Genomic DNA, 57,671 nt, shown 5'->3' with positions numbered 1-57,671 from the left:
CTCCAGTGCCATTGGGGCTAGTGCCATTGCCAGACTGTTGCTGGTTTTGTTGTTGTCTCGTTAGGATGTCACCTCTAGGCACATCTCTTTCTACTGAAAGATTGACACTGACAGGAAAGTTGCGTAGCTGAAAACCTGGAAGGCGAGGTAAAAAGGCAAAAATTGTTAAGCCTAACACCAACACGATCGCCAATAGTCCCGATAAGGGCAATAGAGAAATCCCCATTTTCTCTGGCTGAAAACTTTTGGTGGGAACGCCTAAACGAGATCGGTGATCAAGCAATAAAATTGGAATCCCTAACAATAAAAAAGCAATTAACCATAGGGCAAACACCATTGTTTGACTGAGGGTGGCGGCTAAAGCCATCAAGATTAATCCGATCACAATCGAATAGCCCAAGTCTTTGCGGCGCGGTAAGTCAAAGCTATGCAAAACCTGCAACTGGATTAACAATCGCGCTAGTAGCAATCTAGTTTCATCGGCATTTCGTACCAGATCGCGCAGAAATACAACTAACATCGCAATCATGGCGATCGCAATGAATAGTTTTACAATGACATTGCGCTTGCGCCTTGCGTACCATGCCCAGACTCCTGCGATCGCGCTGAGAGGGATTGCCCAAGCACTATTCCCTGAACTTGCGACGGAGTCCATAGCCCCAATACTAATAAACACAAAGATTTGGACTAATACCCGCAACGGAATCGAATCCTCAACTCCCGCGATCGTAAATTCTGAAGCTTTTCGCAGTTTGTCAAATGCACCGATCTTGGATCGGGGTTGCTGAATCGTATCCATATGGCTCTGAGGTTAGAGAATATTTGCTTCCAACCACTAGTATAAACAGTTACTTCGTTCCCACTCAAGGATTAGCAGTGCGGCGCTTCGCGCCGCTAATCCTTGAGGAAAGGGAGTAGGACTTACGCAATAGCGCTGTAATACCAAGGCACAAAATGGCGTAGCTATTTTGTGCTTTTAAAACCCTTGCTGGGTCTGGTTTTCAATTCACAAAAGTGTTGCCACTCTTTTGTGAATTGGTATAATTCGTAATTAAATAAGGTGAATTGGTATTACGCAAAATCGCGTTAAAGTAGTTCTACATCTAAATATTCAGTCTATTAGGATGACAAAGATTATGTCTCGTTTACCTATTTCGTTACTCACTGCTTTTAGCCACCGCAACGCGCTCAAGATCATTAGTGGTATTCAAAACTTCGATCGCAACTCCGTGAAAATGGTCGTGCAAGCAGCCGATCGCGGTGGTGCAACATTTGTGGATATCGCGGCTGATACAGAATTAATTGCGATCGCCAAGGCTAATTGCTCTTTGCCCATTTGTGTATCAGCAGTTGAAGCAAGCAAACTAGTAGAAGCGGTAGCTCATGGTGCTGATCTCGTCGAAATCGGTAACTACGATAGCTTCTATGCTCAAGGTCGTGTATTTACTGCCGATGAAATTATTGCTTTGACCACAGAAACTAGAGCCTTACTGCCCCACACCGCGATTTCTGTCACTGTTCCCCACACCTTACCCCTTGATGAGCAAGTTACCCTCGCGGAGAAGCTCGAAGCGATCGGTGCGGACATTATTCAAACTGAAGGTGGTACAAGCTCGGCTCCAGTTCATGCTGGTATCCTTGGGGCGATCGAAAAAGCTTCACCAACCCTTGCGGCGGCTCATGCCATTAGCCGCGCAGTTTCTATCCCTGTTCTTTGTGCATCTGGCTTGAGCAATATCACTGCTCCAATGGCGATCGCGGCTGGTGCATCGGGGGTTGGTGTTGGTTCCGCAGTTAACCAACTGAGCGATGTGGTTTCGATGATTGCGACCGTTCGCGCTCTTAAAGAATCAATTGATCGCAATGTTGCCATCCAAACAGTTGTGTAATTACTTTTTGTCCTAGATCCAAGGGGTGGGTTTTGCCGACGACTTGACCATGCGCTGAAAGACTATCGGCAAAACCTTCCCCTATAGCTGATGCCAATTTTATTAAATTCCTAATCCTTACTGGGTCTGTTTTTTAATTCACAAAAGTGTCGTCACACTTTTGTGAATTGTTATATATATGAGCTTAAGACAATGCAACCTGCTGACCTAACCACCCTTGTAGCTTTGACCCATGAGCTAAATATAGCTTGTGTGCCTGCAAGACTAGAGCAGGTGCATCAAAGCGATCGCCACACGATTCATTTACAATTACGAACTTTAGAAAAGAAACAATGGCTATTGCTATCTTGGCATCCGCAAGCCGCCAGATTACATCTCAGTGCGCCACCACCAAAGCTGCCTGATACTTTCACCTTTAGTCAACAAATTTTGCATCAAGTCGCAGGATTTGCCCTTGTCTCAGTGCAACTAACTAGCCCTTGGGAGCGCGTCGTCGATCTGCAATTTGCTAAACGCCCCGATGACGAGGTGCAGTGGCATCTGTATTTAGAAGTAATGGGCAAATATAGCAACGCAATTTTAGTAAACGCCAACGGCGAAATCGTCACCGCCGCCCACCAAGTCAGCAGCAAGCAGTCGCGAGTGCGTCCAATCCAAACAGGCGATCGCTACGAATTACCACCAGCTTTACTGGAAGCAATTCCCAGTTTGAGTGAATCCTTTGACGCATGGCGCGATCGCTTGATTTTGATTCCCAAGGAGATTAAGCGCAATTTACTCAGTAATTATCGTGGAGTTAGTTCGTCGTTAGTGCGATCGCTATTGGCAATACCTAATATCCATGGCGATCAAAATGTTGCTGATTTAACGCTCTCAGAATGGGAAGCACTATATCAAGCTTGGCAAATATGGCTAACCTGTATTGATAAAAAACAGTTTTATCCACATTTAGAAGGAAAAGGATATGCCCTCACCCCTAGCCTGAACCACGAAAGATCCCCCTCCCTTGTAAAGGGGGAAGAAGAAAATTCTCCCCCCTTTACAAGGGGGGCTGGGGGGGATCTAAAACTCTTTCTATCAGTTAACGATTTTTGCGATCGCTACTATTCTCAACAAACGGGACAAGTCGCTTTTCAGCAATTGCATCAACAAATTAGCCAAGCGATTCAAAATCAGTTAGCCAAATTAAACATTAAAGAAACAGAATTTCTTGACCGACTTAAACTCTCGACTCAAGCCGATGATTTTAAAGATAAAGCAGATTTGTTAATGGCTCATTTGCATCTCTGGGAAATCGGCATGAAAGAGATAAAACTTACGGATTTTCATTCAGAAGCATCAGTGATTATTCCTCTAGATCCCACTCTCAATGCTGCTCAGAATGCTCAATCCTTTTATAAAAAACATCAAAAACAAAAACGAGCAGCCCTTGCGATCGCACCATTATTAGAATCTGTTCAACAGGAAATCGCTTACCTCGAACAGGTTTCTACCGCCGTGAGTTTATTAGAACAGAGTGAACTCTCGGCGTTACAGGAAATTCGGGCTGAACTCGCTCAGCAGGGCTATCTTAAAGTCACCGCCGAATATGCGCCACGCACGAAAAACAATAGTAAAGGTGGCAAAAATAAAAGCAATCGCACTAAGCAAGAAGAAATTCCCGATTGTCATCGCTTTACCACTCCCAATGGATTTGAAGTATGGGTGGGTAGAAACAACTATCAAAATGATTTGATTTCCTTCCGTATCGCTGGAGAATACGATCTTTGGCTCCATGCTCAAGAAATTTCTGGCAGTCATGTGTTGCTGCGCTTACCTGCGGGAGCGATCGCCGAGGATCAAGATCTGCAAACCGCCGCTAATTATGCTGCCTATTACAGTCGCGCTCGACAGAGCGATCAAGTTCCTGTCGTCTGCACGATTCCCAAATATGTATTTAAGCCCAAAGGCGCAAAACCAGGCATGGTCGTTTATACCCACGAAAAAATTATCTGGGGACAGCCAATGAGTTTGAGAATAGAAGCAAAAAAGTAAATGTACATTACCCCTTCACTGCGGCGATCGCTTCGCGGATCACTTCAGAACTAGCACCAACAATACAGGACTTCTCGGTGATAATTCGCTTCCAGAGGCGGCTACCTGCTTGACCATGAAACAATTGCAGCATGTGGCGTGTGATTTTATGTAACCTCAATCCTTTAGCAATCCATTGATCGATATAGGGAATCATCGCCTCAGCAACTTCCACTCGACTACGCATGGGAGTTTCATCACCAAAAAACTCGCGATCGCAAGTTGCAAATAGATAGGGATTGTCATAAGCAGCACGTCCAATCATCACCGCATCAACTTTCTGTAACTGCTCGTGAGCTTGCGCTAAGGTGGTAAACCCTCCATTAATCTCAATAAACAAATGTGGGAATTCTTGCTTTAAGCGATGTACATCGGCATAACGCAAAGGTGGAATTTCGCGATTGTCTTTGGGGCTTAATCCTTGGAGCCATGCTTTTCGCGCATGAACTGAGAAGCGCTGACAACCTGCCTCTGACAGAATCCTGACAAAATTTTGCATGTCTTCGTAAGTATCTAAATCATCAACCCCAATTCGATGTTTGACCGATACAGGAATCTTAGCGGCGGCAATCATGGCTTCAATACATTTAGCAACTAGATCAGGCGTTTTCATCAAACATGCACCAAAGTTGCCACTTTGGACGCGATCGCTGGGACAGCCCACATTCAAATTAATTTCGTCATAGCCCATCGCTTCAGCAATCCGCGCACATTCCGCCAGATCTTGTGGATTGTCACCACCAACCTGCAAAGCGAGAGGATTTTCATCTGGAGAAAATCCTAATAAATAATCTTGATCACCATGTTTAATTGCCGCACTAGTGACCATTTCGGTATACAGCAAAGTCCGTCGCGTAATTTGGCGCATGAAATAGCGATAATGGCGATCGGTGCGATCCATCATGGGCGCAATGCTGAGGGGATAGGTAAGGCGATCGCGATCTTCCTGAGTAGAAAGAGACATTTTCGATAAACTAGTCATGGCAAAATCAGCTATATAGAGGCAGAGCGAAGCACTGCCTCTATATAGTAAACTTGTGTCTGCGCTTTTTGTTTAGAGGTCTTGAAGATTCGTGAGTTTGCCAGTTCTACCCGACAATTCATCTAGTTCCAATTCTGTTGCGATTCTAGGCGTGCTAGCTTCGGGAAGTGGTAGCAATTTTGAGGCGATCGCCTGTGCCATTGAGCAGGGAAAATTGCCAGCCAAAATTGCCTTAGTGATTTATAACGAACCAGATGCTTTTGCCAAACAACGCGCTGAAAAGTTTGGTATTCCTGCAATTTTAGTCAATCATCGCGATTACAAATCACGTCAAGCTATTGATCGTGCCATTATTGAACTTCTCCAGCAATATAAAGTTGATTTGGTAATCATGGCTGGCTGGATGCGAATCGTCACCCAAGTTTTAATTGATGCTTTTCCAGAACGCATTTTAAATATTCATCCCAGTTTATTGCCTAGCTTTAAAGGTATCCATGCGATCGAGCAAGCCTTTAACTATGGTGTCAAGATCACAGGATGCACAGTGCATTTACTCAGTCTCGAAGTCGATAGCGGCAAAATCCTCAAGCAAGCTGCGGTTCCTGTATTGCCAGAAGATAGTTTAGAAGAGCTGCAAAAGCGGATTCAAGTTCAAGAACATATTATTTATCCAGAGGCGATCGCCGAATACAGTCATCATATCTCTAGATAAAACCCCAAACAGGAGGTGCGGCGCTTCGCGCCGCACCTCCTGTTTGGGGTTTTATCTAAGCCAAGCTAAAATAAAACAAATCAGCTTGATATCTATATGCAAGAAGTCATAACCTTATCCTTAGCCGCAGATGTAAAAGACTCCATCGAAGCGAGATCGAAAATTGAATCAATCTCCCCAAACGAACTTATCGAACGTGCGGTTCGTGAGTATCTACTAGTACGTCGATTTCGATCGCTGCGCGAAAAAATGCTGAAAATAGCCGATCTACAAGGAGGCTACAGCGACGAAGATATATTTGAAATGGTGTCATGAGAATAGTCCTTATAAACCCCAAAAAAAGGAGGGCGGCGCGAAGCGCCGCCCTCCTTTTTTTGGGTTGTCACAAATCAAGATTTTGTGTAAGAATTCTGAGATGTTTTGTGCTTGTGAGAAAGGATCGAGAATTATGCGTTTAGGACAATTGCTAGCATTGGCAGGGTATCAAAATTCTCAGCCTGAACTAGATGGGCTAGAAATAAAGCGTGTAATTACAGATTCAAGGGCTTGCCAAGAGGGGGACTTGTTCATTGGCATGACGGGAACTCAAGTAGATGGCGGCAAATTTGCGCCACAGGCAATCACACAGGGAGCGATCGCGGCGATCATCTCCCATACAGCTTTTGATAATTTATCTGAACAAGATCAAGCTAAGGCGATCGCCGTTGATGATGTGGTAGTAGCTTGTAGCAAAATTGCCACTGCGTTCTATGACTATCCTGCTCAAAAGCTAAAACTGGTAGGTGTAACAGGCACAAATGGCAAAACGACAACCACGCACCTGATCGAGTTTTTATTGCAAACTCAATATGCAGTAGCGTTGTTCGGCACACTGTATACCCGTTGGGCTGGCTATTCTAAGACCGCCAACCATACCACCCCCTTTGCCGTGGACTTACAAGCACAACTTGCTGAAGCGATCGCCGCAGGTTGTGACATGGGCTTGATGGAGGTTAGCTCCCATGCGTTAGACCAACGGCGCGTATTAGGTTGCCCCTTTGAGGTCGCCGTATTTACCAACTTGACCCAAGATCATTTGGACTATCACAAAAATCTAGAAGACTATTTTCAAGCGAAGGCTTTGCTATTCAGTGATACCTATTTGCAAGGTCGAGCCATTATTAATTTTGATGATCCCTTCGGACAACGTTTGGCGCAAATGATTACAGACAAACCCATTTGGACTTATAGCATTAGCAATTCCCAAGCAGATTTTTATACTGAGAACTTGACCTATTTGCCCAATGGCGCGACGGGAACCTTGCACACCCCACAGGGCGCGATCGCATTTCAGTCACCCCTAGTTGGTCGCTTTAATGTCGAGAATATCTTGGCAGCGATCGCTACGGCTCTGCACATGGGGCTAAGTTTGACAGAATTAGTCAGCCGTTTACCCGAATTTAAGAGTGTTCCGGGACGTGTGGAAAGAGTACAGGTTAGCGACGATCAAGATGTCACCGTGGTCGTGGACTATGCCCATACCCCTGATAGCCTAGAAAACCTGCTCAAGGCGATGCGTCCCTTTACGCAGCGCGAATTAATTTGTGTATTCGGTTGTGGTGGCGATCGCGATCGCACTAAGCGCCCATTGATGGGGGGAATTGCTGCGAGACTCGCCGATCGCGTTTATGTAACTTCTGACAATCCCCGTACTGAAGATCCCCAAAGAATCCTTGATGATGTCGTAGTTGGTGTGAATGCGAATATCGGCGATAAACCGATGACTGTCGAAGGCGATCGGCATAAATGTATCCAAACAGCTATTTATGAGGCTCAGTCAGGCGATACGATTCTGATTGCAGGTAAGGGGCATGAAGACTATCAAATTATCGGGCGAGAAAAAATCCATTTTGATGATCGTGAGGAGGCTCAATCGGCTCTCATCCACCGCCAAAACTTGATCCGCTAATCAGTTTCCAACCTTTGGATATTTAAAGAGAGCTATATTTTTAAGATTTGGAGGGTAGTGAGAGTGCGCCCCTTCGGGGCGCACTCTCACTACCCATATTGGATTCAAAAGCTGAGCAAATAATGGGCGAATGCTAGGCAAATCCTAGGCAAAAACACGTAAGGAGGATCGGTTATGATGCAAAAGGAAGTATATTCAGAACCAAGCCAAGTTTATCAACTCCAAGTTCATTTGCATTAGTGTTTACTGATACTTTTTTTAGAGGAGTTTGCCAATGAGTATATGGTTATTCGCAAAATAAAAAATAGCTCCTGTAAGGTTTTTGAGTTTTTATTACGCCATCAGCAAAAAAATAAAGCTCACTAGTTTCTCAACTCAAAGTTTTTGGCATCAAAATTTTAGGAAGAAGTAGCTCCATGGGTTCGCAAATCGCCCCCAAACCTAAGTTGCTAGTTATCGATGATGAACCCGATAACTTAGATTTGCTATTTCGGACTTTTTATCGAGATTATGAAGTTTTACGTGCGAATAGTGGCTTAGAAGCTCTGGAATTACTGGATCGCGAAGGAGAAGTTGCGGTAATTATCTCCGATCAAAGAATGCCGATCATGAGTGGAACTGAATTTTTGAGCCAAATGGCGGTTAAATATCCAGATACGATGCGGATTATTTTGACAGGCTATACCGATGTTGAGGATTTAGTTGAAGCAATTAATACTTGCAAAGTATTCAAATATGTCACCAAACCTTGGGATGAATTAGAACTTAAAAATGTAGTACGTCAAGCCATTGATACGCACAATGTTTTGCGAAATCGTACTGCTGATTTACGCCGCACTCTACGCCAACAATCCCTACTGAATGCGATCGCCTCATCAGTCGATAGTGCCGCCCCATATCGGGAAATCATTGCCACAATCGCCGAAGCGATCGCTCGTAATTTTGATGTTTCAGGCAGCATTTTAAGACTAGTTGAGAACAGGCTACTTTCGGAAGACTATTTTGCCTATTGCAGTCTTCCAATCGCCGAGTTACCCCAACTAGCAAAGGTACTCACCTTGCGATCGCAGATTGTGGCAATTAATGATATTGATAGCGATCGGCGTATTTCCGAAGCTGATCAATCTATTTATGCCAAAGCGAATATTAAATCAGTTCTATTTGTTCCCCTTGAAGTCCAAAAAGAATGTTTGGCAATGTTAGCTCTCTATCATTGCGACAATCCACATTTATGGAGTAACGATGAATTAGACTTAATTGATTTAGCCGCCGATCAAGCTGCGATCGTCAGTTCTCGCGCCAGAGCCTACGATCGCATTCAAGAACTTGCCAAACGAGAATCTCTCCTCAATACGATTACCAGTACCATTCGATCCAGTCTCGATCCTCAAAAGATCTTTGCATCAATTACCCAGCAGCTAGGTCAAGCCTTAAACTCCGAAAGTTGTGCTTTGTCTCTATGGACAGAAGAAGATAGTTATTTACGTTGCGTAGGGCTACATTTGCTCGATCCCGATGAGATGCTCGATAATGCAGTAAATCCCGATGAAACAGCCTTACCGCAGTCAACTGCCAATATCTCCGTTAATCCCGTCTTTCAAGCCTTAATTGAATCAAAGCAGCCCGTCGCCATTTCTGATTTGCACGAAAATCCAGAATGGAATATTGCCGATTTACCATTACGCTCCATTGCTCGATCGCTTCTAATTGTCCCCTTACTGTCAGAAGGCAAGATAATTGGGAGTATTTCTATGCGTCAAAATAAACTGCCGCGTCATTGGCAACCTGAAGAGGTGTCCTTAGTCCAAGCTGTGGCAGCGCAAGCCGCGATCGCAGTCCAACAAGCCCATCTCTTTCAAAAGACTCGCCAACAAGCCCAGCAACTACTTGAACTAGATCTCCAGAAAACTGAATTCTTTCAAAATCTTTCCCACGAATTCCGCACCCCCCTCACCCTCACCATTGGTCCCTTAGAAGCAGCGATCGAGAAATCTCAACCACTTCCCCTCGAACAGTCGGTAATTGCTTTACGCAACTGTCGCCGTTTGCTACGTCTGGTTAATCAATTGCTTGACATTCAACGTCTCGACGCAGGTAAGATGCAGGCTTGTTTCCGCCCTTGCAATCTTGTCGAATTTACCAGTCAAACCATTGATGCTTTTCGCCCCTATTGCGATCGCAAAAATATCCATCTATTTAGTGAGTTTAGCGAATGTCCAGAAATCTATCTGGACTTAGAGAAATTTGATAAAGTCCTCTATAACTTACTGTCCAATGCGATGAAGTTCACGCCTAGTAATGGCAGTGTTACGGTTAGTATTTCCACTGATATAGATGGTCAGCATTGTATTCTGAATGTTCATGATACAGGGATTGGCATTCGTCAAGATCAAATTCCATTTCTATTTGATCGCTTTCGTCAAGCTGAAGGTTCCGTTAACCGTAGCTATGAAGGTAGTGGTTTAGGGCTAGCTCTAGTCAAAGAATTGGTTAATCTGCATGGTGGCAATATTTCCGTCACCTCAGACTACGGTCATGGTACAAACTTTGCAATCATAATTCCCACTGGTAAAAAGCATTTACCCTTCGATCAAGTTACCAACCTACCTGCGGATTTACAAATATCTAGAGCTTCAGTGGAACTTGCGGATCTAGAAACTGACCTCAGTTTAGAAGAAGATATATTCATGCAGGATAGTGAGCATGAAGAAATTTCTTATACTCCCACAGGTAAAATTTTAATCGTTGATGATAATCGTGACCTGCGCGGATATTTACGGCGCGTTCTCAATCAAGCAGGCTATAGTGTAATTTCCGCTCACAATGGCGCTCATGGCTATACCGAAGCTCAAAAACACTGTCCTGATTTGATCGTGACGGATTTAATGATGCCCCAAGTCTCTGGTTTAGATTTGATTGCGATGATTCGTCAAGATCAGCAATTAGCAGGTACGCCGATGATTTTGCTCACGGCTAAAGCTAATGAAGAGACGCGCATCGAAGGTACAGAAATGGGTGCAGATGCCTATCTAGCCAAGCCTTTTAACGATCGCGAATTGTTAGCGGAAGTTCGGAATTTACTTGCGCTTAAGACCAACGAACGGCGGGTGGCTCAACTCAATCTCTATCTCACCGAATCAGTTCTTAAGCGTTTCCTTCCCCCCAGCTTGGTTTCCAAAGCCGCCACTGGTGAACTCAGTCTGGATTTACGTCCTGAGCCAAGGATGATTACGGTTCTCTTTACAGATATTGTGGGCTTTACTTCCCTTGCGAATACTTTGCGATCGCGGCGTGTTGCTGAGTTGCTCAATCAATACCTAGGTGCGATGACAGAAGCAATTTTTGCCAATGGTGGCACGGTTGATAAGTTTATGGGGGATGGCATTATGGCTCTCTTTGGTGCGCCTGAGGATTGCAGTCCCAATGAGCAAGTCCGCCGTGCTGTCCAAACTGCAAAACATATGCAGCGATCGCTGGCTCAACTCAATGAGCAATGGGCGGCTCAGGGAATTCCCACGGTCAGATTTCGCTGTGGCATTCATCAGGGTACAGCCGTGGTGGGGATGTTTGGCAGTGCGGAGCGATCGGACTATACAGCGATCGGCCCCACGGTAAATATTGCTGCACGTATCCAATCGGCGGCGGAACCTGATTGTATTCTTGTATCTGCGACGGTTGCGGATTATCTCAATGATGAGGAGCTTCGCAAGCGTGAACCTCTTAAGTTGAAAGGTGTTGATGAAACTGTACTCACCTTTTTTGTGGATAGTTAACTGAGATCTTGTACCAATCTAAAAGGTGGTAGCAATATTAGCATTTTTACTTTTTGTCTGACGATGGGCGATCGAGGATGACTCGAATCAGTACAGCAAGAGCGAGAATTGTGCCGACAGTTGGGCTATTTATTAGAGCAGGAATTGTATTGGATGCGTCAACGGGTGTTGTTGAAGGTATGGATTCGATCGCAGTTTGTTTGTTAGCAGGTGAGCTATTGGTTTGGGCGATCGCTTGAGTCGTGACTGGCTTTTGAACTTGATTTTGAGTGTCCATATTTTTAAGTTGCCTTTGATTGCTTTGACAATATCAAGAATCTCAAATTAAGTTTGGAGATCAATCCACATACATAGTCTTACAAGCCTTACATTGCCTTACATAGTCAGGCTTACAGAACATATCTCCACTGCCACAAAAAAGGTCAAAGATTGTAGGGGCAAAGCATTCCCGCAACCATTTACGAATTTACCGATCTTTTGAAATCGGGAATGCTTTGCCCTTAACCTCAAAACGCAGGGAAAATTTATCGGTGAAAGCGAAGAGGGTTAAGCATTTGCGGAGTGATGTCTCTGTGATGAGTTTAGAAATTGTGGCGCAAATGCTTAACCCCTACAATTTTTTGTCTTTTTACTATTAAATTTTCGGTTAATATAATTTTATCTAATCGCCAGATTGTCTATGTTTCCTAGCAATTTCTTAACTGATTTGGCTCGTAAGTACGAGTTGTCTTCTGAACAAGAGGAAGTATTTTTGCTTTGGTGGGGCAATGGTAAAGATGATCGCGAAATATCGGAGCAACTGCACGTCACGGCTGAGGCAATCCGTAATCGCAAGACAGGTATTTACAAGAAGTTTAATATTGCGGGTACTGGCGCGAATAAGGCGAATAAGTTGCGAAATTGGTTAGAGGCAGAGGCGAAAAAGCAGAATGTAAAAGCTGAGCTTCAACCTGACGACGACCTTGATTTGCTAGTCCAAGATGTGAAGCAAAAAATCGCGGCGGATGTGACTGATCGCTGTGGGACGATGCGGGTTTTGGATATGACGCAACCTGTCGATCTGGATCGGATTTATACCGATGTGAATATCATTAAGGAGGTGATCGGGCGGCGGCGGATTGGCTATGACGAGGTGATGGAGGTTTGCACCCGTGAGCATTTTGATCGCTTTTTAGTAGGGACGATTAAAGAACGGGTGACGGGGCTTAAAGCGGTTGATGAAATTCAAAAGTTAGTGGTGTTGGGTAAACCGGGGGCAGGGAAAACCACGTTTATGAAATATTTGGCGATGTCATGCCTTGCGGGTAAGTTTCATGGGGAACTTGTGCCGATCTTTGTGACGCTGAAGGCTTATGCGGAGGAGAGGGGACAGCCATCGCTAGAAAATTACATTTTGACGGAATTTGAAAAGCGCAAAGTATCACAGGATGTAGCCAAACAGTTGCTAGATAATGGTAAAGCGTTAATTCTGTTGGATGGATTGGATGAGGTAAAGAAAGAGGATGATCGCCGTGTTAAGCAGGACATCGATCAATTTTCGCGGGATTGGCTAAAAAATCGCTTTGCGATCACCTGTCGGATTGCGGCGCGAGAATACCAGTTTGAGAAGTTTACGGAAGTTGAGGTTGCCGACTTTGATGATGGGCAGATTGAAACCTTTGTGAATAATTGGTTTCGGGAGAGGGATGAATCAAAGGCTGAACGGATGTTAGATAGGTTAAAGGGTAATGAACCTGTCAAGGAATTGGCGAAAAGCCCTTTGTTACTGACGCTGTTGTGTTTAGTATTTGGAGAGCGTAATGACTTCCCGCCGAAGCGATCGGAACTGTATAGGGAAGGTTTGGAAGTATTGATGAAAAAGTGGGATGCGAAGCGGAATATTGAGCGGGAGATAATTTATAAGCATCTGTCGCCACAAAACAAGGAGGATATGCTGGGACAGATTGCCTTTAATACGTTTTTGAATGGTGAGTATTTCTTTCGACAAGAAGATTTGCAACGTCAGATTAAGGACTATATATGCAATCTCCCTGAAGCATCTGCCGATCCTGATGCTTTACGGCTGGATAGTGAGGTGGTGCTAAAGGCGATCGAGCATCATCATGGATTGTTAGTAGAGAGGGCAAGATATATTTATTCTTTTTCCCATTTGACTTTTCAGGAATATTTTGCGGCGCGTGAAATTGAGAGGGAAAGACATTTTGAAAACTTGATCGAGAATATTTCTAATCCTAGATGGAAAGAGGTATTTTATCTGACTGCGGAAATGTTGCGGCGATCGGATGATCTTGTGAAGATGATGAAGGAGCGCATTGACGGAATGTTAAGAGATGATGTGAATTTACAGGTGTTTTTGGAGTGGCTAAAGAAAAAAACAGATTCTGTGCAGACAAATTATAAGATTACTGGAATGAGAGCTTACTATACCTATCTTGGATTACATTCGTTTGTCCATTATCTAGAGAGCAATCCCCAAGTTCGCCGTACTCGTAACCGTGCTCATGCACATTTTCTTTCTCTCAAAGAAGTTCTCCAAGTATCTCGTGATTTTGCTTTTGTAATTGATAGCAAACTTTCTCATGACATTAACTTTGACAGTATTAGTATCATTGAAAATGACTTAATTCTTGATCGTGATCTTTCTCGAAATCTTGTTCGTGATTATAATGTTGAGATCGCCAGCTCTTTAAAACTAAATGTATTGGTCAACGTGCTACAAAAACTTAAAGATAAATCTTTACCCATTGAACATGTAGATTCTCAATTAGTCTCTAAATACTGGAAATCAAATGGAGAAGAATGGAATCAAGAATTGCATCAAATCTGTATCGATTGCCGCAATATTGGTCATGATTGGCAATTTACTAAAGAGCAAGCAAAACTTCTCAAACAATATTACGCAGCCAATCTCTTCCTCGTCGAGTGCATGAACCGCAGCTACGTCAGCAAACAAGTCCGCGAAGAAATCGAAGCAACGATGCTGTTGCCAAGTAAAAAGTAGAAAGGAAAAAGGAAAAAAATTCTTTTTTGGATTCTTGGTTTGTAGGTTAAATTATTAGCGATTCTTGAACAACCCCAATTTTTACTTTTACCCTTTACCTTGTTACTTTGTTTGTCTAACCTTTACCCCGAGATCCCAGAACAGGGCTACCAATTCCCGACTCTCCCTACCCGCATACCCAAATTGGTTCACGCACCAGTCGGCGCACAGGAGACACATATCGTCAAGCCAGAGAATTTGGCTATGATGGCGAAATTATTAGAGACATTGATTTTACCAATCATCGTCGTGCTGACCATACTAACCCACATCAACATCGCTATAATCAAGTTACAGGAAAGCGACAGTCTGCCGAACCACTATAGCTTTTCAGGAAAATAAAAATGTCTAATGTAATTGAAATCAAATATCAGGATAACCAAGGCACATCAACAATTGAACTGATAGACCTATTAAACCTGATTGCACAGGACAAACAAAAACTTGTCTGGTCAATTTTAGATCTCGAAGCGATCGGCGACATCAGCACGATTTGGGAAAGAGGCATCCTAGATTTAGAAGAGAATATCAAAGACTTACCACAAGGATTAATCTTGAGTTGGCAGATGCTAGTTCTATTAGTCAGAAAATTTGATCAAGTAATTAATACCGTCATCGTTGGTTGTCAAGAAGTATCTCGAATCCCCTCTTTAAAACCAGATATAGATCTTGATGCACCTTGCGAAATCGTTTTAGAACTAATTGATAGTTCTGTTTGGCGCATTTATTCTAAAGACGAAAGATTATTGCAGCACCTACAGCATGAATTTACCAACGTTCGACAAGTAGACGCGATCGCCGAAGTTTTATACTAGCGATCTCGCACCTAAAATCATTTTTGAAATTTTCTTTTATTTCCGATCGCACTGTAGATATGCTGATAGGCGATCGCAGTCCACAAATACGATCATCATAAAATATAGCTGTTTGCTTAATATTGCGTCATAATGGGGAGTAAACCTTAGCAAAACTTGACCCAGTTTAGAACAATGACATCCGCTCCTAAAGCCAAATCTGAGAATCCAGCCAGTAATCCCGAATACAAAGACACCGTTAACTTGCCGCAAACTGACTTTTCGATGCGGGCAAATGCAATTATTCGTGAACCTGAGATTCAAAAATTTTGGCAAGAGCAAGGTATTTTTGAAGCCCTATCCCACAACAACAAAGGTGATGTGTTTACCCTCCATGATGGCCCCCCCTACGCCAACGGCACATTACACATGGGTCATGCCTTAAATAAAGTTTTAAAGGATATCATTAATCGCTATAAATTATTGCGTGGCTACAAAGTGCGCTACGTGCTGGGTTGGGACTGTCATGGTTTGCCAATCGAGCTTAAAGTTTTACAGAATATGAAGGCAGAGGAACGTGCTAATTTAACGCCTTTGCAATTGCGGAAAAAAGCCAAGGAATTTGCCCTGCAAACGATTAACGAACAAGCAACGGGCTTTCAGCGCTGGGGCATTTGGGGTGACTATGAGAATTCCTATTACACATTAAAGCCTGAATACGAAGCCGCACAAATCAATGTATTCGGACGCATGGCTCTCAAAGGCTATATCTATCGTGGTTTGAAACCCGTCTATTGGTCGCCCAGTTCCCATACTGCCCTCGCCGAAGCCGAATTGGAATACCCCGAAAATCATGTTTCGCGCAGTATCTATGTTGCATTCCCAGTCACGCAATCTAGCGATAAGCTAAAGGCGATCGCCGATCTAACCAATCTCCATGCTGTGATCTGGACAACCACACCTTGGACGATTCCTGCGAACTTGGGCATTAGTGCCAATCCCCATCTTGACTACAGCATCGTTGCGGCGGTTGATAAAAATTATATCGTGGCAACAGAACTGGTTGAGAAGTTAGCCGCCACCTTTGAGCAAGCTTTGGAAGTCAAATATACCTTCAAGGGAGATGTTCTCGAAGGTGCGATCGCCAAGCATCCCATTGTTGATCGCCCCAGTCCTATTGTGCTAGGCGATCACGTCACTGCTGAATCAGGTACGGGTTTAGTGCATACTGCGCCTAATCATGGTCAAGATGACTTTATTGTGGGCAGAAAATATCATTTGGGCATGATTTCCCTTGTGGACGATCGCGGTATTTTCAATGAAGATGCTGGCGAAGAATTGGCAGGTTTGAGCGTGCTTAAGGAAGGCAATGCCAAGGTTGTAGAAATCTTGACCACTAATGGAACCCTGATTAAAGAAGAAGCCTATAATCATAAATACCCCTACGATTGGCGTACTAAGAAGCCTGTGATTGTTCGCGCCACTGAGCAGTGGTTTGCCTCCGTTGATGGTTTCCGCGAAGAAGCTTTGAAATCGATCAAAGAAGTTAACTGGATTCCTGCGATCGGTGAGAATCGGATTACTTCAATGGTGCAAGAGCGATCAGACTGGTGTATTTCCCGTCAGCGCACTTGGGGTGTACCGATTCCCGTATTCTATGACGAAGAAACCAATGAGCCTTTGCTCACGGAAGAAACTGTTACTCACATTCAAGAACTCATTCGCGAATATGGCTCCGATATTTGGTGGGAAAGAGAAGTGGAAGAATTACTTCCTGAAGCCTATAAAAATAATGGTCGCAAGTATCGTAAAGGCACAGATACAATGGATGTCTGGTTTGATTCTGGTTCATCATGGGCAGGAGTACTCGGCGGCGAAAGCCATGATTCACGCACTGTTCCCTATGCGATGAACTATCCTGCGGATATGTATCTTGAAGGCTCCGATCAACATCGTGGCTGGTTCCAATCTTCGCTCCTTACTAGCGTGGCGACCAATGGCTATGCACCTTACAAGACTGTGTTAACCCATGGCTTTGTCCTCGATGAGAAGGGACAGAAGATGAGTAAATCCCTTGGCAACATCGTTGATCCGATGGTGGTGATTAATGGCGGTAAAGACCAGAAGAAAGAACCTCCCTATGGTGCAGATGTGATCCGTCTCTGGGCGGCGAGTGTCGATTACAACGGTGATGTTCCCATCGGTAAAACCATCTTGGCGCAGATGTCCGATGTGTCGCGCAAGATTCGCAATACCGCCAGATTCTTGCTCAGCAACCTCTTTGATTTTCAACCTGCTGAACATTTAGTTCCCTATGCCGATCTCACCGAAAGCGATCGCTATATCCTGCATCGTCTCGCCGAAGTCACCAAGGACATCACCGAAGCATACGAGAAATTCCAATTCTCACGCTTCTTCCAAACCATCCAAAACTTCTGCACCGTTGATTTATCTAACTTCTATTTAGACATTGCTAAAGATCGCCTCTACATCAGTGCGCCTAACGCTCCCCGTCGCCGCAGCTGCCAAACAGTGTTGATGTATTGCCTAGAGGCAATTGCCAAGGCGATCGCACCTGTACTAGCCCACACTGCTGAGGATATCTGGCAATACTTGCCCTACCCCGCACCCACTAAGTCTGTCTTCCAATCAGGATGGTTCACTGTGCATTCTGGATGGTACAAGCCTGAACTAGCAACCAAATGGGAATATCTCCGCGAAGTGCGATCGGAAGTAAACAAGGTTCTAGAAGCAGCAAGAACTGGTAAATTGATCGGCGCTCCCTTAGAAGCAAAAGTCTTATTATCCGTATCTGATCCAACCCAAAAGGATTACCTAGCTTCCATCGGTGCAGAATTGCGTTACCTCTTCATCGTCTCCCAAGCCGAGATTGTCGAAGAGTTACCAATTACTGAATTCACAGGCGAAGTCGAGAACCTCAAGGTTGCCGTAGTTAAAGCCGATGGCGATAAATGTCCTCGTTGCTGGAACTACTCCACCCATATCGGTGAGTCTGTCGAGCATCCCCATATCTGCGATCGCTGTGTCGGTGCATTAGCAGGTACTTTTTAGTATTGCCCTATGATTAATCTTGAAACACTTGAGAAATGGCTAATTACACCCACAGAGACAGAACGGCTTGAATTTAAACAAGCAACACAACAGTATGATTCGACGAAACTGCTGAAATATTGTGTTGCGCTGGCAAATGAGGGTGGTGGTTATATCGTTTTAGGGGTTACCGATAAACGACCTCGCCAAGTCGTGGGTTCTCAAGCTTGGTCAACAGCAGAAGCTCTAAACAAAATTAAAGCCCATATACTTCAAAAACTTAGATTTCGGGTAGACATTACCGAATTACAACATCCGAACGGGCGAGTACTAGTTTTTGCAGTGCCTCCTCGTCCTGTGGGACAAGCATTGGATTATGAGGGAACCTACTTGATGAGAGTTGGTGAAGAACTACAACCAATGACTCCTGATCGACTGAAACAGATTTTTGCAGAAGATCAGGAAGATTGGTTTTCCCAACCTGCCCGACTAGACGCTAGTCCAGATGATGTAATTGCTTTACTCGATACCCAAACTTACTTTGAACTCCTAAAAGTTCCTTATCCAACCACCCGTGATGCCGTTTTAGAGAGATTACAAAGCCAAGATTTAATCAAACAGACAACTCAAGGCTGGACAATCAACAATTTAGCCGCGATCATTTTGGCAAAAAAGCTTGACGCTTTTTCTCTCGCATTAGCTCGTAAAGCTCCTCGTGTCGTAATCTATGAAGGTATTAACAAACTACAAACTCGCGATGACAAAATGGGAAATCGCGGATATGCAGTCAGCTTTGAGAAATTAGTCAGTTTTGTCCATTCAGCAGCCCCGCAAAATCGCTTTATCGAAGAAGCAGTTCGCCAAGAAGTCAAAATGTTTCCGATACAGGCACTAAGAGAACTTATTGCTAATGCCTTGGTGCATCAGGATTTTCTAGCAACAGGTGCTTCTGTAATGATTGAAATGTACAGTGATCGTGTAGAAATTTCTAACCCTGGTCTTCCCCCTATTCCAGTTGATCGCTTTATTGACGAATATCGCTCTCGCAATGAACAACTCGCCGACTTAATGCGGCGCTTAGGTATATGTGAAGAAAAAGGTAGTGGCATTGACAAAGTTGTAAGTGCCGCAGAGATATTTCAATTACCTGCACCAGATTTTCGGGTAGGTGGAACTCGTACAACAACTGTGTTATTTGCTTACCAGATTTTTGAGGACATGAGCAAATCCGATCGGATTCGAGCCTGTTATCAGCATTGCTGTTTGCTATACGTCAGTAACAGACAGATGTCTAACCAGACCTTAAGAGAGCGATTCGGTTTTGATGAGTCAAAGAATGCTCTTGTTTCTCAAGTAATTAGTGCGACAAAGGAGGCTGGCTTAATCAAGCCAGATTACTCAGCTTCTAACTCTACACGCTATGTTCGCTATCTACCTTTTTGGGCATAAAAGTGCTTAAAAGCAAATCGATATTAGCAGTCCTTAGAACCTAAAACCCTTTATAAGTAAGGAAAAAAGTGCTTAAAAGCAAATCCAAAAAGATAAAATAAAGCTGAAATTGTCTTGTTGCTTTAGTGTTAACTGTGTCTGCTGAGCATCCGCATATTTGCGATCGCTGTGTCGGCGCATTAGCAGGTACTTTTTAAATTAAAGAGGCGGTGCAAAGCACCGCCTCTTTAATTTGGGATTCTAAAGTGTTTATGAACAGCCAATGGAAATTTCTTTGACTCTGGGATAAGCACTGAGTAACTTTTGGAAAAGATTAAAATTGAAACTGCGAGGATCGATACGGGAGCCAGAGCGATCGACAATTTTGTGAGTAGTAATACGCTCCAACGGCACATCAGTCTTAGCAACTAACCATGCTAGAGACTGATACTGAGCTTCTGTATATCCGCTATGGGTATAACCATTATGCATTCCATCCTGAGGAGTTTCTAGAGAAATGTGATAGGCGAAGTTATTTACAGAACTGGGATAGCGTGGATTAGTCTGGATTGCTTCTTTTCCGAGAGAACTTACAAAAACAGAATTTCCTGCCCCAAAGGCGCGTTTATCTGGTGGTACAAAATAGATAATCGTTCCATCGATCGCAATTAATGTGTGATAACTAGCCTGATTATCTTCGTTGGTATGGAACTTTTGGAAGAAATTAATGACGCTATTAGCAGAGCCAACAGTTTCATGGAGAACAATAATCGGTAGGAGATTTGCGGGTTTTCCTGAGAGGTCTTGGAGATAGCGCTCACCATAGTTGGAAGCCGCCGCCAACGCAATAATTTCTCTAGGGCTATAGCTTAGGGATTTTAGAGAAGAAGGAGCATTATTTGTATTAGGAGTCGGACTCGGATTTGGTTTAGTTTCAGGAGGTGGTAAAGGTTTGCGAAATCTATCCAAAATAATAGGAATGGAAGTTAGCTTTGCAGGTAATGAGGGACTGGGTGGATTTGCGGGTGGTTGCAGTTCACAGCCTAATACTGGAGACGATAGATTTACTTCTGGTGAAAAATTAATATTTTGGAAATTTTGTTTTAGCTTTGATGGCGTATTTCGCTGCGTAATTTTTGGGCTAGGTTCCGTAAACTTCGCATCAGCGATCGCCTTAGTTTTAGCTGGCTCAGCATAGATAATTAATATCGTTAAGGTCAGAAAAAAGAAGGCGATCGCCAGTAATCTTTTAAATTGCATAGTTGGTTTTAGATCTTAGGTCTAACATAAATCTATTTTGTAATTAAACAAACCACAATATTTATATTGAAAGTGTTGCTAAACAACACTTTTGATAAAGCCGATTTTAGTGTTTCCAGCGCCGAAGGCGCTGGAAACACTATCAAGGATTAGAGGTGTGGCACGAAGCGCTGCATCTCTAATCTTTGGGTTTTAATGGCTATTTTAAGACTAGGAAGGGAGTAGTTGAGTATAATTAAAAGCCAGACTCCAAACCTGTGGCGCAAGCTCAGCTTGCGCCACAGGTTTTAGGGTTTTATATTTAAATAACTAAACTCTATGGAAATATTGACAGTGCCGACAGAGGTTTGTACTCTTCATCCTGAAAGCACTTTGGGCAAAATATATCTAGACTGGATGCCTCAACCAGGTGACTATATTGATTTGGAAGGTCAAACCTATACAGTCCTAGAACGTCGCCATCGATATCAGTTTCGTAGGGGTAAATACAACTTATTTAGAGTTTTAGTTTATGTACAGACTGCGCCAGAAAATTTGGAGAGAAGCTTAATCAATGGGCGTTGGGTTTTAGGGGATAGTAATTGTCGATATAACGCTGGCTCAGAGATAATGCGTTGCGCTGTCAATCCCAATGGTCCATGTCAAGGTTGTCGTTTTTGGGAAGCATAAAAAAAGGAGTCGCTTAGCGACTCCTTTTTTATAGTTGCAATTTGCAACTTACTTTATACCAATTCACGAAAGTGTGGCAACACTTTTGTGAATTAAAAACCAAACCCATCAAGGTTTTTAAAATCACAAAATGGCGTAGCCATTTTGTGATTTGGCATTATTTAGAATTGAACGCCCACGCCTCCTTGGAGGGAAGTGCCTGCTGAACCATTACTTTGACCGTTAAATGGAATTACAGCATTGCTATAGAGCAGTACATTCTTGTTGATGCTAACTTCTACTCCAGGTTGCAAAGCGAAGGAGGTTTGATTGCCTGTTAAGCTGCTATCTCCACCAACTTTAAATGATGCACCAGCACCGAGATAAACATTGGTGCGATCGCCTACGGGCAAATCATAGGAAACGGTAGGAACGATTGAAGTGCCACCATTACCAAAGAGAACAGAACTTCTTGCCGAAATTGGCACACCGTCAAATTTATAGCGACCTGCTAAGTTTGCACCAACTACCGAGGGATTTGTGGCAAAGCTTTGGAGGGAAATACCAGCACCTACATAGCTACCAGGTGCTTTTACTGTTTCGGCTGAGGCGATCGCACTAAAAGAGGTAAGAACAGAAGTAGCGATCACAAGTCCTAAAGAGATTTTTGAATAGATGTTTTTAGGGGATTTCATGATTTGGAGTTCCTGCATTGGTTTGCTGTTTGATATGTCTCTTTTGACTGGAGAGAATGGGCATTGTTCCCATAGTTCCCTTAGCGCTAAAAGATGCAGAAACCCTTTCAGGATAAGGTTTTTTGCTCTTTTGAAGAGATTCCATCTCTCCACAATCATGCTAATGGGTGACCCATATCTAAGAAACTTCGCAACAAAAAAGAGAAGCGGTGCAAAGCACCGCTTCTCTTTTTATAAATTTAATAGCTGCCTGCCGCAGCTATTTCACGCAATTGCAAATCACAACTTCGCCAAACTTGACCATCGAGAGCCGTTTGCTCAATTAAACTAGCCAGACGCAAAGTCTTTAAAGCTTGATCACCACCAACGGAGGGCTGCTCTTGATCGCGCACACAGGCAACAAAATGTTCTAGCTCCGCGTGCAGTGGCTCAATATTGCTGGTATAAACTTTTTCGATAAAGCCATCTTGACGATAAAGGACTTGACCATAATCAGTTGTCCAGTTCGCTGTAGTTTGACGATAAATCAAAATTTCGTTATTTAGGAAATCAGACTCCGTAAGCGAGTTTGTGCAATGGGCTGTAATTTTGCGTTTTTTGCGATGTGTAACCTTGCTCGAAGTAAGCGTGGCAATCACACCATTTTCAAAACCAATGGTGGCTGTTACATAGTCAAGGTACTCAGACTCAGGGGAAACACGATTACCATGAGCCGAAACCCGCACAATGGTTGAGGGAACTAACTCTAAAATAATGTCGATGTCGTGGATCATCAAATCAAACACGACCGATACATCATTAGCCCTTTGTGAATAGGGACTCATGCGATCGGCTTCGATCGCCAAAATCGTCTCATGTTTTAAAACTTTGCTTAGCTCTTGAAACGCAGGATTAAAACGTTCGATATGTCCAACTTGGAGAATGCGATTTTGTTCAGTGGCAGTTTTAACTAGGGATTCGGCTTCTTCGATGGTGGCAGCGATCGGCTTTTCGATCAGGACATGCACGCCTGCTTTGAGACAGGTTGTGCCGACATCATAATGTAACCTTGTGGGAACTGCGATACAGACGGCATCAACCAGAGGTAAGAGATCTCGATAATCTTCAAAGAAAAGCACACGATGCTTACTAGCAGTATCGCGTCCACGCTCTATACTCACGTCAGAAACGCCAATAAGCTCTGCATCTTTGAGTAAGCTGAGCACCCTTGCATGATGCTGCCCCATATTACCGATACCTATAACACCAACCCTTATGGGATCGTGGAAATTACGATTGGGGCTCATACTCCTCACACACGCTCAGTAAACACGCTCAGTTTGTCCAAAATCGTAACATGGATGTATAACGCTTTGCTTGCTAAATAGAAGTTGGTTAGCCTGTATTTCTCATCCCTGCGGCAATGCCGTTGATCGTGAGTAATGCACCACGCAACAATTCATTTTTAGAATAGCGCGATCGCAGATCGACGGTATCAGGACGATGTTGGCGCAGACGCTTGAGCAAAGATGCTTGGATAAAACCGAGCGGCACAATCGATCCATTTCGCAACTGTACCGATCGCTGTAAGTCGCGATCGCTATCCAGCATTTGTTTTTGCCCAGTGATAGCTTTGATCACTGTGCGAGTGCGTTGATACTCGGCAAGAATCTCTGCAAATACATCTACAAATACTTCTTCGTAGCCATCTCTGGTTAGCTCCCGCATATAGTGATGTGCGATTTGCAGATCAGTTTTGGCGAGAGTCATCTCCACACGGGAGATCGCAGTTTTAAAGAAGGGCCATTTGCTATAAAAATATTGCAACAGTGATAGATGACCCTCAGGATTTTGTTGGAGAAATTCCTCAAGGGCTGCACCAATGCCATACCAAGATGGCAATAAAAATCGGCTCTGGGTCCAACTAAACACCCAAGGAATAGCTCTGAGGCTAGCAAGATCGCGTTTGCCTGCACGTCTGGCGGGACGCGAACTAATTTGTAACTGGCTGATTTCTTCGATCGGTGTGACTTGATGAAAAAATTCGACTAGATTGGGTTGCTCGTAAATTAACTGGCGATACACTTGACGCGATCGCACGGAAATTCCCTCCATCGTATCTAGCCAGCAGTCGAGCGTATCCGTACTGCTCGGTAATAAAGCCGCTTGGATTACTGCCGTGGCGATCGTTTCTAAATTGTAAAGCGCAATTTCGGGTAACGAATATTTAGAGGCAAGGACTTCCCCCTGCTCAGTAATCTTGATCCGTCCCTCGATGCTGCGTCCTGGTTGCGCCAAAATCGCCTCATAGGTTGGACCACCACCACGACCAACCGATCCGCCGCGTCCGTGAAACATACGCAGATCGACTTGATATTTTTGGCAAACATCTTGTAAAGCACGCTGCGCTTTATAAATTTCCCAATTACTGCTTAAGAAGCCAGAATCTTTATTGCTATCGGAATAACCTAACATCACCTCTTGGAGATGATCATGGCTTTCTAGATAAGCGCGATAAAGGGGTAACTCGAATAATTCGGTCATGATCGGTGGGGCGCTTTGCAAATCCTCCACGGTCTCAAATAAAGGCGCAATGCTAAGCGACCCTTTGCCCGTCGCTGGATCGTAAAGCCCCGCCTCTTTTGCCAGTAACAATACTTCGAGAATATCGCTGACACTACGGTTCATGCTGATCACGTAGTTATTGCAAATATCGACGGAAAATTCTTGTTGAACTTTAGCCACCATCCGAAATGTCTCAATAATTTCGTTGGTTTTCGCACTGAAGTTTAACTTGGCAGGAATCATCGGACGACGAGTTTTTAGCTCTTGCGTCAGCCATTTCACCTTTTCAGATTCGCTAAGGTCGTCATAGGGTTTGGGCAATAGCTGTAGCGTTTCGGCGATTTCGCCGATCGTGTTGCTGTGTTGGGTGCTTTCTTGCCGAATATCAAGGTGGGCAAGATGAAACCCATAGACATCAACTTGGCGAATCAGGTTTTCGAGGGGCTTGGGGTTGAGCTTAGTTTCGATTAAGCTTGCTTGGATGAGTTTTAGCTCCGCAAGGAATTCGGAAACATGGGTATAAAGCTGATGCTCCTGCCCCTGTGTAGACAACTCCATTTCTGAAGCTTGCCAGCCACTATGGCGCAGTTTTTGGTTGCGATCGCGGGTACGTTCGAGCCTCTTTTTGACATAGGCTAATTTGAGACGATAAGGCTCTTGGCGGAATTTGATCGAATATTTTTCGTAAACCTCTGGCAAGTGGATTTGGTCATCACCGAGAGAATCTAGCAAGTCTTGGGAAACATCGCTGAGACTTTGGGATAGTGACAGTAACCGACTGAGGTGATCAACGGACTTAATGTATTTGTTGATGACCAGATTGCGCTGGTAGCAGGCGGTTTGCCATGTGACTTCGGGGGTGACATAGGGGTTGCCATCTCGATCGCTACCTACCCACGAGCCAAACTTGCAAAAATCGTAGCGAGGTAGCTTTAATTTGGGGAAAGTGCTAGAAACTGCCGATGCAATGCGATCGTAAAGTACGGGGATCGCATCAAATAAGACCTCTTCAAAATAGTGCAGCGTATAGTCAGCTTCATCTAAAACCGTGGGCTTGATTTGGTTTAGCTCATCGGTGCGCCACCAGAGGCGAATCTCTTCGGCAATTTGCTCTTGCAGTGAGGCGGCTTCCCAGTTTAAGGCGATCACTTGGGGCGCTAATTCATCCCCCTTAAAGCCGATCAGTCGATCTAACTCCTTGAGCATTTTGGCGATCGTGCGTTGCTTCTCGCGAATTGTATGCCGCACAATTTCAGTGGGGTGAGCCGTAAATACTAAGCGAATATCCAGATTATCTAAAATCTTTTGGATTTGTCGTGGCGGCACATTTAGTTTCTTCAGTTCAGGAAATAGCCAACGAAATGTACCCACAGGATATTCAGTTTCGCTATTAATCGGGCTAACCCTATATATGCTGGTTTGTTCCTGTTCGTGGTCTTGCTCCACAATATTGATCAACTGAAAAAACAAAGCAAAGGCGCGGGCGGCGGTAGTTGCCTGATGCAAGTCAAGGCTTTCGACAACCTTTAAAACTTCTTGAGCAGGATACTCAGGAGCTTGTCCTTCTGGGGAACACATGGCTCGCAGTTGGCGCAATAGATCGACTAGCTCTTGACCGCTTTCTCTTAATAGGACTGATTCCCACAGATCCTCAACCAGCTTTAGACGATATCGCAAACGAGAATTAGCGGCACGCAGATCGCTCTCTATATTGACTATCTGTACCAATGATGCTGACAGTGCTGCTGGGGAACTCATCCAACTTTCTCCAAAATTTTCTTTTTAGTCCAAAATTTTCCCACCTTAAGACCTACTCTTCTGTCGCTCAACTAGCAGTTAGCGATTGTTGTGTTAAACACTTGTAGTTGCAGAGTTTGAAATCTTATGTAGGAATCAAGCGTAAAATCTCTATTGTTTTCTATACCATACCAGCCCACCAGTTTGTTAGTTGTAGCGGTTTTTGCTAGTAATCTGCATGACTTTATTTTATAAGCCAAAACAGTAAAAGCCTCGCTAAGCGAGGCTTTTACTGTTTTGGCTCCTAGAGATGGTTCGCGCCGCGAACCATCTCTAGGAGCTAGTTTGAAATTAACCCGAACTGAGGTTGATTTAGGGTGCTTCACGAAAACTATAGCTGTCGCTACCTTTCTCAGAACAAATCAAAACCCAAATAGTGTGAGGCGGCGCTTCGCGCCGCCTCACACTATTTGGGTTTTATGTCCTAACAAGAAGGGCGACAGCTATAACGTTAAAAATATATTTGTTTTTGCAATATTTCTTTACAAAATGACGATAATGAGAAATATAGTAAAAATAATTTTAAAAAGCTTAACCAATGTTTGACGTGTTGATTGTGGGTGCGGGAATGGTGGGCGCGAGTTTAGCCTGTGCGCTGGGTGATAAAAATTACCCTGCCGATCGCCCACTCAGAGTTGGAATTATTGAAGCTAACGGTAATTTTTTACGCGGAGAATTTACTGCCGATGGTCGCGCCAGTGCGATCGCCTATGGCTCCAGCCAAATTTGGCAAAATATCGGCGTGTGGGGCGGAATGCAAAGCAGAGGCGTAACTCCAATGCATAGGATCCAAGTATCAGAAGGTGATTTGCCCTATCAGGTACAGTTGCGGCGCGAAGATATGGGGCAAGAAGCTTTGGGTTATATAGTCGAGAACTCAGTAACTTTGGCTTCGCTCTGGGAATTTGCGCGGGAATGTAGCAACCTCGAATTAATTTGTCCTGCCAAAATTCTAGATATTGAACTTTTGGATGCTAAATCTGGCAGCGATCGCGATGTCATGCGCGTAAAAATAAGCTCAGATATCGGTGAGCAATATCTCGAAACCAAATTATTAGTTGGTGCTGATGGTGGGCGATCGCTAGTGCGGCAATTAGCCAATATTGCGATCGATCAACGCCCCTACGAGCAAACCTGCATCGTCACTACGATTCAGTCAGAACAGCCCCATCACAATTTTGCCCATGAAAGATTTCAGCCCAGTGGACCCTTCGCAATTTTGCCTTTAGGTAGCGATCGCTCCTGCATCGTCTGGACTGCCACTGCTGAGGAAACGCCCCATTTGCTAGCTCTGGATGACTCGACATTCCTGCAAGAGTTAACCAATCGCTTTGGTCATCCCCTCATGGAAAAGCTCGGCAAGATTAAAGTGATTTCCCGTGAACGCGCCAATTATGTTCCCCGTTGGATGCATAGCCAGACCTATATTCATCCCCGTTTAGCCTTAATTGGTGATGCGGCGCATACCACGCACCCGATCGCAGGTCAGGGCATGAATCTTGGTATTCGCGATGTTAATGCTTTGGCAAAGGTGTTAAAAGCTGCTCATCAAAATAATGAGGATCTGGGAGCGATCGCAGTTTTAAAGCGTTATGAAGCTAAACGCAAATGGGATAACTTAGGCGTAATTTGGCTTACTGATATTTCTAATCGCCTATTTTCTAACCATAACTGGTTCTTTAAAGTCTTACGACGCTTTGGTTTGCTGCTTCTGCAAATCTCGCCACTCAAGCGCATTTTGATGTACTTTATGATGGGCTTACATCAGGTATAAAACATCAGGTGTAAAATTGAGTGGTGCGTCAAGGGAATCAAAAATGACTCAAGACATAAACAATAGACTGGATCGCGTAGAGAGTGCTTTGATTGCTCTAGCCGAAGAATCTCAATCATTACGTCAAGAACTACGTGCTACTAATCAAGAATTACGTGCCACCAATAGTAGATTAGATAGCCTAATTGAGCATCTTTACACCCAGCGCGATGTGGTTGCCCTTGATGTAGTAGATATAAAAGATGAGTTACACGAACTCAAAGAAGTGACTAAACAGCAAAGTGCCACTGCCGATCGCTATTCAATTTCGGCGCAACTGCAAGCGGAAACAGTCAAAATCCAAGCCGAAAATATTCGGATCATGATTGAAGCTTTGAATCTCAAACAGGCTTAAAGCATTTTCTATATGGCGATCGCACATTTACCTACTCAGTTAACTCCGCAATTAATTACGCCTGAAAATTTTCAGCCCTATGGTCAGGTAATTTTTCCGACTGATGACAGTAAGCAATTTGATCTGAATGATGCTCAGCTAGCCTTGTCAGGGATTCCGCGTTTTTACATCATGCACCTCCGCAAAGTTGGGCTAAGATTTCACAGCTTGGCGCGGCATCAGCAATGTACTCAATGTCTAGGTTCCCTTGGCGGTAAGGAATGGTTTATAGCAGTTGCGCCAACTTCAGCACCTGAGCAAATTGATTTAACGCAAATTGCTGCATTTCGGATTACAGGCAATTGTTTCATCAAACTAAATGCTGGCACTTGGCACGCGGGTCCCCTTTTTGAAGAAGACTTTATCGATTTTTATAATCTGGAACTGCATGACACCAATATCAATGATTATGAAGTTTGCAATTTACGAAAATTTTATAACTTGAATTTTGAGTTACAGATTCGTTCTCTCACTTAATGATTCTTAACTCTGGGAAATTTCAAACTCAGTAAAAACTTTGGCTTGTTCTAAGACTAGTCCTGTTGCTATATAGCGATCCTAAATGATTTGTAAGATTTGGAGGGTTGTGAGAGTGCGCCCCTTCGGGGCGCACTCTCACAACCCATTTACTATCGAAAGGTATAAGCAACCTTTACACTAAAAAAGTATTTATTAAGCTCAAAAACGAAATTAAAATTGTGGAACAGTCAAATCGGGAAAAGTTACTGGATCTATTTTGCCGTCTTGCTTACAAAAGCGGTGACTTTACGCTATCTTCTGGACAAAAAAGCACCTATTACATCAATGGCAAGTTAGTTACACTGCATCCCTTTGGCGGATTGTGGACTGGACAAGTGTTATTAGAAATGTTGCCAATAGGTACTGGAGCAGTTGCAGGATTAACATTAGGTGCTGACCCAATTGTGAGTGCAGTCAGTGTCGTATCTGCCTATGAAAACAAACCAATTCCCGCATTGATTATTCGCAAACAACCCAAAGGACATGGGACAGCCGCTTGGATCGAGGGGCCTGAGCTTGCACCAAATACAAATGTGGTAGTACTGGAGGATGTGGTGACCACGGGGCAATCAGCATTATTTGCTGTCGAAAAGTTGCGTGATGCAGGTTATACGGTAACCCATGTATTAACGCTAGTCGATCGCCAACAGGGAGGGGCTGAGCTTTACGCCAAGGAAGGTTTAAAGTTTGGGGCAGTATTTAATATTGATGAAATTCAGAGCTACGCCAAGGGGCTTTAGTAATAACAAAGAGTGCGCTTCGCGCACTCTTTGTTATTACTTTTGAGATTTTGTAATATCTAGATTAAGAAAGGGAACCGCGCCATTTCCTCCTAATACTTGAGGAAACTTACCATCCCATTTTTCGATCGCTTGTTTCTGCAACAACTCTGATGTCAGAGTTTCACGCAATAGTCGCTGTGCTTCGGCTTGGCCCTTAGCACGGTTAATGGTTGCTTCAGCTTCTTGCTCTGCTTCTCTAGCAATATATACAGCTCGCTGAGCGCGTTGTTCAGCAATTTGCTTCTCTTCTACCGCCTTAGAGAACTCAGTCGAGAAATTCAAATCAACAACGCTAGTATCCAAAACAATAATGCCGTATTTACTTAGTCGTTGACTCAAAGCCTCATCAAAATCCAGCTTGAGTTCATCACGCTTGGTAATCGCCTCTTCTACAGTGCGCCTTGCTGCGGCAACTTTAAAAGACTCTTGAGTTTGGGGAGCAATGATTTTGGAAACAATATTTTGCAAAGTCCCTTGAGTACGCCGAATCGTGACCACTTCAATCGGATCAAGGCGAAAGTTAATCGCAAAACTTGCTGTGAGCTGTTGCAAATCCTTGGTAGAACTTTGGGCAGGAACTTCAAACTTCTGTACAGTCAAGTCATAGACATCGACCTGAGAAATGACTGGCGGCTTAAAATGAACCCCTTCTAGCAATACTCCATCCTTGGCTTTCCCCAATATGCTCAAAACACCTGCTTCACCGGGGTTGATAATTACGAATGAGTTAAAACTGATAACCGCGAGAATTCCTAATATGGCAACTAGGACTAAAGATTGCCAGCTTGTTTCTTGGTCTTGCATTACTTTTTCCTATAGTTTACGACTTTTGATCGTGTGACATACTCTCAGGCTATAACGTAATGTTAGCGTGAGAGTCTCCCCTTTTTCGGGTTTTGGAGTATTACTCCCTACCCAATCTAAAAATAGACATTAAAACGGTAATATGTCACATTTGTTGGAACGTTCAATGGGGTTGAAACAAAAACTCATATCTGTTGATAAACAGACCAATGATAATATCATGCATCACAATGGATTTAGAAAAGCAAATCTTCTTTCTAGCTAAACGCTTAATCCTCGTTCTCAAAGTTAGATGTTTTCGTTCAATCTTCTGAGTATTTTTCTTGCCAATTAGATGAGTGTGAGGCTCAAGAATCCTTGCGTATGCACCCTATGAATCTACTAAAAATGCTTGATTCCAAAAGGTTTTAACAGATTCACCAGTTTAACGTGTGTTCGATATAGCCATTTGCGTCGTGCGAAGCACGATGCAAATGGCGACAAATGGTAAGAATCGCTAAGCGATTCTTACCATTTGTCGCTTTCGCCTATCAAACCTTAACCCGACAAATTCTCGTACAAATTAGCAATGACGATATTAGAAAACAACCAACCATCGGGAGGAACTAACATAATGCGGATATCCCCAGACTGTTCCACAAACCTGACCCAATTCTGACCACGATAGCGATCAAGAATCTGTATGGCGCGATCGCATAGATCTTGACCATAGGTTTCTTGCAAAGCCTTCAAACTCAAACCTTCTGCTAGTCGCAAACCCTGCATCAGTGAGTCCATTAACTCTTCCGCAGCATCGATAATCGGAGCCGTAAAGCCAATTCCTGAACTTTGCCAAAGCGCGATCGCCTCAAGATATTCCCGCATTTTCCGAGGGCGATCGATTCTTTGACGATTAATGTAACTGGTTGCGCCCATACCCATTCCATAAAAGGGTTGATTATGCCAATAGGTCAAATTATGTTTTGCTTGATAACCAGATTGAGCATAGTTCGAGATTTCATAATGGGCATAACCTGCGGATGGAAGTAACTCATGGGCTGTCCTATACATCTCGACCGTATGGGATTCCGTTGGTAACGGATTATCACCTGCTTGATAGCGCTTACCAAAGGCGGTTCCCTCTTCGATGGTGAGGTCATAGATCGATAGATGTGTGGGTTGTAAAGCGATCGCTTCTTTGAGCGAAAAATCCCAATCCGCCATCGATTGATGGGGCAGCCCTGAAATCAGATCCAAACTGAAGTTCTCAAATCCAGCATTTTTAATCGCATCCACAGCTTCATATATTTCCGCTACGCTATGACCACGCCCACAAACATCCAATAGTTCTTGTTGAAAAGCCTGTGCGCCCAGACTAATGCGATTGATTCCTAAACTGCGATAACCTTGCAAACTCTCCAAATTCACTGTGCCTGCATTTGCCTCAAGGGATATCTCTGCATTAGAGGCGATCGCTAAGTATTTGGCGATCGCTTCGAGGATTTGCTCAACCTGTGGAACTGAGAGCAAAGATGGCGTACCACCACCAAAAAATATTGTTTGCAAAGTCTCGACAGGCGGAATCTCTGCGACAGTGAGCGCAATTTCTTGACAGAGAGCATCGACATATTGCTGTTTGAGATTCTCGCCACCTGTCGTAATTGCGAAGTCACAATAGAAACAGCGTCTTTTACAAAAGGGAATATGCAGATATAGCGATTTGGGAAATGTTTGGCTCAAGGTAACAAGGCGGTAATTAATCGAAAGTTTACCCTTCGGACAAACTTTCGATGGTTGGATTAAAAGATTATATAACTCACGTTACGCCGAACAAAGATCTGCCCTCATCCCCCAGCCCCTTCTCCCAGAGAGGAGAAGGGGAGCAAGAGGTTTTATGGTTTCTCTCTCCCTCTCTAGAAGCTACCGTGTATACCCGCAATTCTCTCTGTCTACGTTTGAGGGTTTAGATCCCCTCCAGCCCCCCTTGTAAAGAGGGGAGAATTTTCGGAGAATTTTCTTCTTCCCCCTTTACAAGGGGGATTGAGGGGGATCATTAGGAACTCTTGCTATAGCTGATAACTTGTGTGTACACAGATGCTTAAAAAGGGAGGAGGATTTTCTTCTTCCCCCTTTACAAGGGGGATTGAGGGGGATCATTAGGAACTCACGCTATAGCTAATAACTTGTGTGTACACCGTAGCTTTTGGGAGAGGGGCTACGGTGAAACTTCTACGTAACATGAGTTATATAATTAGATTTAGCTGCTTAGCGATCGCGAATTTACCAATCCCAAATACCGATCCAAAACTATGACCAACACAATCTCTAAATTAGAAATTATCTATCCTAGTAGCGATGGGCAACCTATGGCTGAAAGTACCGAGCATTATCAATGGATTGTGACGATCGCAGGTGGATTAGAAGATCTGTTTAAAGATGATGATCATGTCTTTGTCGCTGGGGATTTGCTCTGGTATCCCGTTGAAGGACAATCAGAAATTCGTCGCGCCCCCGATGCGATGGTGGTATTTGGCAGACCAAAGGGCGCAAGAGGTTCCTACATTCAACACCTCGAAGCAGGAATTGCACCTCAAGTTGTATTTGAGGTTTTATCTAGGGGCAATCGGATTTCGGAGATGGCACGGAAGTTTGAGTTCTATCAAACCTATGGCGTGGAAGAATATTATGTTTATGATCACCTTGCTAATGATCTCGTCGGTTGGGTAAGAAATCCCGAAGATCGTCACCTAGAGCCAATTACCAATATTCAAAACTGGACAAGCCCCCGTTTAGGAATCCGTTTTGAACTTACCGATGAAACCCTTAAAATTTTTAAACCTGATGGGACAAGGTTTTTAACCTATCTTGAACAGGCTGAACAAGCTCAACTAGAACGCGATCGCGCTGAGTCTGAAAGAGTTGCCAAAGAACAGGCTCTAGATACGATCGCCAAATTTGCGGCTAAACTCCGTGAAATGGGTGTTGATCCAGAAAACCTTTAACCTCAAAAATAAAGGTAATCCCTTCTCACCCAAGGATTAGCGGTGCGGCGCTTCGCGCCGCACCGCTAATCCTTGGGTTTTAATGTCTATTTTTTAAGACTGGGAAGGGAGTATCAAAATAAATATGGCGCAAAGCACCATATTTATTTTTGAGTAATTTTACTCATTGAAAATCCCACAAAATAACTGCCAAGAGTTGCCTTGAATCGGTTTTAATTAAAGGAGCGATCGCAAAAACACAAAGGAATTCACGGCGGAAATATGGGGATTGCACGGCGACAATTCTTGCAGGCAGGGCTGACCAGTCTGATCGGATGGCAATTTCTCACCCGCAATCGCGTGGCTTTTGCCGCAGAGCAGTATGTGCGTCAAACGACTGCATCCAATCAACGCAAACGAGCGCTGTTGATTGGGATTAATCAATATGATGCTAAAGAGGAATCCCAAAATGCAGCCGCAACAACCAATGGATGGCTGCCTTTGCATGGCTGTGTTAACGATGTGGAGTTACAAAAGGAACTACTAATTCATCGGTTTGGGTTTGCACCCCAAGATATTGTGACCCTGACCGATCGCGAAGCGACTCGCAGTAATATCGCCGATGCGATCGCCACCCATTTAGTTGCCCAGACCTTGCCCGATGACTTGGTAATCGTTCACTTTAGCGGACATGGTTCGCGACTGGGGAATTACAATACGCTTGTACCTGTAGATAGTGGCTTGCCTCAAAATTTAGAAAATCTACGGGACATTACAGAACAGGAATGGCAGGGTTGGCTGCAAGCGATCGCCACAGATCGGATTTTGAATGTGATCGATGCAGGTTTTTACTATCCGAATGTATCGGCGATTGGTAATTTCCGTTTGCGATCGCGGGTTGGATTAAAAAACTGGCAACCTACATCCGAATCCATCGACAACCAACCCATCACCCCCAAACCCCTTAGCACAACTTTACGCGCCGCCTCAGGCGATATGCTCTGTGCCGATGCTCAATGGTCAGGCTTTAGCAGTGGCGCATTCACCTACGCCTTAGTTCAACAGTTGTGGCAAAGCACTCCTGCGACCACAATCCATGTAGTGATGAGTGATTTGGCAACCACCCTCGATCGCCGCGCTTTACACAATGACAATCTCACCATCGAGAAACAAGTTGCGAATATGTGGGAAGTTGAGGCAAGCAAACAAAAGGCGATCGCCACTACTACTTTTGCGGAGATGTTACCAACTCCTGACTTTGGTTCCGATGGGGTGATTATTAATAGCACTGGCGATCGCCACACAGCAGATGTCTATTTGGCAGGTTTACCGATCGCTGTTTTAAGTAATTATGCGGCGGGAGCAATTTTGAATGTAATGGCAGCAAGTACTTCAGAAATAGCTAGTGCCTCAGAACCCCAGTCTGTTCTCAAATCAATTCCCGCAAATCCACAAGCCACAGTGCAACTAAAATCACGCAATGGATTTAATGGCAAAGTTGAAGTTTTAAACGATCACAGCATCAATCCCAAATTAGAAACAGGACAATTACTTCAGGAAGTAATGCGGGCTATTTCGCACAATGTCAAATTGGCGATCGCCCTTGATGTGGGCTTGAGCAAAATTGAGCGGGTTGATGCGACTAGTGCCTTCTCGACTTTACCAAATATGTTCGGCGTAAATGCCAATGAACAATGCGCTGATTGTCTATTTGGAGCGCAGTCAGCAAGCTACGGCTTGTTTACCGTTGGGCATACACCGATTCTTGGTTCCTTTGGCTCCGTGGGCGAGTCGGTGGGCGTGGCGATTAAACGCTTACAACCTTTTCTGGAAAGTCTCCTCGCCGCTAAACTAATCCGTACTACCGAGAATCAAGCTGCAACCCATCTGGATGTACGGGTCACCCTCAAGGCGATGATCGGTGTTGATGAGCGATCGGTCACCTTGGCCAGTCAATCTGCGGCAAGGGCTTCTCTAATTCCTGCCAATAATGTCAGCAATACCGTGCGGACTAAACCAATTAATATCGGCGATCATCTCGAATGTCAGATCGAAAACTTTAGCGATCAACCTCTATATATGCGAATCTTTTGCCTCGATCCACGTAGTAAGATTCTCACGCCCAACTTTATCGCTACTCCCTATGCCAATGATGGCATCATTCCCGCATCGGAAATTTTGACGGTTCCCTATCCCAAAGCGCCGATGAATTGGGCAGTCTCCGCCCCTAAAGGCATGGTCGATGTTTACATTGTGATTAGCCGATCGCCACTTTTACAGGTTGCCAAAATCCTTGAAGCTTCTCAACGGCAAGCCTCATCTTTGAATGGATTAATTTCTATTCCCAATCCCTTACAAGTCGCCCAGTCGCTACTAGCTGATCTTGATCGCGCAGGTAAGCCTTCAGATTTTGGGAATGCTGCTAATGTCAATGACTCATGGATGCTAGATATGCAACAATGGGCGACCTTCAATTTCAATTATCAAGTTGCTTAAGAAGTAAAAAAATGCCAACCAAACGAATTTTGATTGTTGATGATGAAGAAAGCATTCAAACTGTGGTGCAGTTTGGTATTCAGATGGTTGCCGATTGGGATGTGTTGATTGCCAGTTCTGGTCCCCAAGGGATTAAAACCGCATGTGACGAAAGCCCTGATGCCATATTGCTAGATGTGATGATGCCAGATATGGATGGTATTGCCACATTTAGAGCGCTTCAGGCTGATCCACAAACGTCCCAGATTCCTGTAATCTTTTTGACAGCTAAAGCTCAAACTTCTGAAAGAAGGCAATTTAACGATTTAGGAGTCAGTGGGGTAATTACCAAACCTTTTAATTCCCTTGATCTCCCTGATCAGATTGTCAAAATGCTAGATTGGTAAAGTTATGAAGATACTGCTTATAGAAGATGATGACGTATTAATTGCGGTCTTAACTAAGAATCTGACAGACCATCACTACATTGTCGATGTAGTCAAAGATGGCGAAATGGGGTGGACCTATGGCTCAACATTCGAGTATGACTTGATCGTACTTGATATTGTTTTGCCAAAGTTAGATGGCATCCGTCTATGTCAACGCTTTCGAGCGGAAGGTTATACTACGCCAATTCTTTTACTAACCGCACAAAATGCTAGTACGGCTAAGGTTAGTGGACTAGATGCTGGTGCTGATGATTATGTCGTTAAGCCCTTTGATATACCCGAATTAATCGCACGAATTCGTGCATTATTGCGACGGAGTAATGCTAGTTCTTTTCCCTTGCTAGTTTGGGGGGATTTATTACTCAATCCGAGTACCTGTGAAGTTTCTTACAATAATCATCCCCTTACGCTTACCAATAAAGAATATGAGTTGTTAGAGCTTTTATTGCGTGATAGTCAGCATTTACTAAGTGCTGATGAAATCCTCGATCGCCTTTGGTCTTCCGATGAGTTCCCATCTGAGGCAACGGTGCGATCGCATATTCGACGCTTACGGCATAAGTTAGTAGAGTCTGGCGCTCCATCAGATTTCATTGCGACTGTGCATGGGCGAGGCTATTACCTCAAAGCACCAGACAAAGCCCCTGAGATGGCAATACCACAGCAAATTGAGTCAGTTACTACAAATTCGCTGAAGTTACCCAATGCCAACTCTCAAGATACTCAACAAAAGCAGTATTTAGAATTTTTAAATCAGCTTTGGATCAGCAATAAACCCAAAAGTCTGGAGCAGTTAGAAGTATTATTTCAAACGGTCAGCAAATTACAATCTGGAGATCTCGATCCGCTATTGCAAGCACAGGCGCAGCAAACATCTCACAAATTAGCGGGGACTCTAGGAACGTTTGGGTTAATGATCGCCATGCAATTAGCGAGTCAGCTCGAAAATTTACTCCAAAGCCAACCATTGCTCAAAAAACAACAGTTAGAAGTTTTGGAAGCCTTGGTAACTTCTTTGCAAGAGTCTATTGAGAATACCCATGTCATCGAAAGCGCTCCCATGGCGACAAATATGACCATATCATCGTCAGGATTGCATCTGGATCATGCTCAAATCGAGACAAAGGTGATGATTGTCGATGATGATGTGGATTGTTTGCGATCGCTTCCTAAATTGCTCAAACCTTGGGGCTTTAAAGTGACGACCTTGGCAGATCCACAGGACTTTTGGACGGTGTTACAGTCGGTTTTACCTGATGTCTTAGTGTTGGATATCAATATGCCTCAAATCAATGGCTTTGAAATCTGTCAAGCTCTAAGAAACAATCTTGACTGGCAGCGTTTACCCATATTATTTCTCAGTGTGATGACAGATGCGAATACCCAGAACCTCGCTTTTAGCGTTGGCGCAGATGACTATTTATGCAAACCAATCGTGGGCATCGATCTAGCTAATCGGATTCATAATCGTCTGCAACGGGTGAGAGCTTACCAATACAAGTAAAAGGTGCGCTTCGCGCACCTTTTACCCAAGAATTGATAGGCGACAGCCATGAATTGCACGCATTTTGCACAATAAATCAGTCATGGTCAGAGCATAAAAACTTTTTTAAAATTCATATACATTGAGATAAAATCGCATGACTCAAGCCCTACAAGCGTCGCTGCGAGAGCAACAATATCCCCTCATTCATAACTTAGCCAACTGTATCGAATCTGTATGGCGCGAGAACCTAGAGTTGTCTCCCTATCAAGTTCCAGAAGATCTAGGCTATGTGGAAGGAGCTTTAGAAGGTGAGCGTCTCGTCATTGAGAACCATTGCTATAGCACACCACAATTTCGGAAGCTGCATTTGGAACTTGCTAGAGTTGGTAGCGGCTTAGATATTCTGCATTGTGTGATGTTTCCTAATCCTGAATATGGCATTCCTATTTTTGGAGCCGACTTAGTGGGTGGTCGCGGAAGTATTAGCGCTGCGATCGCTGATCTTTCGCCTGTGCATCCAGAACGCGCTTTACCTCGCAGTTACCACAATGCTTTGTCGAGTTTGCCTGTGATCGAGTTTGAGCAAACTCGTGAGTTGCCACAGTGGGGCGATATCTTTTCAGATTTTTGTTTGTTTGTGCGTCCAATGGGCGATCGCGAGGAGGCTGCTTTTTTACAAAGAGTGCGTGATTATTTGACGTTGCATTGTCAGCTTGCGGTGGCAACTGAGCCGTTAACGACTTCTGTGGAAATCGATCAGATTTTGGCGGGTCAGCGCTATTACTGCGAGAAGCAACAGCAAAATGATAAAACTCGCCGTGTTCTCGAAAAGTCCTTTGGCACAGAATGGACTGAGCGTTATATGACCACGATGCTCTTTGATTTCGCTGCTTAAATCTAGATCTGATATTTGGGCTTGGAGACCAAGCCCCTACGGTATTTGTATAGGTAGGGGTTTGGTCTCCAAACCCTCTTTACTTGTTCTTTCGCAGATATCTGTGTTGATATTTCTCCGTTGCCTAGATGCTTAGCTTAAAAGGAACTGGGAGAAAAACGAATTTTAATTTAACGTCAGTTCGACGGAGTAGACAAAAGCAAAAGAAAAGCTGAGACTAGTAGTCCGCCACTAGAACTTTGACTAGTTGGGGGTTATCGAAACGAGCTTTGCTCGTTTCGATAACCCCGCAAATTTCCTTTGGCAGTCTACTAGGGTTGACAAACTAAAAGCCTCAGCAATATGAACAGTATCGTATCGCACTTGGATATCACCCGAATCTTCTGTGAAGTGGATGATTTCTGCCAAAGTTTTGAAAAATACTGGCAAGAGCAACCAATGTTGCCATCAATGCAGGGAGAAAGGAAAAGTCGCTCAAGAATGAGGTTGAGTGAAGTGATGACCATCGCGATCGCCTTTCATGGGTCAGGATACAAAAGAGCATTCAAGACATCCCAGTTTTTTTAATTTTCTTGTCAACCTTTTAGCTGGGTTGGTTGCTTATACATATCGAGAGACTAAACCTGCTTTAGATCTTCTCTTCAAAGGCTTGCCTGCTCTTCATCATGCCATCTTTTAGTGCGTCGAACTCACGTTAATTTACAAGCAACCTTAAATCCTCTAGGATCTGGCTACTGCAATTACAAAATCTCATGACTGGATTAGAACCATTTGTCGCGCCTCTAGTTAGCATCGCGCTCGAAGTACTGAGAGACAGTGGTAAGAAGGAAGGCGAAAATTTTTTTGCAAGCTTGATGAAGCGAGATGTTGGTAAGGATTTGCAGGATGTCGTCTTTAAGGCGGCGGGGAAGTATATCGAGAGTTACACTAAACGACATGGCAAACTCAAAGTATTGGGGATGAAAGATCCTGTTGAGTTAGATGAGATATTTACGACAGTTCAGTTATTGGGAGAGGATGAGGTTCAGCAGTTTGCGACTATTGATGATTTGGAAAAGCTTTATCGTGAAGCTGGTCAGAGATTACTGAGATATCGCTCTAAGGAAAGGCAAGATGGGATTACTGTTGCCAGTCAAAAACAATTTCTGATGGTGTTGGGCGCACCGGGGGCAGGGAAGTCTACTTTTCTTCGCAAAATTGGTTTGGAATCTTTTAAAGGGAAAAAGGGCAACTTTAAGCATCAAGCCATTCCAGTTTTACTAGAGCTTAAAAAATTCACCGAGAGCAAAATCGATCTCAAAGCGTTGATAGAGGCTGAATTTACAACCTGTGGATTTCCTAAGCCTAAAGAATTTACAGAAAGTGCTTTAGATCAGGGCAAATTACTGATCTTGCTAGATGGTCTGGATGAAGTACCTTCTGCAAATGTCAACTCTGTCATTGATGCAATTCAAGACTTTGTAGATCGCTACGACAAAAATCGCTACATTGCTTCCTGTCGTACTGCCGCCTATCGCTACAATTTCAAGCGCTTTAGTGATGTGATTTTGTCGGAGTTTGATGATGAACAGATTCAGCAGTTTATCAATAACTGGTTTCGCTCCGAAGAAGACAAACAGGCGGGAACGGCGGCGCTTTGTTGGGAATTGCTAGAACGTGATGAAAACAAAGCAGCAAAGGAACTTGCTCATAGTCCGATTTTGCTAACTTTTCTCTGCTTGACTTATGACAAGTCACAGACCTTTGCTAATAATCGCAGTGGGCTATACAAGAAGGCTTTGCGGATTCTCTTGGAGGAATGGGCTGCCGAAAAGCGAATTATGCGACAGGCTATCTATGAGGGTTTGAGTGTAGAGCTAGAAGAAGTGCTGCTTTCAGAAATTGCCTGTGAGGGTTTTGCGGCAGATCGACTGTTTATACCTCAGTCTCAATTGGTAGAGCGGATTAAGGTGTTTCTATCAAGTAACCTAAATGCACCTAAACAACTTAGTGGAGAACAGGTGTTAGATGCGATCGCCATTCAACAAGGTATTTTGGTAGAAAGAGTTGAGGATGTGTATTCTTTCTCGCACCTGACTTTGCAGGAATATCTGACGGCAAGATATATCTATGCTCATGGTCAAATTTCGCAGATGGTGGAGAAATATCTGACTGATGAGCGATGGAGAGAAGTATTTTTATTAACTTCAGGTTTGATGGTGGATAGAGGTTCAGATGAACTTCTGATAGAGATGCACAAAGCAGCTAAACAGTATGCACGTCATCCCAAAGTAAAGGCGTTGCTGCAATGGGCAGAACAAGTTACAGCAGGTTCATCAGGCGATTTTAAACCTGCGGCTAAACGTGCGGTTGCGATCGTCAGTGCCAGCCCCAAACGCAGCGTCATCGATATCGCCTTCAACATTGATAGCTCTATCGATCTCAATAGCGTCAGTGTCATTAGCAGCAACAGACTCAGTGTCAGTTGCATCAACGCTAGTGCCAGTAATAGTGAAATCGCTAGTGCCAGAGAAAGTGCTATCACCAGTGCCAACAAATTAGAGAAATTAGGAATTTTTACAGAGCTAGAATTGTCCAAATTTACAAATCAATTACAACATCTTCAATTTGCTGTAGAAGGATCGGATATCACCCAAATTATGAGAGTAGCGGGACAAGTTATAAATGCCTATCTCGAAGCCTTTCACCTAAATCAAGAACTGATTAATTTCACCTATGAAGAATCCCCAACTTTAAAAAATTACCTCTATAGCATCGACCTATTGCTCAAATGCAAGCATGAAGCAGCTAGACTCTCCCCTACAACGTGGGATGCGATTGAAGCAGAACTCTTGTTACCACCAGATGATTAAGAATCAAGAGTTTTTTATTTGGGGCAATTTAGTCGATCCATGTTACAGATTCTAGGTTTAGGAGTCCTCACCTTTAGCGAACTTCTCCCCATTTTAGAAAGACTCAGATGATGAATTTCTTGCTGTTAGCGAAGCAGGGCAACCACGGGGGGATTGCCCCTACCTAAATAATTTAGATTCTGTAGGGGCTGTGCCCCCGTGCCAGCCCCAGACTTCCGCTATCGCAGGAATTGCTTCCACGTAACATCAGTTATTACCCACAACAGATGACGAGCTACCCTCAACCGATCCTGAAGAATAACTAAATACCACAATTAATTATGAATAAATATTAAGCATATTCCAACGCAAACTACTTAACATTTATTCATCTATTTACAAACGCCTACTCAAGATAAAAACAAGAAATTGTAGAACATTACCCTATTCTTTGTTAGAGGCAATTTCCATAAAGTAAAACGGTTAAAAAAAATGGTTTGTGATTAATCTTTATATTAAGAAATAAGATCAAATACAAAGAACACTTAACAATTAGCAACTAGGTATAAATAGCTAAAACTCTTGACTAGCAAAGATTCTACGATTTCTGTATTCGTTTTATCTAACTTGATATCCATCACTCCACGCTTTGCACAAAAACTGCACAAATTAGTTGTTTTAATCTTTTTAATTCCAAAGCCGCTAAGCCAAAATACTTATCGAAATTAAGATTTGGTTCCCTTGGTTTAGCTCCATTAGGCAAGCCTGATATAAATTGATTGTCGTTTAATCAAGCATGACCAAGGATTCTATTCGTGTTGGATATTTGCATAAATTGATATCCAAAACAATAGCTAGGTTAGGAATAGTTCGCTTTTATACATCTTTAAAAAAAAGGAGATTCTTTAAATGCTAGATGCTTTTACTAAAGTAGTTGCTCAGGCAGATACTCGCGGAGCTTTTGTAAGTGATTCTCAAATTGATGCTTTGAAGCAAGTAGTTGCAGATGGCACCAAGCGCTTGGATGTCGTTAACCGCATCACCGCTAGCTCTTCATCGATCGTTACAGATGCAGCTCGCGCCTTGTTTGAAGATCAGCCTCAACTCATCGCTCCTGGTGGAAACGCTTACACCCATCGTCGTATCGCCGCATGTATGCGCGACATGGACATCATCCTTCGCTATGTAACCTACGCCATCTTCTCTGGCGACGCTAGCGTATTGGAAGATCGTTGCCTCAATGGCTTGCGTGAAACCTACAGCGCATTGGGCGTACCTGGTGGATCTGTAGCAGTTGGCATCGACAAGATGAAAGCAGCAGCGATCGCACTTGCTAACGATCCTAATGGCGTAACCCGTGGCGACTGTAGCGCTCTTATCGCAGAACTAGCTAGCTACTTCGACAAAGCCGCAGCATCCGTAGGTTAATCATTAAATTTTTTGCATTAACTTTTTGCAATATTTTATTTTTTTCTTTTTCTCGCAATTTCAAAACTTCTCATATAAATTCCTAGAGGTACATTAAGTATGAAAACTCCTTTAACCGAAGCAGTTGCTACCGCCGATTCTCAAGGGCGCTATCTCAGTGTTCCCGAAATGCAAGCCGCATTTGGTCGTCTACGCACAGCCGCAGCTAGCCTTGATGCTGCTAAAGGATTGAGCGCTAAAGCTTCTAGCTTGGCTGAAGGTGCAGCAAATGCTGTTTACCAAAAATATCCCTACACCACCCAACAACAAGGCAACAACTTCGCTTCTACCCCTCGTGGTAAAGCCAAGTGCGTTCGTGACATCGGCTACTACATCCGCATGATCACCTACTGCCTCATTGCTGGTAGCACAGGTCCTATGGATGACTATCTAGTAAGTGGTTTGACCGAAATCAACCGCGCATTCGATCTAGCTCCTAGCTGGTATGTTGAAGCTTTGAAATCCATCAAAGCTAATCATGGCTTGAGCGGAGATGCAGCTTTAGAAGCTAATTCCTACATTGACTACGCAATCAATGCCCTCAGCTAAGATTTTCTTGAGGAAGTAATAAATTGAGAATCTTTGCATCTCAATTCACTACACCAAAATCATCTCAATAAAGAAAATCCCGAAGACGGTAAGTACACCCTGAGGGGACGTGCTTACCGTTTTCTGTATTAAGGCTGTGATTGATTCGTGTTGGTTAGAATGGTCGGCAGTCTAAGAAGCCATTTAAGAACTGTCTAGATCCCCCCCCCCAGCCCCCCTTAAAAAAGGGGGGAGAATTATCTTCTTCCCCCTTTTTAAGGGGGATTGAGGGGGATCTCTTAGGTTTTTTATACCAGAAAGTAATTCTTAAATAGTTTCTAAGCCGCCTATATAGCTAAGAAAATTTTAAAAAATCATTTCAAAAATTTATTAAGGAGCTTCGATATGACAAGTTCTGCTGCGGCGATCCGTTTAGGATTTGAGCCTTTCGTGAATTCATCTCCCGTAGAATTGCGGACGAATTGGAGTGACTCTGATATTAAGTCAGTTATTTCGGCAACCTATAGACAGGTATTTGGCAACGAGCATCTGATGTTGTCAGAACGCTTAACTAGTGCCGAGTCTCTGCTTGCTAGTGGCAATATTTCCGTTCGTGAATTCGTGAGAGCTTTGGCTCAGTCTGAATTGTATCGGACAAAGTTTTTCTCCTCCACACCACAAGTTCGTTTTATCGAATTGAACTTTAAGCATCTTTTGGGACGCGCTCCCCATGATGAGGCGGAAATTACCGAACATGTCAATCGCTATATTGAACATGGATATGAAGCAGAAATCAATTCCTATATTGATTCAGACGAGTATCAAGAGAATTTTGGCGAAGCGATCGTTCCTTATTACCGTGCCTTTGAAACTCAACGCGGCAGTAGAAACGTAGATTTCAATCGCATGTTCCAGCTTTATCGTGGCTATGCTAACAGCGATCGCGCTCAAGGCAAAAACAAATCCACATGGCTGACTGCGGATCTTGCTCAAAATTCTGCTAATCCAATCCGCACTCCTCATTTTGGTCAAGCACTATCTGGCACTACTGGTGACGATCGCGGACAAGTCTATCGCGTCAGAGCCGTCCAAGCTGATCGCGGACGCACTACCCAAATTCGTCGCAGTGTCAGTGAGTACTTGGTCTCCTACGATCAACTCTCTGCCACATTGCAAAGACTAAACCAACGCGGTAGCCGCATTACGCAAATTTCCCTTGCTTAAAGTGATCACCTAAATTATGTTAAAGGTATTGAATTAATACCTTTAACATAATTTAAATTTTATTTAAATTTTAATTCAGCGCCAAGCGCTCTAAGATTTTTTCCTTTTTTAGCTCGGCTTTGCCGAGCTAAAAAAGGCTAGAAATCTAACTTGCTAAAATATCAAAGGAGAACAAAATATAGTGATTACAAATGCTGCTTCCCGTTTGGGAACCTCTGCTTATAGTGAGACCAGCCCCACCGAACTCCGTCCTAACTGGTCTCCAGAAAATGCCCAAGTAGTAATTCAGGCTGTTTACCGTCATGTATTGGGTAATGACTACCTCATGGCATCAGAGCGTCTCACTGCATTAGAGTCTCTGCTGTGCAATGGTCAAATCACCGTCCGTGAATTTGTTCGTGCGCTTGCCAAGTCTGAATTATACAAAACTAAGTTTCTCTACCCTAATTTTCACACCCGCGTCATTGAACTAAACTTCAAGCATCTTTTGGGACGCGCTCCCTATAGCGAAGCTGAAGTAGTGGAGCATCTGGATCGCTATCAAAATGAAGGTTTTGATGCCGATATTGATTCCTACCTTGATTCTGATGAATACGAAGCGAATTTTGGTGATGCGACAGTACCTTACTATCGTGGTTTTGAGAATAAAGTTGGCGATAGAACCGTTGGCTTTACCAGAATGTTCCGCCTCTATCGTGGATACGCTAACAGCGATCGCGCTCAACTTGAAGGCAATAATTCCAGACTAGCGGCTGAGCTTGCTCAAAATAGTGCTTCCGCGATCGTTGGTGCTTCTGGCAGCAACGACGGATGGGCCTATCGTCCAGCCAAAGGTTCCATGCCTACTCGCGCTTTTGGGCGTTCTTCCACAGGATCAAGCGATCGGCTCTATCGTATCGAAGTTGCCGCAGCCACTTTACAAAGATATCCAAAAGTTCGCCGCGTCAACAGAGAATACATTGTTTCCTATGAGCAGTTGAACAGCACCTTGCAACGCATCAATAAGATGGGCGGTAAAGTCGCTAGTGTGACGATCGCTCAGTAATATTATGGTTTTCAAGTTGTCTATGACAACTTGAAAACCGTAAATCCCATTTAAACAATTTACAACTAAAAATTTATTTTTATGACACCTTCCACTTCCACCACAGATACTCGCTTTTTTGTCTATGAAGTATCTGGGCTTAATCAGTACAAGCAACCTACAAACTTTAACTACACAATGCGCCCTATGGATAACGTCTTTATTCAAGTGCCATATAACCGCATGAATGAACAAATGCGGAGTATCGCTCGGATGGGTGGCACAATTGTAAATATTCGCCCTCTCAATGAAAATTTGCCTGAAAGTGAGTAACACAACTGTCGTTATTCTTGTTAGGACATAAAACCCAAACATTGTGAGGCGGCGCTTAGCGCCGCCTCACAATGTTTAACCTGTGAACCCTCTCTAGAAGCCAAAACAGTAAAAGTCTCGCTTTGCGGGGCTTTTACTGTTTTGGCTTCTAAAATTTTTTAGCTTAACGTGAGTTCGATATAGCCATTTGCGGCGTGCGAAGCACGCCGCAAATGGCTATATCGAACTTAATAATAAAGGCGGCGCTTAGCGCCGCCTTTATTATTGGGGTTTTACTTGAGACTCAACACAAAAAACTTATTTAGGGTAATAACAATGATTACCACAAGGCAGGAACAGGACGAGACGGAACTGCCGCTGGAACTTCAATCCTAGGCATAGGAACCGCAGGAGCAGGCTCTTCAGGAGCCGCACAAGCATTAAATCCTTCACTTAGTAAAGATGAGCAATAAGGACTGGGCAAATCACGAGTGCGAATAGTCGCATCGCTAAGAGTTTGCAAGTCCATCATTTCTCGATTCATGGCTCTAAAAGCGTTAGATTGCCGCTCAATCCATTGATCCCTAAATGTTGTTTGAATATAGGCATTAGGTAAGTTAGGATCAGAAGTCATATCTAAAACTTTGGTCTGCGCCTGTGGGTAGGTTGCAGGAAAGTTTCGAGGATATTGATCTTGATCTGTAAGTAGGGGATCGGCAAAGGCAGCACCACTAGCTAGCAGTGTTGATGCTGCAACTAGGGATGAAGCTAGCCACGAGAACTTAGTACTCATATAAGTATGAATCCTCACAGTTTGGACGCTGACTAATGTAGCAGATCCAGTCATAAATTGACTGCTTTCAGAGGCTAACCCTAATATTTTTGTTAAAAGTCTTGCAAAGCAAGACTTTTAACAAAAATATTAGGGTTTTATAGAAATAAAAGAGATAGTTAGGGAAAATCAAAATCTAAAGACTCAAGATGGGTGGATTTTCTTTTTCAAGTTTCCCCTGCCCTCATTTGAGGTGATTACGCATCCCTTTGCGCCCCCAATTTTAACTTTTTCGGGTTTACCTTTGTGTCTAGCAGTCAGATATACTTCGTCAAACTAGACTGGGCCAGATAAGTTTAATCCCATCAAATACAGACATAATATAGAAATGTAAGTTTTGCTTAGGACATAAACCCAAAAAGATGAGTGGCAGCGCTTCGCGCCGCCACTCATCTTTTTGGGTTTGATTTGTCCTATCTATCTCTTGCGTTGCTATATCTAAATCCATATTGGTTGATGGCGTTCTGCGAATATTGTGTAGGTTATACCAAAACACAAAATGGTGTAGCCATTTTGTGTTTTTAAAACCCTTATCGGGTTTGGCTTTTAATTCACGAAAGTGTTGTCACACTTTCGTGAATTGGTATTAGATCGCCAATTACTCCTTTTTTCCATCTCGTCTGACTTACTGTTGCGTAACATTTCTCATCATCGATTAGATGGGTTAAGCTCACAATCAGGATCGTGATCGTGATACCTGCTTCTGTGTTTCGCTATAATATTAGTAAATTCTTCTTTTTCTTTTACCTGCCCGATATACCTATTGAGCCAATAATTTTTGTTTTCAGCGATCGCGAAAAATCGTGGTTAAAATAGCATCACGAAAACCGTAACAAAAATATTGCAAGCTATCTTGTAGCGTATAGCAATCAAAAAACCTTAAGTCCCCCACTTTAGCCGTGAAACTCTTCCAGATTCTTCAGGTATTTCCATTTTTTGACCGCACCGTGGATAAATGGGCGACAGAAGCTCGGCTCCTTCGATGGCTGACTTTCTTATGGCTGTTCGCTGGTTTAGCAGTCCTTTTTTCAGCTTCCTATCCCGTAGCGGATCTTACTTTTAAAGATGGCACGTTATATTTCAAATATCAATTGGCTTGGGCTGTGATTGGTTTATTGATTTTTAATGCGATCGTGCATTTGCCGTTAAAGTTTATGCTCAAAATCAGCCCAATCTTTTTGTTCATTATTCTGGCAATGCTCTATGCAACGCATATTCCAGGAATAGGGACAACACGTAATGCTGCAACAAGATGGTTATCAGTAGGCTCAAGCTCATTCCTATTGCAACCCTCAGAACTAATCAAGCCGTTTCTGATTTTGCAAGCAGCACAGCTTTTTGGAAATTGGAATCGTACTCCTTGGAAAGCAAGGATTGGATGGTTGTTGGTATTCTTATTAGTACTGGGGGGCATTTTGATGCAGCCTAGTTTGAGTGTGACAGCTCTTTGTGGGATTACGCTATGGTTGATTGCCCTAGGCGCTGGACTGCCAAGTCTACAACTTCTTGGAACTGCGGCTTTAGGTACTTGTGTTGCAGTAGTTAGTGTCTCATTTCGAGAATATCAACGGCGGCGAATTATGTCATTTCTCGATCCTTGGCAAGACCAAGCAGGAGATGGCTATCAGTTGACGCAAAGTTTAATGGCGATCGGCTCTGGTGGTCTTTGGGGAACTGGATTTGGCTTGTCTCAGCAAAAGCTCTTCTTGCCGATTCAATATACCGACTTTATTTTTGCGGTTTTTGCAGAGGAATTTGGTTTGCTTGGGGGAATTTGTTTGCTATTGCTAGTGATGATTTATGGCACGATTGGGCTATCGGTGACTTATAAATGCAAAGATCCTGTGATTCGCTTGATTGCCCTTGGCTCAACATCGCTAATTGTGGTGCAATCAATTTTGAATGTGGGTGTGGCTACTGGGGTTTTACCAACAACGGGGCTACCCTTTCCTTTTTTAAGTTATGGTGGTAGCTCAACGCTATCTTGCTTATTTATTGCCGCGCTATTAATTCGTTCGGCTAGAGAAATGTCGGTGGCAGATGTTATTCCATTTGCTAGAGGGAAAAGCGATCGCCCTGATCTCGATTCCAAGCGTCAGGAAAAACTGGGGACATCAAGGAGGCAATTCTCATGAATATATCTGAATCCCTCTCTCTCAGACTATTTTAAACTATATCTCGTAATCAAAATTATGAAAGGCGGCGGTTCGCGCCGCCTTTCGTATCGCTATACAATGTTTATCTGAATGCTACTTTAGCTACTTTAATTGATGTCTCAACCCGATCTAAATCCAACTGCTGGCTATTTAGCAGTTTTGCGTAATCGTCAATTTTTGGCATTGTGGCTCGCCCAAATATTGGCTCAGCTAGTTGATAAAGTTGTCCTGATTTTGTTGATTGCCCTTGCTGTCGCTGATGGTGGCAGTGATGTGAATACTAGGGAATCATCGATCATGATTGCGATGACCTTGCCTGCGGTGTTTTTGGGATCGATCGCAGGGATTTTTGTGGATTGGAATCCTAAGCGTGAGGTATTGATTTTATGTAATTTTTTGCGTGCAGCTTGTCTGTTTGTTATTCCCTTTGCCCCGCGTTCTTTACCAATATTGCTGCTGATTACCTTCATTATTTCCACTTTTACGAATATTTTTGCGCCTGCTGAGCAATCAGCGATCGCCCTAGTTGTTCCCAAAAGCGATCTTTTGCCTGCCAACGCCCTATTTACGGTTACAGAAGTAGGATCTTTGATTGTGGGCTTTGCGATCGGCGCACCACTGCTGGGATTTACCCTAGGGCTTTTCCCTGAAGCCAGAGCCTACAGTCGTGAAGTTTTACTAGGTAGTCTCTATTTGATATCGGGCTTTTTTCTGTTTGCTTTACCCAAAGATGAGATTATCCATCCTAAAAAAGTCGGATCAGGGGTATGGACTGATTTAAGAGATGCCTTTCAATATGTGCGCCACAATCACTTAATTGGTGGCGCAATGTTGCAGTTAGTGTTGTTATACGCAGTTTTAGGAGCCATGCAAAAACTGTCACTTAACCTTGCTGAAGTGGTTACAGGTAATCGTGAAGAATTTGGCTCTTTTGTAGCGTCAGTTGGGGTGGGTTTAGCGATCGGTGCGCTGATATTAGGAAAATTTGGGAAAAAATTTATCCATCGCCCTCTACCATTTATTGGTTTTATTGGTATGGCGATCGGTTTATTAATGTTTGCCTTTGTGACTAATCAATGGGTTGCTTGGCTAATCGGTGGTTTTATTGGTATTAATGGAGCCTTAATCGTAATTCCGATGCGAACGGCAATTCAAGAACATACTCCTGAAAATATGCGCGGCAAGGTTTTTGGCTTATTAAACAATGGAGAAAACATAGCGGCTAGTTTGCCGCTTGCAGTGATTGCAGTTTCTCTAGATTTTTTAACAGGTGTATTTGGTGTCCACAATGGTGGCAAGCAACAGATTGGTTTTCAAATAGTGTTAATTGTTTTAAGTCTGATTGTATTTGGGCTTGGTTCTTGGGCTTGGAAACGAACCAAGAAAGCGCTATCAAATGTTTTATAAAAAAGGGGCGCAAAGCGCCCCTTTTTTATTTACTGATTGCCTCTTGCACGATTGTAGCGAGTTCACCGCGATTATTTAGTTCCATCACGATGTCGCAACCACCGACAAACTCACCATCGATATAAACTTGGGGAAAAGTTGGCCAACTGGAGAATTCTTTCAAACCTTGACGTAATTCGCCATCTTCAAGAATATTTTCAGTTTCATAGGGCTGTCCTAGGGTATTAAAAACCTGCACGACGGCTGCTGAAAATCCACATTGAGGTTGTTGAGCAGTGCCTTTGATGTAGAGCATGATTTTATTGTTGCTGATCTGACTCTCGATCTTAGTTTGCAAAATAGGGCTAAGCATATTAATTATTTTGATTCAGTAGTGAATAAATTTACTATTGCTACTATAGCAATCGTTATTAGACATCGTGCTTAGCTCGCCAAACTGGATAATCAGATCTGGGCGCTCTTAAACATTCTTCAACAACTTCAGCAACATTTCGCCATGTAACATCATCTCTTTTGAGCAGTTCTCGTAATTGGACTAAAGCATCTTCTAGTTCAATGTTGAATTTCTCAAAAGGTAGAGGAGACAAAGCCCTTTCAGGTGATTGAACGACTCTATTTAGAGCTTCCTTGACAATGCTGATAATTTGGCTTGTCATCTCAGATTTGACCCGTTGTCGCAAATTTTGTAATCCACGACGACTAGTGGCATACATTGGTGGCAAGCGATTAAGAACGTAGGCTGCTACATCATCAATATTGATTTTTTGCTGAACTCCTTCATCAAGTCGATTGACTCGGCGCTCAACGATCGCCGTTACCAGACTTTCAAGAATATTGCTATATCGATAAATAGTTCCTGACATATAAGACTCAAAGTCTTTAATCTCTGCGGAAATATCTTTTTCAGTTTTAGTTGAGCTTGATGTGTTTTGCACAATTTTTGTTGTCTTGCGCCTTACTGCGTAGCTACGGGCTAAAAGAGAATTGCGCCTATCAAGGCTTACATATGTACCACTAGAAAGACTCTGATAGTATCCTGAATCCAAAGCATCTCTGACAATCTCGGGAACATCTTTCCATTTGAGATAGTCTTTACTAAATAACTTGCGTAACTTAAAAAGCGATCGCGCCTGACTGATCAGTTCATGATCGGGAATTGGATCATTTTGTCTTAAGACATCGCTCTGTGTACTCAGAAATCCATTTCGGACTGTTTTGGCGATCGCCGCACCTAGCTCTTGGTCGGCTTTTTTTCGTTGTTGTACCCAGCCGCGCTGAGTAGTTGCGTACATTGGTGGTAAGCGATTTAGGGTATAAGCGATTACTTCACTAAGATCTACGCGCTTTTTTACATCAGCACCTAAGCGTTTGTACTGAGCCTCTGCTTCTTCGATTACCAATTCTTCTAGCGCATTTCTACAACTACTCATAAGAAATATTCTATTTTGAGGATTGAATGTGCTGAGTACAGCATAACCTAAGCTTATAAAGGTATAAATATTAGCACAAAATTGATTTTATATTTGGGATTACTAATTTTATTTTTCAGTACTATGTCTAAAACTAACCTCAGTTCGGGTTAATTTCAAACTAGCTCCTAGAGGGACTTCGCAGCGCAAACCCTCCTAAAATTTTGTAGTTTATCCCGAACTCACGTTTATTTAGAAATCATTGATGCCTGTTTCAGGAATAGTGGTTTTTGATAGACCAGCGATCGCCCGTAAATTTTGGCATCGGATTAATTCTGTAAATTCAGGTGTGTTTCGTCCCATTAACTTTGCCGCCGCAGGAATAGCTTCAAGTAGCGCTCTAGCAGCCTCGGCTTCACCATAACCGCGTTTTTGAGCAACTTCAAGGGCTTCCCCATCAGCTTGTGTTTGGATTTGTGAGCTTTTATTCTTACGTAAAATCTGATTGATGCCGATAGTTCCTAGTAATATGGCGATCGCCATTCCTGTAACATCTCCCTGCGTTGCCTCAACAATTCCTCCCACTAAAGACATGGCAGCTACACCTTGATAGGTTCCTATTTGTAGCCATTTTGTCTGTTGTCGCCAGCTTATTTCATGCAAGAGTAATAGATCTCTTTGGGCTTCAGGTAGTTGTCGCCATAGGCGAAAATTTATGTCTATTTGTGTTCCTTTTTGCCAAGGAAATATTTGTGAACTTGAGATCAGTTCAGTCTGCTCTGGCTTTGACTTAATTGATGTGGTCATCCGCCAAGATGCAGGCAAGAGATCGCGTAAGCGAGCAATTTCTTCGTTAATGTTCATAATATAATTTAGCTCCTCCTTAACTTAGAAACCCATGAGCAATAATCTAACCGTCGCCGATGCTGAACGTATTCTCTGGGAGCTAAGCGACTTAGATCGAGAATCGGCAACTTTAGAACGGCGATCGCAGATCTGCGAAGCCTTAGATTACTTAACTAAACAGGCTGATTATCACATTTTTGGGATCTGTGCTGACACTACAGACGCAGCTTTTCAATCTTTAAAAAGTTATGCGGCTAATTTTCGCTACGAGTTACCTGAAGCAGACTTACCTGCAATCACTGATGGCGTATATCTTAAGTACAACCCCCGCAGTCGTCGTTACCATGTTGACAATTACAAAGGTGAATATCGTGGTGTATTGATATCTTTGCATACAGATTTCACTGATGGTTATAGCGGAACCCATGGGCATTTTCCTCTAGATCTTTTCTAAAAAAAAAGCGGCTCTAAGAGCCGCTTTTTTTAGAAGACTTCGTGAGTAAAGCTACCATGCAAGCCATAAGGTACATGATGTTTTAAATGTAAGGTAGCCAGCGGCTTACCAGTAATATTTTGAGCATCTAGTACTACTAAATCTGAACGGTTATGTGCGGCATCAAAAATTAAAGTTAGCACCCAGCCAGCGTCCTCAGCACTATTGCTACTGCGATCGCGGGGTACAAAAATCGGCTCACTAATGAAACCGCGTGGCGCAAAACTATGAAATTCTTGCTTGCCAGTTTGCATATCGACTTTGGCGATCGCTTGTAAAGGTGCGTTGCCAGATTCCTTGGCGATCGCGCCAATATAGGCATAACGATATTTTTGCCCCACACAACGGGGATGCACCACAGGAAACTCGCAAGATCTCTCTAAGATCAGTTCGCGCTTTACTGTTCCAAGCTTGGGATTAATCGTAAAGCGATATAACTGCCCTGCAATCACCTTGTCAAAATCAATCTCTCGAAAATCCGTATTTGGTTCCAGCTTGGGATAGTCAGGATAACAAACTGAATCCACAATAATTTCGTCACCCTCTTCATAGGCATTGCAATGATGAAACACGAAACAAGGATCAGTTTCAATGGTTTGTAAATTGCCTTGGCGATCGATTAGTAAAAACTGACTGGGAGAATTTGGCTTTAATTCTATACATTCCCCCGCAGTCGCTAAGCCCAACATAAAGGGTAAAGGCTTAAAAGACACAGGATTTTGCATGAAAATCCGATAATTTGGCGTATAGGCAAAATCATGCAAGAAACAAAATCCTGAAACCTTAACCTGAGATTCCGTCGATAATTCACCCTGATCGGTAACCCGATAAATCGAAATCGTAGACTTTGGTCCTGGTTGTACCCCAAAGCCCCATAAATCACCTGTGCGATCGTCTCGTCTGGGATGCGCTGTAAAAACTTGCCCCGCCGCTAACTTCCCATCAAAAGTTTCTTGCCCCAAAGTATTCAAACTTTGAGGATTAAGTGAATAGGGACGTGCTGCTTCCCACAAAGCCAACAACTTCCCGCCCTGATACACCACATTTGTATTAGCAACATTCTTGTTTCGCAAATCAAAGATATTACTCAGCCAGCCCCCAGCCTTTTGTGTGCCAAATACGCCCCGATATAAAATTTTGCCTGCTTTCTGCTCAGCAATAAACTCAGGTGTTTTTACAAATTGATTTGTGAAATGTGCTTTGCCATCTTTAAAGGCGATCGCGCAGACCATGCCATCACCATCAAAGGGATGTCCATATTTCTGCCCGTTAATATCAAGCTGTCCAGGACCATTACGAAATAAAGTCCCCTCTAGTTCTAGAGGGATCTGTCCCTCGATCTCATCGATCCAATAAGCCTGCTCAGTTCGCAGTGACTCATATCCCTTTTGCCAATCTTCACGCGAAAAAGTAGTCGATGCAGCCTGAACCATAAATATTTATAAATAAATTTCTTCTATTGTAACAATTTCGTCACAATTACGATCTCACAAAAAATGCCAAAGAAAAAATATCGCTTTGCGATGTTTTTTCTTTGGTGGGCTAAGAATAAAGAACCGATTGTTTATGGCGCGGCGAACGCGCCATAAACAATCGGTTCTTAGAATCCTATGAATCCTTCGATGGATTAGAAATTTCTTTTAATGATTTCCCCATCTCTTGCTCTGACTCACTTAGAGACCAACGATAAGAAACTTGAATACCATGATACTCACATAGATCTTCAACCTGCTTTTGCAAAGCAAAAGCCTTACGGAGATTAATAATGGCTGCTTGAAGATGCTCTCTAGAAACATTCATCTTTGTTGCCATATGCTGTTGCTTCATCTCAGAGTGTAACGCTGGTAAGGTCTGACGTTCCAGCAACTGAAGTAAAAGCTCATAGTGGATATGGGATGGAACAGGAAGTGAACTCACAAATACCTCGATCGGTGCAAAACCAAAATTAAAACTTGGCTGTATATTTAGTTGGAGTTTTGGTAGCTACTGCACTAAACATCTCAAGAAACTATTTGAGGTGCTTAACGTCAAGCTCGGCATATCCAAGACTTAAAAATTTGAGACTTAAATAAATTGTAGAGGATAAATTTATGTCATTTTCACGGACATCTCTGAGACTTGCATTTCTTTTTACTTTTGGACTATCTCAAATTGTCACATTAACTGAGTCTGCGATCGCTCAAAATGTCACCACAGCTAACACAACTTTACCAACTACTCTGCAAGTTGCCCAAGCCAATGTCATTATCTTTGTTTCCCCTAACGGTTCAGACGCTAACTCAGGACTCTCGGCTGATCAACCACTGCGATCGCTAACAGCCGCACTCAATAAAAATCTGCAAAGTGGGGCAATCATTCAGCTAGCCTCTGGGACTTATTCAGCCGAAACGGGTGAAAAATTTCCCCTCATCATTCCCTCAGGTGTAACTTTGCGGGGCAACCCTACTAATCAAGGGCAAGAAATCATTGTTTCAGGAGGCGATCGCTTCGTTAGCCCTACCTTTGCCCAACAAAATATCGCATTACTAGCCGCAAGCGGTTCTCGCATTGAAGGCATTACCCTCACCAATAAGAATCCCAGAGGCTATGCTCTTTGGCTAGAATCTGCCCAAAACGTCACCATTACTAACAATACGTTTGCTAATTCTACTCATGACGGTGTATTCCTCACAGGTGCAACTTCCGCAAATATCACCAACAACATTTTTACTAAAAATGGGGCTAATGGACTCTCCGCCCTTGGGACAAGCACAGGGCTAATCCAGTCCAACACCTTTGACAATACTGGGTTTGGATTAGCGATCGGGCAAAACTCCAAGGTCGCTGTAGTCTCTAATCGCATCGTCAACAACCGAGGCGGCATTGTTGTCTCGAACCTATCTATGCCCTCATTTCGCAATAATCTCATTGCCAATAATCAAGAAAACGGATTAGTAATTTTGAAAGATCGCAGAGGACAACCTACTGTCGATCTTGGTACAACCTCAAATCCTGGTCAAAATATTTTTCAAAACAATAAACAAACTGACATCAACAATGCCTCTGGAGTCACCGTTGTAGCGATCGGCAACCAAGTTGATCCTAAGCGTGTTCAAGGCTCAGTCGATCTAGTCCAGCCCACCTCACCAATTACATCACCATCTACCCCTACTACCCCTACAGCTCAAGTTGCTTTCAAAGATGTCCCTAACAACTATTGGGCGCAAACTTTTATCCAAGAGCTAGCCTCTAGAAACATTATTAAAGGCTTTCCTGATGGTAGTTTTCGTCCTAATGATCCTGTCACAAGAGCGCAGTTTGCAGCATTGCTCAGCCAAGCTATGAACAAGCAAACCGTTCGCAGTAGTGCCAAATTTACAGACGTGGCTTCAACTTTCTGGGCAGCTACTGCTATTCAAAAAGCCTACACCACAGGATTTATGTCTGGTTATTCCGCTACCACATTTCGCCCCAACGAAAATATTTCCCGTGTGCAAATTCTCGTTTCTTTGGCTAACGGCTTGGGTTATGCACCAACTAAACCTGCTAATACAACCTTGCAACTTTATTCAGATGCAACCACTATCCCTGCCTATGCTCGCAACAGTGTAGCGGCTGCAACTGAGAACCGTATGGTCGTCAATTATCCAAACCTAAAACTCTTAAATCCTAATCAGCCCGCCACCAGAGCCGAAGTTGCCGCTTTCATCTACCAAGCTCTCGTGCGATCGGGGCAGATTCAGGCAATTCCCTCCCCCTATATCGTCATCCAGTAACCAAATCACCCTAGTAAAAACTCTAGAGCTAACCATCACAAGAAAACTAAAAACTTTATTTTGGGAGCTAAAACGCTTATGTCACAAGGGATAGAGAAGTCAAGCCAAAATCTTTTCAAAACAAAATTCCAAAAACGCTTGACAAACCGTTTTAACCTTGCTAACTTAATAAAGCG

At 43.4% G+C, this 57,671-nt stretch carries 47 protein-coding genes and 2 pseudogenes (1 of these 49 running past the window's edge); 32 read left to right on the top strand and 17 right to left on the bottom strand.

Going from position 1 to position 57,671, the window contains the following annotated elements; translation table 11 throughout:
• Positions 1-799: the start of a transglutaminase TgpA family protein gene (locus tag VB775_RS03725; protein ID WP_281006309.1), read on the bottom strand. 1,511 nt of this gene lie to the left of the window's left edge; only the first 799 of its 2,310 coding nucleotides appear in the window; it begins with the start codon at positions 797-799; the stop codon falls past the left edge of the window.
• A 337-nt stretch (positions 800-1,136) separates the two neighbouring features.
• Between VB775_RS03725 and VB775_RS03720 the strand changes: the two genes are divergently transcribed.
• Positions 1,137-1,889, top strand: a complete 753-nt coding sequence (locus tag VB775_RS03720; protein WP_281006308.1) for a DUF561 domain-containing protein — start codon at positions 1,137-1,139, stop codon at positions 1,887-1,889.
• 192 nt (positions 1,890-2,081) lie between these two features.
• A complete protein-coding gene (locus VB775_RS03715; RefSeq protein WP_281006307.1) occupies positions 2,082-3,923 on the top strand; it encodes an Rqc2 family fibronectin-binding protein in 1,842 nt (613 codons plus the stop codon).
• Between the two features lie 7 nt (positions 3,924-3,930).
• Here VB775_RS03715 and dusA read toward each other — a convergent pair whose 3' ends face one another.
• Positions 3,931-4,944 carry a tRNA dihydrouridine(20/20a) synthase DusA gene (gene dusA, locus VB775_RS03710; protein ID WP_281006306.1) on the bottom strand — a complete coding sequence of 338 codons (1,014 nt, stop codon included), beginning with the start codon at positions 4,942-4,944 and terminating at the stop codon, positions 3,931-3,933.
• Between the two features lie 91 nt (positions 4,945-5,035).
• Between dusA and purN the strand changes: the two genes are divergently transcribed.
• The 4 genes from purN (at position 5,036) to VB775_RS03690 (ending at position 11,377) form a co-directional block, all read left to right on the top strand.
• Complete coding sequence (gene purN / locus VB775_RS03705; protein WP_281006305.1) at positions 5,036-5,656, top strand: phosphoribosylglycinamide formyltransferase; 621 nt, start codon at positions 5,036-5,038, stop codon at positions 5,654-5,656.
• 96 nt (positions 5,657-5,752) lie between these two features.
• Positions 5,753-5,971, top strand: a complete 219-nt coding sequence (locus tag VB775_RS03700) for a hypothetical protein (RefSeq protein WP_281006303.1) — start codon at positions 5,753-5,755, stop codon at positions 5,969-5,971.
• A 133-nt stretch (positions 5,972-6,104) separates the two neighbouring features.
• Complete coding sequence (locus tag VB775_RS03695) at positions 6,105-7,604, top strand: UDP-N-acetylmuramoyl-L-alanyl-D-glutamate--2,6-diaminopimelate ligase (protein WP_281006302.1); 1,500 nt, start codon at positions 6,105-6,107, stop codon at positions 7,602-7,604.
• Positions 7,605-8,020: 416 nt separating this feature from the next.
• A complete protein-coding gene (locus VB775_RS03690; protein ID WP_281006301.1) occupies positions 8,021-11,377 on the top strand; it encodes a response regulator in 3,357 nt (1,118 codons plus the stop codon).
• A gap of 46 nt (positions 11,378-11,423) precedes the next feature.
• On the opposite strand, the gene VB775_RS03685 is transcribed toward VB775_RS03690, so the two are convergent.
• Positions 11,424-11,654: a hypothetical protein gene (locus VB775_RS03685; protein WP_281006300.1), complete on the bottom strand. Its 231-nt coding sequence runs from the start codon at positions 11,652-11,654 to the stop codon at positions 11,424-11,426.
• A gap of 402 nt (positions 11,655-12,056) precedes the next feature.
• Between VB775_RS03685 and VB775_RS03680 the strand changes: the two genes are divergently transcribed.
• The 4 genes from VB775_RS03680 to VB775_RS03665 all read left to right on the top strand — a co-directional run bounded on the left by VB775_RS03680 (position 12,057) and on the right by VB775_RS03665 (position 19,711).
• A complete protein-coding gene (locus VB775_RS03680; protein ID WP_281006299.1) occupies positions 12,057-14,378 on the top strand; it encodes an NACHT C-terminal helical domain 2-containing protein in 2,322 nt (773 codons plus the stop codon).
• 383 nt (positions 14,379-14,761) lie between these two features.
• Complete coding sequence (locus VB775_RS03675) at positions 14,762-15,232, top strand: hypothetical protein (RefSeq protein ID WP_281006298.1); 471 nt, start codon at positions 14,762-14,764, stop codon at positions 15,230-15,232.
• Positions 15,233-15,406: 174 nt separating this feature from the next.
• A complete protein-coding gene (ileS, locus tag VB775_RS03670; RefSeq protein WP_281006297.1) occupies positions 15,407-18,283 on the top strand; it encodes an isoleucine--tRNA ligase in 2,877 nt (958 codons plus the stop codon).
• A gap of 9 nt (positions 18,284-18,292) precedes the next feature.
• Complete coding sequence (locus VB775_RS03665) at positions 18,293-19,711, top strand: ATP-binding protein (RefSeq protein WP_281006296.1); 1,419 nt, start codon at positions 18,293-18,295, stop codon at positions 19,709-19,711.
• Between the two features lie 249 nt (positions 19,712-19,960).
• Here VB775_RS03665 and VB775_RS03660 read toward each other — a convergent pair whose 3' ends face one another.
• A complete protein-coding gene (locus tag VB775_RS03660; RefSeq protein ID WP_281006295.1) occupies positions 19,961-20,950 on the bottom strand; it encodes a peptidoglycan recognition family protein in 990 nt (329 codons plus the stop codon).
• A 318-nt stretch (positions 20,951-21,268) separates the two neighbouring features.
• Here VB775_RS03660 and VB775_RS03655 point away from each other — a divergent pair, with 318 nt between their 5' ends.
• Positions 21,269-21,619: a DUF6464 family protein gene (locus VB775_RS03655; protein ID WP_281006294.1), complete on the top strand. Its 351-nt coding sequence runs from the start codon at positions 21,269-21,271 to the stop codon at positions 21,617-21,619.
• Between the two features lie 161 nt (positions 21,620-21,780).
• On the opposite strand, the gene VB775_RS03650 is transcribed toward VB775_RS03655, so the two are convergent.
• From VB775_RS03650 to ppc, 4 genes are all read right to left on the bottom strand, one after another.
• On the bottom strand, positions 21,781-22,293 hold the full coding sequence (locus tag VB775_RS03650) for a porin family protein (RefSeq protein WP_281006293.1): 513 nt from the start codon (positions 22,291-22,293) through the stop codon (positions 21,781-21,783).
• Entirely contained in the window at positions 22,280-22,438 is a 159-nt protein-coding gene (locus tag VB775_RS03645) for a hypothetical protein (protein WP_281006292.1), read from the bottom strand. The genes VB775_RS03650 and VB775_RS03645 overlap by 14 nt, the downstream gene beginning before the upstream one ends.
• Before the next feature lie 94 nt (positions 22,439-22,532).
• A complete protein-coding gene (locus VB775_RS03640) occupies positions 22,533-23,579 on the bottom strand; it encodes a Gfo/Idh/MocA family protein (protein ID WP_281006291.1) in 1,047 nt (348 codons plus the stop codon).
• Positions 23,580-23,667: 88 nt separating this feature from the next.
• The gene (gene ppc, locus VB775_RS03635) at positions 23,668-26,595 is read right to left on the bottom strand and encodes a phosphoenolpyruvate carboxylase (protein ID WP_281006290.1); all 2,928 of its coding nucleotides are present in this window, start codon (positions 26,593-26,595) and stop codon (positions 23,668-23,670) included.
• 577 nt (positions 26,596-27,172) lie between these two features.
• On the opposite strand from ppc, the gene VB775_RS03630 reads away from it, so the two are divergent.
• The 4 genes from VB775_RS03630 to pyrE all read left to right on the top strand — a co-directional run bounded on the left by VB775_RS03630 (position 27,173) and on the right by pyrE (position 30,100).
• Positions 27,173-28,408 carry a UbiH/UbiF/VisC/COQ6 family ubiquinone biosynthesis hydroxylase gene (locus VB775_RS03630; RefSeq protein ID WP_281006289.1) on the top strand — a complete coding sequence of 412 codons (1,236 nt, stop codon included), beginning with the start codon at positions 27,173-27,175 and terminating at the stop codon, positions 28,406-28,408.
• 43 nt (positions 28,409-28,451) lie between these two features.
• Entirely contained in the window at positions 28,452-28,802 is a 351-nt protein-coding gene (locus tag VB775_RS03625) for a hypothetical protein (RefSeq protein ID WP_281006288.1), read from the top strand.
• Positions 28,803-28,814: 12 nt separating this feature from the next.
• Positions 28,815-29,318 carry an ureidoglycolate lyase gene (locus VB775_RS03620; RefSeq protein WP_281006287.1) on the top strand — a complete coding sequence of 168 codons (504 nt, stop codon included), beginning with the start codon at positions 28,815-28,817 and terminating at the stop codon, positions 29,316-29,318.
• A gap of 221 nt (positions 29,319-29,539) precedes the next feature.
• Entirely contained in the window at positions 29,540-30,100 is a 561-nt protein-coding gene (pyrE, locus tag VB775_RS03615) for an orotate phosphoribosyltransferase (protein WP_281006286.1), read from the top strand.
• Between the two features lie 36 nt (positions 30,101-30,136).
• Here the strand turns inward: pyrE and VB775_RS03610 are convergent, their stop codons facing one another.
• The 3 genes and pseudogenes from VB775_RS03610 to hemW all read right to left on the bottom strand — a co-directional run bounded on the left by VB775_RS03610 (position 30,137) and on the right by hemW (position 32,665).
• The gene (locus tag VB775_RS03610) at positions 30,137-30,946 is read right to left on the bottom strand and encodes a prohibitin family protein (protein WP_190579119.1); all 810 of its coding nucleotides are present in this window, start codon (positions 30,944-30,946) and stop codon (positions 30,137-30,139) included.
• Between the two features lie 163 nt (positions 30,947-31,109).
• A pseudogene (locus tag VB775_RS03605) lies at positions 31,110-31,283 on the bottom strand (IS1 family transposase); the annotation flags it as partial.
• Between the two features lie 200 nt (positions 31,284-31,483).
• A complete protein-coding gene (gene hemW / locus VB775_RS03600) occupies positions 31,484-32,665 on the bottom strand; it encodes a radical SAM family heme chaperone HemW (RefSeq protein ID WP_281006285.1) in 1,182 nt (393 codons plus the stop codon).
• A gap of 569 nt (positions 32,666-33,234) precedes the next feature.
• Between hemW and VB775_RS03595 the strand changes: the two genes are divergently transcribed.
• The 13 genes and pseudogenes from VB775_RS03595 (at position 33,235) to VB775_RS03535 (ending at position 46,618) form a co-directional block, all read left to right on the top strand.
• Positions 33,235-33,927: a Uma2 family endonuclease gene (locus VB775_RS03595; protein ID WP_281006284.1), complete on the top strand. Its 693-nt coding sequence runs from the start codon at positions 33,235-33,237 to the stop codon at positions 33,925-33,927.
• Between the two features lie 261 nt (positions 33,928-34,188).
• The gene (locus VB775_RS03590; protein WP_281006283.1) at positions 34,189-36,402 is read left to right on the top strand and encodes a caspase family protein; all 2,214 of its coding nucleotides are present in this window, start codon (positions 34,189-34,191) and stop codon (positions 36,400-36,402) included.
• A gap of 11 nt (positions 36,403-36,413) precedes the next feature.
• A complete protein-coding gene (locus VB775_RS03585) occupies positions 36,414-36,788 on the top strand; it encodes a response regulator (RefSeq protein WP_281006282.1) in 375 nt (124 codons plus the stop codon).
• A gap of 4 nt (positions 36,789-36,792) precedes the next feature.
• Entirely contained in the window at positions 36,793-38,334 is a 1,542-nt protein-coding gene (locus VB775_RS03580) for a response regulator (RefSeq protein ID WP_281006281.1), read from the top strand.
• A gap of 136 nt (positions 38,335-38,470) precedes the next feature.
• A complete protein-coding gene (locus VB775_RS03575) occupies positions 38,471-39,211 on the top strand; it encodes a phycocyanobilin:ferredoxin oxidoreductase (RefSeq protein WP_281006280.1) in 741 nt (246 codons plus the stop codon).
• A gap of 342 nt (positions 39,212-39,553) precedes the next feature.
• Positions 39,554-39,778 carry a hypothetical protein gene (locus tag VB775_RS03570; RefSeq protein ID WP_281006279.1) on the top strand — a complete coding sequence of 75 codons (225 nt, stop codon included), beginning with the start codon at positions 39,554-39,556 and terminating at the stop codon, positions 39,776-39,778.
• A pseudogene (locus tag VB775_RS03565) lies at positions 39,750-39,890 on the top strand (IS982 family transposase); the annotation flags it as partial. The gene VB775_RS03570 and the pseudogene VB775_RS03565, both read left to right, overlap by 29 nt.
• Before the next feature lie 73 nt (positions 39,891-39,963).
• Positions 39,964-42,063, top strand: coding sequence for an NACHT domain-containing protein (locus tag VB775_RS03560; protein ID WP_281006278.1), 2,100 nt, complete (start codon positions 39,964-39,966; stop codon positions 42,061-42,063).
• Positions 42,064-42,951: 888 nt separating this feature from the next.
• The gene (locus VB775_RS03555) at positions 42,952-43,470 is read left to right on the top strand and encodes a phycocyanin subunit beta (RefSeq protein ID WP_190579109.1); all 519 of its coding nucleotides are present in this window, start codon (positions 42,952-42,954) and stop codon (positions 43,468-43,470) included.
• 99 nt (positions 43,471-43,569) lie between these two features.
• Complete coding sequence (cpcA, locus tag VB775_RS03550) at positions 43,570-44,058, top strand: phycocyanin subunit alpha (protein ID WP_094534526.1); 489 nt, start codon at positions 43,570-43,572, stop codon at positions 44,056-44,058.
• Positions 44,059-44,442: 384 nt separating this feature from the next.
• Positions 44,443-45,261 (top strand): phycobilisome linker polypeptide, encoded by an 819-nt coding sequence (locus tag VB775_RS03545; RefSeq protein ID WP_281006277.1) that lies wholly within the window; start codon positions 44,443-44,445, stop codon positions 45,259-45,261.
• A 178-nt stretch (positions 45,262-45,439) separates the two neighbouring features.
• The gene (locus VB775_RS03540) at positions 45,440-46,306 is read left to right on the top strand and encodes a phycobilisome linker polypeptide (RefSeq protein ID WP_281009428.1); all 867 of its coding nucleotides are present in this window, start codon (positions 45,440-45,442) and stop codon (positions 46,304-46,306) included.
• Positions 46,307-46,387: 81 nt separating this feature from the next.
• Positions 46,388-46,618, top strand: a complete 231-nt coding sequence (locus VB775_RS03535; RefSeq protein ID WP_281006276.1) for a phycobilisome linker polypeptide — start codon at positions 46,388-46,390, stop codon at positions 46,616-46,618.
• A 319-nt stretch (positions 46,619-46,937) separates the two neighbouring features.
• Here the strand turns inward: VB775_RS03535 and VB775_RS03530 are convergent, their stop codons facing one another.
• Positions 46,938-47,444, bottom strand: a complete 507-nt coding sequence (locus VB775_RS03530) for a hypothetical protein (RefSeq protein WP_281006275.1) — start codon at positions 47,442-47,444, stop codon at positions 46,938-46,940.
• 884 nt (positions 47,445-48,328) lie between these two features.
• Here VB775_RS03530 and VB775_RS03525 point away from each other — a divergent pair.
• Together VB775_RS03525 and VB775_RS03520 are read left to right on the top strand one after the other, a co-directional pair.
• Positions 48,329-49,564 (top strand): FtsW/RodA/SpoVE family cell cycle protein, encoded by a 1,236-nt coding sequence (locus tag VB775_RS03525; RefSeq protein WP_281006274.1) that lies wholly within the window; start codon positions 48,329-48,331, stop codon positions 49,562-49,564.
• A 135-nt stretch (positions 49,565-49,699) separates the two neighbouring features.
• On the top strand, positions 49,700-50,992 hold the full coding sequence (locus VB775_RS03520; protein WP_281006273.1) for an MFS transporter: 1,293 nt from the start codon (positions 49,700-49,702) through the stop codon (positions 50,990-50,992).
• A 25-nt stretch (positions 50,993-51,017) separates the two neighbouring features.
• Here the strand turns inward: VB775_RS03520 and grxD are convergent, their stop codons facing one another.
• The 3 genes from grxD to VB775_RS03505 form a co-directional block, all read right to left on the bottom strand.
• The gene (grxD, locus tag VB775_RS03515; RefSeq protein ID WP_094531985.1) at positions 51,018-51,344 is read right to left on the bottom strand and encodes a Grx4 family monothiol glutaredoxin; all 327 of its coding nucleotides are present in this window, start codon (positions 51,342-51,344) and stop codon (positions 51,018-51,020) included.
• A gap of 58 nt (positions 51,345-51,402) precedes the next feature.
• The gene (locus VB775_RS03510; protein WP_281006272.1) at positions 51,403-52,422 is read right to left on the bottom strand and encodes a late competence development ComFB family protein; all 1,020 of its coding nucleotides are present in this window, start codon (positions 52,420-52,422) and stop codon (positions 51,403-51,405) included.
• A 231-nt stretch (positions 52,423-52,653) separates the two neighbouring features.
• Positions 52,654-53,265 carry a DUF3318 domain-containing protein gene (locus VB775_RS03505; protein ID WP_281006271.1) on the bottom strand — a complete coding sequence of 204 codons (612 nt, stop codon included), beginning with the start codon at positions 53,263-53,265 and terminating at the stop codon, positions 52,654-52,656.
• 34 nt (positions 53,266-53,299) lie between these two features.
• Between VB775_RS03505 and VB775_RS03500 the strand changes: the two genes are divergently transcribed.
• Positions 53,300-53,701, top strand: a complete 402-nt coding sequence (locus VB775_RS03500) for a DUF1824 family protein (protein ID WP_281006270.1) — start codon at positions 53,300-53,302, stop codon at positions 53,699-53,701.
• A gap of 29 nt (positions 53,702-53,730) precedes the next feature.
• Here the strand turns inward: VB775_RS03500 and VB775_RS03495 are convergent, their stop codons facing one another.
• Both VB775_RS03495 and VB775_RS03490 read right to left on the bottom strand, forming a co-directional pair.
• A complete protein-coding gene (locus VB775_RS03495) occupies positions 53,731-55,173 on the bottom strand; it encodes a carotenoid oxygenase family protein (protein ID WP_281006269.1) in 1,443 nt (480 codons plus the stop codon).
• A 175-nt stretch (positions 55,174-55,348) separates the two neighbouring features.
• Entirely contained in the window at positions 55,349-55,657 is a 309-nt protein-coding gene (locus tag VB775_RS03490; protein ID WP_281006268.1) for a DUF5340 family protein, read from the bottom strand.
• Positions 55,658-55,830: 173 nt separating this feature from the next.
• Here VB775_RS03490 and VB775_RS03485 point away from each other — a divergent pair, with 173 nt between their 5' ends.
• On the top strand, positions 55,831-57,495 hold the full coding sequence (locus tag VB775_RS03485; protein WP_281006267.1) for an S-layer homology domain-containing protein: 1,665 nt from the start codon (positions 55,831-55,833) through the stop codon (positions 57,493-57,495).
• The last annotated feature ends 176 nt before the right edge of the window (positions 57,496-57,671 follow it).

The sequence above is a fragment of the Pseudanabaena sp. CCNP1317 genome, assembly GCF_034931345.1.
GTDB classification, from domain to species: domain Bacteria; phylum Cyanobacteriota; class Cyanobacteriia; order Pseudanabaenales; family Pseudanabaenaceae; genus Pseudanabaena; species Pseudanabaena galeata.
This window is presented reverse-complemented; position numbering and strand designations above follow the sequence as displayed.

Coding starts and splice junctions, on each gene's coding strand:
- VB775_RS03665 (WP_281006296.1), top strand. CDS start 18,293: ATGATTAATCTTGAAACACTTGAGAAATGGCTAATTACACCCACAGAG.
- VB775_RS03570 (WP_281006279.1), top strand. CDS start 39,554: ATGAACAGTATCGTATCGCACTTGGATATCACCCGAATCTTCTGTGAA.
- VB775_RS03690 (WP_281006301.1), top strand. CDS start 8,021: ATGGGTTCGCAAATCGCCCCCAAACCTAAGTTGCTAGTTATCGATGAT.
- VB775_RS03575 (WP_281006280.1), top strand. CDS start 38,471: ATGACTCAAGCCCTACAAGCGTCGCTGCGAGAGCAACAATATCCCCTC.
- VB775_RS03675 (WP_281006298.1), top strand. CDS start 14,762: ATGTCTAATGTAATTGAAATCAAATATCAGGATAACCAAGGCACATCA.
- VB775_RS03685 (WP_281006300.1), bottom strand. CDS start 11,654: ATGGACACTCAAAATCAAGTTCAAAAGCCAGTCACGACTCAAGCGATC.
- VB775_RS03610 (WP_190579119.1), bottom strand. CDS start 30,946: ATGCAAGACCAAGAAACAAGCTGGCAATCTTTAGTCCTAGTTGCCATA.
- VB775_RS03585 (WP_281006282.1), top strand. CDS start 36,414: ATGCCAACCAAACGAATTTTGATTGTTGATGATGAAGAAAGCATTCAA.
- VB775_RS03580 (WP_281006281.1), top strand. CDS start 36,793: ATGAAGATACTGCTTATAGAAGATGATGACGTATTAATTGCGGTCTTA.
- VB775_RS03590 (WP_281006283.1), top strand. CDS start 34,189: ATGGGGATTGCACGGCGACAATTCTTGCAGGCAGGGCTGACCAGTCTG.
- VB775_RS03625 (WP_281006288.1), top strand. CDS start 28,452: ATGACTCAAGACATAAACAATAGACTGGATCGCGTAGAGAGTGCTTTG.
- ileS (WP_281006297.1), top strand. CDS start 15,407: ATGACATCCGCTCCTAAAGCCAAATCTGAGAATCCAGCCAGTAATCCC.
- VB775_RS03530 (WP_281006275.1), bottom strand. CDS start 47,444: ATGACTGGATCTGCTACATTAGTCAGCGTCCAAACTGTGAGGATTCAT.
- VB775_RS03655 (WP_281006294.1), top strand. CDS start 21,269: ATGGAAATATTGACAGTGCCGACAGAGGTTTGTACTCTTCATCCTGAA.
- cpcA (WP_094534526.1), top strand. CDS start 43,570: ATGAAAACTCCTTTAACCGAAGCAGTTGCTACCGCCGATTCTCAAGGG.
- VB775_RS03505 (WP_281006271.1), bottom strand. CDS start 53,265: ATGAACATTAACGAAGAAATTGCTCGCTTACGCGATCTCTTGCCTGCA.
- VB775_RS03695 (WP_281006302.1), top strand. CDS start 6,105: ATGCGTTTAGGACAATTGCTAGCATTGGCAGGGTATCAAAATTCTCAG.
- VB775_RS03560 (WP_281006278.1), top strand. CDS start 39,964: ATGACTGGATTAGAACCATTTGTCGCGCCTCTAGTTAGCATCGCGCTC.
- VB775_RS03700 (WP_281006303.1), top strand. CDS start 5,753: ATGCAAGAAGTCATAACCTTATCCTTAGCCGCAGATGTAAAAGACTCC.
- VB775_RS03485 (WP_281006267.1), top strand. CDS start 55,831: ATGTCATTTTCACGGACATCTCTGAGACTTGCATTTCTTTTTACTTTT.
- VB775_RS03520 (WP_281006273.1), top strand. CDS start 49,700: ATGTCTCAACCCGATCTAAATCCAACTGCTGGCTATTTAGCAGTTTTG.
- VB775_RS03555 (WP_190579109.1), top strand. CDS start 42,952: ATGCTAGATGCTTTTACTAAAGTAGTTGCTCAGGCAGATACTCGCGGA.
- VB775_RS03620 (WP_281006287.1), top strand. CDS start 28,815: ATGGCGATCGCACATTTACCTACTCAGTTAACTCCGCAATTAATTACG.
- VB775_RS03545 (WP_281006277.1), top strand. CDS start 44,443: ATGACAAGTTCTGCTGCGGCGATCCGTTTAGGATTTGAGCCTTTCGTG.
- VB775_RS03495 (WP_281006269.1), bottom strand. CDS start 55,173: ATGGTTCAGGCTGCATCGACTACTTTTTCGCGTGAAGATTGGCAAAAG.
- VB775_RS03660 (WP_281006295.1), bottom strand. CDS start 20,950: ATGCAATTTAAAAGATTACTGGCGATCGCCTTCTTTTTTCTGACCTTA.
- VB775_RS03510 (WP_281006272.1), bottom strand. CDS start 52,422: ATGAGTAGTTGTAGAAATGCGCTAGAAGAATTGGTAATCGAAGAAGCA.
- VB775_RS03715 (WP_281006307.1), top strand. CDS start 2,082: ATGCAACCTGCTGACCTAACCACCCTTGTAGCTTTGACCCATGAGCTA.
- grxD (WP_094531985.1), bottom strand. CDS start 51,344: ATGCTTAGCCCTATTTTGCAAACTAAGATCGAGAGTCAGATCAGCAAC.
- VB775_RS03650 (WP_281006293.1), bottom strand. CDS start 22,293: ATGAAATCCCCTAAAAACATCTATTCAAAAATCTCTTTAGGACTTGTG.
- VB775_RS03500 (WP_281006270.1), top strand. CDS start 53,300: ATGAGCAATAATCTAACCGTCGCCGATGCTGAACGTATTCTCTGGGAG.
- VB775_RS03630 (WP_281006289.1), top strand. CDS start 27,173: ATGTTTGACGTGTTGATTGTGGGTGCGGGAATGGTGGGCGCGAGTTTA.
- VB775_RS03680 (WP_281006299.1), top strand. CDS start 12,057: ATGTTTCCTAGCAATTTCTTAACTGATTTGGCTCGTAAGTACGAGTTG.
- VB775_RS03720 (WP_281006308.1), top strand. CDS start 1,137: ATGTCTCGTTTACCTATTTCGTTACTCACTGCTTTTAGCCACCGCAAC.
- VB775_RS03535 (WP_281006276.1), top strand. CDS start 46,388: ATGACACCTTCCACTTCCACCACAGATACTCGCTTTTTTGTCTATGAA.
- VB775_RS03640 (WP_281006291.1), bottom strand. CDS start 23,579: ATGAGCCCCAATCGTAATTTCCACGATCCCATAAGGGTTGGTGTTATA.
- dusA (WP_281006306.1), bottom strand. CDS start 4,944: ATGACTAGTTTATCGAAAATGTCTCTTTCTACTCAGGAAGATCGCGAT.
- ppc (WP_281006290.1), bottom strand. CDS start 26,595: ATGAGTTCCCCAGCAGCACTGTCAGCATCATTGGTACAGATAGTCAAT.
- VB775_RS03645 (WP_281006292.1), bottom strand. CDS start 22,438: ATGGAATCTCTTCAAAAGAGCAAAAAACCTTATCCTGAAAGGGTTTCT.
- VB775_RS03595 (WP_281006284.1), top strand. CDS start 33,235: ATGACCAACACAATCTCTAAATTAGAAATTATCTATCCTAGTAGCGAT.